This is a genomic window from Bartonella sp. AP72JLCBS (assembly GCF_042195705.1).
In the GTDB taxonomy this organism is placed as follows: domain Bacteria; phylum Pseudomonadota; class Alphaproteobacteria; order Rhizobiales; family Rhizobiaceae; genus Bartonella.
On sequence record NZ_JBHIOU010000001.1, the window covers coordinates 1 to 55,513 of the forward strand.

General features: G+C 36.6%; 31 protein-coding genes, 3 tRNA genes and 2 pseudogenes. 17 read left to right on the forward strand and 19 right to left on the reverse strand.

All coding sequences use genetic code 11. From position 1 onward, the window contains the following. From ACFILO_RS00005 to ACFILO_RS00035, 7 genes and pseudogenes are all read right to left on the reverse strand, one after another. Window positions 1-3,065 (reverse strand): annotated as a pseudogene (locus tag ACFILO_RS00005) (hypothetical protein); the annotation flags it as partial. 383 nt (window positions 3,066-3,448) lie between these two features. Further along, on the reverse strand, window positions 3,449-3,565 hold the full coding sequence (locus ACFILO_RS00010; RefSeq protein ID WP_375652423.1) for a hypothetical protein: 117 nt from the start codon (window positions 3,563-3,565) through the stop codon (window positions 3,449-3,451). After that, complete coding sequence (locus tag ACFILO_RS00015; RefSeq protein ID WP_375677665.1) at window positions 3,562-3,804, reverse strand: hypothetical protein; 243 nt, start codon at window positions 3,802-3,804, stop codon at window positions 3,562-3,564. The genes ACFILO_RS00010 and ACFILO_RS00015 overlap by 4 nt, the downstream gene beginning before the upstream one ends. 329 nt (window positions 3,805-4,133) lie before the next feature. Further along, on the reverse strand, window positions 4,134-4,409 hold the full coding sequence (locus ACFILO_RS00020; protein WP_375677666.1) for a hypothetical protein: 276 nt from the start codon (window positions 4,407-4,409) through the stop codon (window positions 4,134-4,136). A 384-nt stretch (window positions 4,410-4,793) separates the two neighbouring features. Next, window positions 4,794-9,518 carry a YadA-like family protein gene (locus ACFILO_RS00025; protein ID WP_375677667.1) on the reverse strand — a complete coding sequence of 1,575 codons (4,725 nt, stop codon included), beginning with the start codon at window positions 9,516-9,518 and terminating at the stop codon, window positions 4,794-4,796. 627 nt (window positions 9,519-10,145) lie between these two features. After that, the gene (locus ACFILO_RS00030; protein WP_375677668.1) at window positions 10,146-17,651 is read right to left on the reverse strand and encodes a Vomp family autotransporter; all 7,506 of its coding nucleotides are present in this window, start codon (window positions 17,649-17,651) and stop codon (window positions 10,146-10,148) included. Between the two features lie 982 nt (window positions 17,652-18,633). Continuing rightward, window positions 18,634-19,140 (reverse strand): helix-turn-helix domain-containing protein, encoded by a 507-nt coding sequence (locus ACFILO_RS00035; RefSeq protein ID WP_375610047.1) that lies wholly within the window; start codon window positions 19,138-19,140, stop codon window positions 18,634-18,636. Window positions 19,141-19,289: 149 nt separating this feature from the next. Here ACFILO_RS00035 and ACFILO_RS00040 point away from each other — a divergent pair, with 149 nt between their 5' ends. From ACFILO_RS00040 to ACFILO_RS00050, 3 genes are all read left to right on the forward strand, one after another. Then, window positions 19,290-19,529, forward strand: coding sequence for a hypothetical protein (locus ACFILO_RS00040; protein WP_375612875.1), 240 nt, complete (start codon window positions 19,290-19,292; stop codon window positions 19,527-19,529). Window positions 19,530-19,633: 104 nt separating this feature from the next. Further along, window positions 19,634-20,080 (forward strand): hypothetical protein, encoded by a 447-nt coding sequence (locus tag ACFILO_RS00045; RefSeq protein WP_375612874.1) that lies wholly within the window; start codon window positions 19,634-19,636, stop codon window positions 20,078-20,080. Window positions 20,081-20,082: 2 nt separating this feature from the next. Beyond that, window positions 20,083-20,352 carry a hypothetical protein gene (locus ACFILO_RS00050; protein ID WP_012754562.1) on the forward strand — a complete coding sequence of 90 codons (270 nt, stop codon included), beginning with the start codon at window positions 20,083-20,085 and terminating at the stop codon, window positions 20,350-20,352. Window positions 20,353-20,671: 319 nt separating this feature from the next. On the opposite strand, the gene ACFILO_RS00055 is transcribed toward ACFILO_RS00050, so the two are convergent. Next, complete coding sequence (locus ACFILO_RS00055) at window positions 20,672-21,883, reverse strand: MFS transporter (RefSeq protein WP_375677669.1); 1,212 nt, start codon at window positions 21,881-21,883, stop codon at window positions 20,672-20,674. Window positions 21,884-22,621: 738 nt separating this feature from the next. Continuing rightward, window positions 22,622-22,900, reverse strand: a complete 279-nt coding sequence (locus ACFILO_RS00060; protein WP_375677670.1) for a hypothetical protein — start codon at window positions 22,898-22,900, stop codon at window positions 22,622-22,624. Between the two features lie 1,093 nt (window positions 22,901-23,993). Here ACFILO_RS00060 and ACFILO_RS00065 point away from each other — a divergent pair. The 6 genes from ACFILO_RS00065 (at window position 23,994) to ACFILO_RS00090 (ending at window position 29,745) form a co-directional block, all read left to right on the forward strand. Then, complete coding sequence (locus ACFILO_RS00065; protein ID WP_375632539.1) at window positions 23,994-24,125, forward strand: hypothetical protein; 132 nt, start codon at window positions 23,994-23,996, stop codon at window positions 24,123-24,125. Window positions 24,126-24,218: 93 nt separating this feature from the next. Further along, window positions 24,219-25,409 (forward strand): hypothetical protein, encoded by a 1,191-nt coding sequence (locus tag ACFILO_RS00070; protein ID WP_375612887.1) that lies wholly within the window; start codon window positions 24,219-24,221, stop codon window positions 25,407-25,409. Beyond that, entirely contained in the window at window positions 25,406-26,611 is a 1,206-nt protein-coding gene (locus tag ACFILO_RS00075) for an ATP-grasp domain-containing protein (RefSeq protein ID WP_375677671.1), read from the forward strand. The genes ACFILO_RS00070 and ACFILO_RS00075 overlap by 4 nt, the downstream gene beginning before the upstream one ends. 1,001 nt (window positions 26,612-27,612) lie before the next feature. Then, complete coding sequence (locus ACFILO_RS00080; protein WP_375677672.1) at window positions 27,613-28,017, forward strand: hypothetical protein; 405 nt, start codon at window positions 27,613-27,615, stop codon at window positions 28,015-28,017. A 269-nt stretch (window positions 28,018-28,286) separates the two neighbouring features. Then, window positions 28,287-28,532 (forward strand): hypothetical protein, encoded by a 246-nt coding sequence (locus tag ACFILO_RS00085; protein WP_375677673.1) that lies wholly within the window; start codon window positions 28,287-28,289, stop codon window positions 28,530-28,532. 13 nt (window positions 28,533-28,545) lie between these two features. After that, complete coding sequence (locus ACFILO_RS00090; protein ID WP_375677674.1) at window positions 28,546-29,745, forward strand: MFS transporter; 1,200 nt, start codon at window positions 28,546-28,548, stop codon at window positions 29,743-29,745. A gap of 474 nt (window positions 29,746-30,219) precedes the next feature. Here the strand turns inward: ACFILO_RS00090 and ACFILO_RS00095 are convergent. The 4 genes from ACFILO_RS00095 to rplU form a co-directional block, all read right to left on the reverse strand. Then, a tRNA-Ser gene (locus ACFILO_RS00095) sits at window positions 30,220-30,309 on the reverse strand. A 1,256-nt stretch (window positions 30,310-31,565) separates the two neighbouring features. Then, window positions 31,566-34,097, reverse strand: coding sequence for a phosphoenolpyruvate--protein phosphotransferase (gene ptsP, locus ACFILO_RS00100; RefSeq protein WP_375677675.1), 2,532 nt, complete (start codon window positions 34,095-34,097; stop codon window positions 31,566-31,568). A gap of 1,416 nt (window positions 34,098-35,513) precedes the next feature. Further along, window positions 35,514-35,783 (reverse strand): 50S ribosomal protein L27, encoded by a 270-nt coding sequence (gene rpmA, locus ACFILO_RS00105; protein WP_100130483.1) that lies wholly within the window; start codon window positions 35,781-35,783, stop codon window positions 35,514-35,516. 12 nt (window positions 35,784-35,795) lie between these two features. Next, window positions 35,796-36,275 carry a 50S ribosomal protein L21 gene (rplU, locus tag ACFILO_RS00110; RefSeq protein WP_375612842.1) on the reverse strand — a complete coding sequence of 160 codons (480 nt, stop codon included), beginning with the start codon at window positions 36,273-36,275 and terminating at the stop codon, window positions 35,796-35,798. Between the two features lie 285 nt (window positions 36,276-36,560). Here rplU and ACFILO_RS00115 point away from each other — a divergent pair. Then, a tRNA-Ser gene (locus ACFILO_RS00115) sits at window positions 36,561-36,650 on the forward strand. A 340-nt stretch (window positions 36,651-36,990) separates the two neighbouring features. On the opposite strand, the gene pgi is transcribed toward ACFILO_RS00115, so the two are convergent. The 3 genes from pgi to ACFILO_RS00130 form a co-directional block, all read right to left on the reverse strand. After that, entirely contained in the window at window positions 36,991-38,655 is a 1,665-nt protein-coding gene (gene pgi, locus ACFILO_RS00120) for a glucose-6-phosphate isomerase (RefSeq protein WP_375612841.1), read from the reverse strand. Window positions 38,656-38,844: 189 nt separating this feature from the next. Next, window positions 38,845-41,979, reverse strand: coding sequence for an efflux RND transporter permease subunit (locus ACFILO_RS00125; RefSeq protein WP_375652412.1), 3,135 nt, complete (start codon window positions 41,977-41,979; stop codon window positions 38,845-38,847). Then, entirely contained in the window at window positions 41,976-43,115 is a 1,140-nt protein-coding gene (locus ACFILO_RS00130; RefSeq protein ID WP_375612839.1) for an efflux RND transporter periplasmic adaptor subunit, read from the reverse strand. The genes ACFILO_RS00125 and ACFILO_RS00130 overlap by 4 nt, the downstream gene beginning before the upstream one ends. Before the next feature lie 368 nt (window positions 43,116-43,483). Here ACFILO_RS00130 and ACFILO_RS00135 point away from each other — a divergent pair. From ACFILO_RS00135 to ACFILO_RS00150, 4 genes are all read left to right on the forward strand, one after another. Then, a tRNA-Arg gene (locus ACFILO_RS00135) sits at window positions 43,484-43,560 on the forward strand. Between the two features lie 754 nt (window positions 43,561-44,314). Beyond that, window positions 44,315-45,988, forward strand: a complete 1,674-nt coding sequence (locus ACFILO_RS00140) for a formate--tetrahydrofolate ligase (protein WP_375632165.1) — start codon at window positions 44,315-44,317, stop codon at window positions 45,986-45,988. A gap of 184 nt (window positions 45,989-46,172) precedes the next feature. Next, window positions 46,173-46,406: a 30S ribosomal protein S21 gene (rpsU, locus tag ACFILO_RS00145; RefSeq protein ID WP_012754552.1), complete on the forward strand. Its 234-nt coding sequence runs from the start codon at window positions 46,173-46,175 to the stop codon at window positions 46,404-46,406. Window positions 46,407-48,028: 1,622 nt separating this feature from the next. Beyond that, complete coding sequence (locus ACFILO_RS00150) at window positions 48,029-48,589, forward strand: SH3 domain-containing protein (protein ID WP_375652410.1); 561 nt, start codon at window positions 48,029-48,031, stop codon at window positions 48,587-48,589. A 46-nt stretch (window positions 48,590-48,635) separates the two neighbouring features. Here the strand turns inward: ACFILO_RS00150 and irrA are convergent, their stop codons facing one another. Continuing rightward, on the reverse strand, window positions 48,636-49,148 hold the full coding sequence (irrA, locus tag ACFILO_RS00155) for an iron response transcriptional regulator IrrA (RefSeq protein ID WP_375612837.1): 513 nt from the start codon (window positions 49,146-49,148) through the stop codon (window positions 48,636-48,638). Window positions 49,149-49,380: 232 nt separating this feature from the next. Here irrA and fabA point away from each other — a divergent pair, with 232 nt between their 5' ends. Genes fabA through fabI form a run of 3 tightly spaced genes read left to right on the forward strand, consistent with a single transcriptional unit; the run spans window position 49,381 to window position 52,035 of the window. After that, window positions 49,381-49,890: a 3-hydroxyacyl-[acyl-carrier-protein] dehydratase FabA gene (gene fabA, locus ACFILO_RS00160; RefSeq protein ID WP_273722474.1), complete on the forward strand. Its 510-nt coding sequence runs from the start codon at window positions 49,381-49,383 to the stop codon at window positions 49,888-49,890. A gap of 57 nt (window positions 49,891-49,947) precedes the next feature. Next, the gene (gene fabB, locus ACFILO_RS00165; RefSeq protein ID WP_375677676.1) at window positions 49,948-51,168 is read left to right on the forward strand and encodes a beta-ketoacyl-ACP synthase I; all 1,221 of its coding nucleotides are present in this window, start codon (window positions 49,948-49,950) and stop codon (window positions 51,166-51,168) included. Between the two features lie 48 nt (window positions 51,169-51,216). Further along, complete coding sequence (gene fabI / locus ACFILO_RS00170) at window positions 51,217-52,035, forward strand: enoyl-ACP reductase FabI (protein WP_375610038.1); 819 nt, start codon at window positions 51,217-51,219, stop codon at window positions 52,033-52,035. Window positions 52,036-53,975: 1,940 nt separating this feature from the next. Here fabI and gpsA read toward each other — a convergent pair. Further along, window positions 53,976-54,983: an NAD(P)H-dependent glycerol-3-phosphate dehydrogenase gene (gene gpsA / locus ACFILO_RS00175; RefSeq protein ID WP_375652409.1), complete on the reverse strand. Its 1,008-nt coding sequence runs from the start codon at window positions 54,981-54,983 to the stop codon at window positions 53,976-53,978. A 233-nt stretch (window positions 54,984-55,216) separates the two neighbouring features. Then, a pseudogene (locus tag ACFILO_RS00180) lies at window positions 55,217-55,513 on the reverse strand (cytochrome o ubiquinol oxidase subunit IV); the annotation flags it as partial.

Genomic DNA, 55,513 nt, shown 5'->3' on the forward strand with positions numbered 1-55,513 from the left:
GCAAGAAATTTAATTTTGCTATTGGTTTTTCCGTCTCCATGCTGTGCTACAAATGCCCGCTCATCATTACTCCACAACAAAGCATCCCCTTTAACTTCTTGTGAAATATTTGTGATTTTTTCATTGACATCTTTTACCACATTCGTCAGATGCGTATTCACACTCTTCACATTCGCATCAAGACCACTCAAAGCTGAGCCAACGTCATGATAATTGGCTTTTGCCACCTGACCATCTTCAACAATAACAGATAAACTATAGTTTGGTCCTTTAAAGGCACCATTTTCGAACGAGGCATCACCACCAAAATAATTTGCTATATCTCCAGATATTTTATTAATTTGGTTCCCATTGATCGCATCATGCGAATCTTCAGCAATTTTCCCATCTTTAACATTATGTAGAGCAACAGGGACTTGGTTATCCATCCCACCTAAAGTTACGCTACCATAATTAACGGTACCGTTTTCTTTATCATAAAGAACTGCAGCAGCACTTGTAAGATTAATATCATTAGAAATCTTCTCGATACTTTTATCAAGCTGGGCTTTGTTAACAGCTTCATCATTTCGCTCTGCAGCTTTTACACCAGAAATTGTACGAGCATCACCAGATTTGTTTGCAACATTAATTTCTGTCCCCCCCGTTATCACACCAATGGTAATAGTACCTGCATCTCCTTCCTGCTTAACAAGGCTATTCTTTGCTGCATTAGTGATTTGATTTTGGATATTCGTGATAGAAGTATCAACAGCATTAAAAGTAGATTCAAAATCATTATGTGGCTTACCCTGAATAGTGTAAGTGGGAGCCTTACCGTTAGATATATCTGCACCACCACCAAAATATTTAGATGTATTTTGAGAAATTTTTGCTAGATCATTCGTAACAGTGGTAACATTCTGATTAGTAGCAAAGAGCTGCGAACCATTCACTGCATCGGTTGAATCTTCAGCAATATCTCCATTGGCAAGAAATTTAATTTTGTTGTTTTCTTTGTTTTCTCCATACTGTGCCAAAAATGCCTGCTCATCATTACTCCACAATAGAGAATCTTTAGAAACACCCTCAATTTTCTGAGTGAACTCATTAGCTACATGTGTTAAGCGACCATTCACATTGTTTATATTCTCATCAAGCCCTGTCAAAGCTGTACCAACATTATTATGGTCCTTAGTTACTGCTGCACCATCTTCAGAAATGTGCGATAAATGATAGTGCGGACCAAACAAGATACCGTCGTGAAAGTCCGCATCACCACCAAAAATACCTGCTATATCTCCAGATATTTTTTCAATCTGGCTACCATTAATTGCATCATTCGACCCTTTTGCAATTGTACCAGCTTGTACATTATGGAGAGAAACTGGTGCCGTAGTCTTATCACCACCCAAAGTCACGCTATTATAATTAATGGTGCCATCTGCATTTTTATCATAAAGAACCGCAAAGTTATTTGCTTCTTTAATGACCTTAATACTGTCCGTGATATCTGCAATTTCACCATCAAGTTGTTTTTTATTAACGGCTTCATCATCCTTAACTGCTTCTTTCACACCGGAAATTGCACGAGCATCACCTGATTTGTTTGCAATATTAATCTCTGTGCCTTCTATTTCCTTACCGATGATGATACGATTTGTCTCTTCTTCTCGCTTAACAAGGCTATTGCTTTTTATAGTGTCAACAACATCTGCAATCTGACCATCGAGCTGTTGTTTATTAACAGCGTCGTTATTGTTTACAGCAGCCTTCACACCGGAAATTATCCTATCTTCACCCGATTTGTTTGCAACATTGATTTCAGAACCACCTGTTTCTATACCAATGGTGATACGACCTTCTTCTCCACCATCTTGCTTAACAAGACTATTTGCTGCTATTTGATTTTTTATCTCTTGTAGCTGCGCAAAATTCACTGCATCATCAGGTTCTTCCCCAGCTGCCACTCCTGTAATCTGCTGATTGCCAGCATCAATACCATCCACAGTTATACGAGCGCCATCAGCAAACAGAATGCCATCATCACTTATAGAGCTTCTCCCAGCGGTAACTCGTTCCACTGTAATATTGTTAGCTAGATCAAATGTTACATTATTGTTTTCCTCACCTTTTGTAATCTTAAGGTTGTCACTTGCAGCCGACAAATCTACAGTATCTTGTACACCAACAGCTTTAGCATTTTTACCCCCAATAGATAGCTGCCAACCTTGGTCTACGTAAGTTTTTAACGCTTTTAGCTGTGCAACATTAACGGCATCGGTAGAATAACTACCAGCAGCCACTCCTTCAAGCTGGCGTGTTACCTTATTTTTATAATCACCAATAGTCGCTGCATGCGCAGTACTTTTCCATACCTCACTGTTTTTATTTTTTTCGCTTAGCTCGATAGGACTGTAACCGCTAGCGCCAGCAAGCGATGTAGTCGAAGAACCGTCCCCAAGAACAACATTGCCATACGCCCGCGTTTCAGCCGCACGCGTTTCAGCATTCTTATCTATAACAATAGCTCCATTACCATCAGCCCTCACTTTTGAAGAGTAACCATTCGCGAATGTATATTCCTCAATGCTATCTTGATTATCATATACGGAACCTATCGCAATACCGTCTAGCCCTGAAGCGCGAGCCATAGAGTTTATAGTAAAACTTTTCTCTTTTGCCGTATATTTCTCTGGATCTAAAACAACAGCTTTTTTAGCCCTCTTATCCCTTTTTGAATCAGAAACGAGCGTGCCATTCGCTGTGAAGATGTTTTGCGCATCTTCCCATGCAAATTTTCCGTCGGCTGTTAAAACATTTATTACAGAATTATAACCATCCATACCACTGTTATAATCATCATACGCAGAAATAGTACTTTGCGGATAAACTACAGCGGCATTCTTCACATTTTCAAGAAATGCCTTTGTTAAATCGAGATTTGCTGAAAAAACAGGAGCAGCATTCGATAAAAACAAGGCAACCGCAGTTCCCAACGAAGCTACTTTAAACAATGATGATCGACGATGTGAGCGAGAAAAACTCAAATCACGCAGATTTTGTGTAGTATATAATTTTTTCATAATACCCCCTTCATAATAATAGATTAAAAACACAAAAAATGTATGCTCTAGAACTCTAAAGCTTTCTTATTTCCTTTGCGTGTTCCTGCTTTTACAGCGTGTTTTAGGACATAAATAAAATTAAGACATAAACTGTTGTTTCTACAGTGTCTTTAGAGGGTAATTAGGGGTAGGTTCGTGAAAGTCAATTTGAGGAAGGTAAAAAAATACTTAATATTAGAATGGATTTCGTTTTTCTATCAAAGGTTGTGTGTCGTTTTTAGCTTTGATCTCTTTGAAAGAGGTATAATTTTTTGTGCCTATTGATCATCCGTTTAAGCATTAGTTTATTTTTCGTGAATAAGATTTTTTTATTTCATAAGGGGATTTATGAAAGCTTTTTACTAAAATGCCCCATCTATATCCTTACTAATGGTAATGTGTCTCGTTGCTGTATCCTGTTTTACAAAAATACTCACTGCTACTTGTTCTTTTATTCCCTTCAGTTGTGAAAAATTCACTGCATCAGTATTGCTAGTTCCTTTTCAACATTTGTTACTTTTTTACTTGCCGCATTAATACTACCGGTGGTTATTTGCGGGACATCAGTAATTACTAAGCCTGTTGCATCGACTTTTGTTTTCTCTCCTAATGTTATGCTTTTCAATGCTATATCATTAGCCAAACCAAATATGAGCTTATTTTCATCGTCCTTATCTCTTTTAACCCTGAAGTTACTTCCTCCCGATGAAAAATTCATTGTACTATCTAGCACCCATATCTTTAGCTGCCTCACCAGAAATAGACAGTTTCCACCCTTTTTTTCTTACGACTTCTTCTAAATCTTGCAACTGTCTCAGGTTCACTGCATCGGCAGATTTGCTATCAGCTGCTACGCCTATAATTTGTCGCGTTATGTTCTTACTAGGAACACCAATACTTACTGAAACTTTCGTACTTTTCCATTGAGATTAGGTGTTTTTAGCCAGTCCTTGCAGAACAGACGTATCCCCAAAAACGCCAGCAGTCCTACCAGACACAGAGCTGTTCCCGATAGCCCCCCATCAACCATCACTTTAGAATAGGAACCTAAAGCGATACTTCCAACCCCTTTTGCTTTTGAATAGAAGCCCATAGAAATAGCTTCTTGAGCAAATGCTTATGTACGGAGTGACCAAGAGCAATCGAACCATATTCTAAAGCTTTAGAAACAGCTGCTACTACTGTTGAATAATCACTCTTCGAAAGAGTATAATCATTTTCCCCGTGTTCGCTCTTCTTATTATATTCACCACCTACTGCGACACTGCTTTTCTCTAAAACATGAGCCATATTGCCTACAGCAACGCTCCATTCTTTTTCCATTTGCGCTCCACTACCCTATAAAGCAATACTTGTGTTTGGAGTACGTTGCATATCTGTAGAGCGTTGCATTATAAAGCATACGTTTAAAACTATACGAAAATAAAAGCTAAAACTGTCTTCTTTTAATAAAGGGTATATTCGTATTTACATTGTGTGAAGCATTTTAACAAATAAAAATAATAGCAATCAATTTTTTGAATCTTTACCACTAAGCTCTTTTATTCTCAACAAAAGTTGTAATAAGCTTTTTATATTCGGATTTTATATAATTACGGGAGTTTTATACATTTAGAATAGCTTTAGAGAGTTCTGGAAGAAAGTAAAAAATTTGCCCTTTTCTTAAATAAGAAAAAGGCAAATCAATTTTATGGATTTAGTCGTTTATTAGTTGAGTATCACATTAACCCCTGTACTTATACCCCAGTGACCTCCAGAAGTGGTAATTGACAAGTTGGAACCAATATCACCGTTCTCTGAAGTATAACCTGCACCAAAAGCAAAAGCAGATTGACTACGCCATAAACCACTACCAAATGCGATTGTTAATTTTCCAGGAATATCACTATAGCGTAAACCAGCTACCGCTAAACCAACAGCTGCTGCTTGTCTTGCCTCTTTTCGAACATCCTCAACAGCATAACTTAATGTCGAAAACTTCATATCCGTATACGAATTAGCCTCATTAACTCCATCTTTTACAAGATGAGAAATTTTCTCATCCGTATACTTATTGGCACTTTCAAGCACAAAATCTATCTTATCTTTTAATTGACCGCCATTAATCGCTTCTTTCGAATCCTTTTCAATCTTTCCATCGGCTACATTGGCTATTAATACTGGAGAACTTTCATCTCCACCAACTAAGCTAACCTTATTGGTCTTTTTGCCCGTTTTTTTATCTTTATCGTATTGTACAGATCCCTCCGTAACTTTATTTTCAATATCCTTGACCTGATCTGTAATCATCTGCTGAGTTTCCCAAAGCTGTCCTCCATTCACAGCTTCTTTTGAATCTCTGTCTACCTTGCCATCCTCTACATTGATAATCTTACTTGGACTCTTAACACCCTGAGCATCAACATGAGACGCATCATAGCTTCCTTTTTCTTCATTCCAATTCAGACTATTCGAAGAGGTACCTTTTTCAACTTCTTTTATACGATCGTTGATAGTGCTCATGCTGTCATTAACAACATCAAATGCTTCAGAGACATTATTACGCTCCTCTTTATCACCTTTCGTACCATCCTTATTAAAGACCTGAACGGTGAATTTTGGTCCTTGCCAGTTTCCTTCCTTATCATAACCAGCTCCTCCACCAAAATATGAGGCAAATGTCTGTTGAAGAGTATAAATCTGACCACCATTAATCGCATCAGTCGAATCTTCTGATATCTTTCCTTTTGCAAGGAACGTGATCTTGCTGTTTTCCTTTTTACCTTCTTCCTCATGCTGTGCTACAAACGCACCTGCATCATCACTCCACAACAACGCATTTTGCTCAATGTTGTCTGAAATCTCATTATGAAGATTCTTGAAAACCTTATTTACACCGGCAAACGCGGCTGCAATGCTATCATAATCCTCCTCTACAAAGCTTCCATCTTCTTGGAAAGTCATTATCTTGAAACCTGGAAGGACCCAGCCATCACCATCATACTTAGCATCACCACCAAAATACTTTGCTAGCGACTGATTCAGATCATAAATCTGTCCACCATTAACCGCATCACTCGAGCCTGATACTATAGAGCCAGCCGCAAGTGATGTGATCTTGCTTGCTTTTCTGTCTTCACCTTCCCCATGCAGAGCGACAAAAGCTTTGTCACCATCGCTCCAAGATAAAGAATCTTGTGCAACTCCCTCTGAGACCTCCTTAATGCGAGCGTTCACATTCTTGATATTCTCATCAAGCCCTTTAAAGGCAGAACCAACATCGGTATGCGGTTTATCTGTTACTTCACCACCTTTATCAATACTGGATAAATTATAAGTTGGCCCTTTAAAAGCACCATCCTTAAATTCAGCATCTCCACCCAACAATTTTGCTATATCCATTGAAAGAATGTGAACCTGTCCTCCATTGATAACATCCGTTGAGTTTTCCGCAATCGATCCGGCGGCTACATTATGGAGCGCAACAGGTGTAGCATCCTTCCCTTTCCCAAAAGTTACATTTGTATAATCAGTTTGATTATCTGTTGTTTTATCGTAAAGAACAACAGAAGAACTATCCGACAGAAGGGTATCAGAAAGATCCTTCAAACCTTTATCAAATTGTTCTTTGTTCACAGCTTCATTGGCTTTTTCTGCTGCCTTTACACCAGAAAGAGTTCGATCCTTACCACCCTTGTTTGCGATATTGATTTCACTACCTTCTACTCCTTTACCAATGTTGATAATACCTTCATTTTTCGTAACAAGCAAATTACTGATTACATCGCTGATCGCAGTTTGAACCTTTGTGAAAAGTTTACCCACACCTGAAAATGCATCTGATACATTCTTATAGCTTGATTCAGCTTCAGTGCCATCATCATTGATAATTTTTAGCTTAAAATCAGGAACTTTCAATTCCCCATCCTTATATTCAGCATCATCAGAAAAATATTTTGCAACCTTATCGCCCAGTGAATAAAGTTGAGAACCATTTACGGCATCCATCGATTCTTTCGTAATATCTCCTACAGCAAGCGATGTGATTTTACTTGCCTTTCTGTCATCACCTTCCCCATGCTGAGCGACAAAAGCTTTGTCAGCATCGCTCCAAGATAAAGAATCTTGTGCAACTCCTTCTGAGACTTTCTTAATGCGAGCATTCACATTCTTGATATTGTCATCAAGTCCTTTAAAGGCAGAACCAACATCGGTATGCGGTTTATCTGTTACAACACCTTTTTCATCAATATTCGATAATTTATACTCTGGTACTTTAAAGTTTTTTCCATCAAAGGATACATCTCCACCTAAAATTTTTGATAAATCCCCAGTGATTGTATGAAGCTGGCCACCATTAACGGCATCTGTCGAATTTGTGCTAAGATCTCCACCCGCAAGACCTGTTATTTTTTTACCTGCAGCATCAATACCATCCGCTATTACTTTGGGACCATTTTCAATAGTTAAGCCCGTTTTATCTAAAGTGATGTCTTTTAATTTTACACTGTTCAATGTGACATCTTGTGCCAAATCAAATGTTATTTTTTTGTCTTTATTGTCTGTTGTATCACTATTTTTAATCTCAAAGTTTTTGCTTCCAGAAACCAAATTTAATATATCACCCGGCTGAAAGTTTGAAACAGCCTTATCATTAAGAGAAAGTGTCCACCCTTGTGCTACAAATTCTCTTAATTTTTTCAGCTGTGCAATGTTGACGGCATCAGTGTCTGCATAACCCGCTGCCACACCTGTAAGCTGTCGTGTTATCTTATTCGGAGTATCACCAACACTAAAAGCTCCTTGAGTGCTCTTCCATATCACACCATCATCCGTTGACTGGCTCCCTATGGAAGGATCATAGCCAACTGCGGACACTGAGTTACGAGAAACAGATTTATAACCCACAGCAACACCACCCTCAGGAAGTACTTGTACATTTGAACCTAATGCCATACTATTTTTAGCTGTTGCAGCTGAAAGTCCACCTAATGCAATACTATTTTCACCAGATGCATTTGCAAAACCACCTAATGCAATACTATTTTCACCAGATACATTTGCAGAACCACCTAATGCAATACCATTGTTAGCAGTTGCACTTGAAAGCTTACCTATAGCAATACTTTCTTGCCCACCTTTTCCCTCACTGGCAGCAATTGTAATGCTCTCCGTTTCGGCATGCCATTTAAAGACACTATCATCGGCAGCTTTTTTAATCTCATTGTGAAGATTTACATAAGACTTACCCACACCCTCAAAGGCTTTGGCTACATTTGGAAAACTTTCTTCTTCAATCTCATTCGTCTCAGGATTTAAAGTTTTAATTTTGAACTCTGGATTATCCCATTGACCATTCGTAAATTTAACACCACCGCCTAAATATCCAGCTATATGGGTAGCTACAACATTCAACTGACTACCATTTACCGCCTCTTGTGAATCTGCACTAAGATCACCAAATGTAACACCCATTACCTTTTTATTTCCAGCATCAATACCACCGGTGGTTATTTTCGGACCATCAGTAATTACTAAGCCCGTGGCATCGAAGGTATTTGTACCTGCTTTTAAGCTTGTTAACATAATGTCTTGAGCCAGATCAAATTTTACTTTATTGTTATCTTCGCCCTTTGTAATATTTAGGTTGCTACTTCCTGCGGAAAAATCTACCGCGCTATCCATAAGAACGGTTGTAGCATTTTTATCTCCAACAGAGAATTTCCAACCGTTTTGTCTTACAACTTGTTCTAAGTCCTGCAACTGTCTAAGGTTCACTGCATCGGTAACATTAGAACCAGCTGCTACGCCTGTAATTTGTCTGGTTATACCCTTACTATAATCACCAAATGAAACTGTTCTCTCTTTTTCATCAGAACTATCGGTTAGAGAAGAGCCGATTGCAATGCTATTTTTAGTATTTCTACTACTACCAGCTAAAGCAGTTAAGCCGATAGCAATCCCTTGGTCAGCCTTCGTCTGCGCTACCTGCCCGGAAACAATAGCATCATGCGCTTCTCCCTGAGCTCGTTCACCATAAATAAGAGAATTACCCAAATCCTGACTGCTAGTTATCTGATCTCCCTTTACAACTCCTGGAGTTAAAGCTGCTCTTGTTATTTTTTTACTTCCAGCATTCATATCAATTGAACGTATCGAATCGCTGGTTTCTGCCAAAACATTCACTATAGGACTATAATCACTTACACCAGTAAGAGTTTTGGTTAAAAAATTTTCATAGTCATCAGCAGCACTTACCTTGGATGTCAAAGCAACATTCAGCGCTGTTAAATAATTTTCCTGTGATGAACTAGAAGAATCCAAATCATTCGAAAAAACAGGGGAAACACTGGCTAAAAGTGCCGCTATTGAAGTCAAGGATAGGACTTTAATAAAAGGAAAACGAGAAAATTTTAAACTGCTCCCTGCTAATTTTGTATATAATTTTTTCATAATGAACTCCCCAATGAAAGAAATAACTATAAACACAAAAAAGACACATTTAAACGCTATTAGGTCCCCTAAAATTGGTTTTTCTAAACGTATTCAAAAATTTAGTACCTGACTGAAAAGATAGAGAAGTTGTGTTTTAGGTTTTATGGTTAATGCGTTTTGCTCTTTTACATTTCCTAAGAAAGTAATTTTTTTGTGGTGATTGGTTTTTTTTAACCTTTAAACTTATTGGTTGTTTTTTGCAAGGGGTAGAGTTAATTTAGCATATTGTTTTATAGCTTCTTCCAGTAAAGTTGAAATACATTTGAATGGAGATTTTTGTCTTAAAAGCTTTTTAATAGATTTGTAGAGAGCAAAAGGTTTTTTATCTGTAGAGTGCTACAGATTTTTCAGATTTAAAAATTAAAGAAGAAAATAATAAACTTATAATTTATGAAAAAACTCATTATCTTATTTTGAAATAAGAAGTTCATTTTGTTGAAAGCGTCCGGTTTTTCTGTTTTTTAAACCTGTATTTATCGTTAGCGCTTATCAATTTATATATATTTTTTTTACATACGTAACAACAATTCACCCCTGCCTCATGAGACAGGGGTGAAAAGGAATTTTTATGTATTTTGTTTATTATCAATTCAATGTCATATTGAATCCCGCACCTACACCCCAGTGACCTCCAGAAGTTGTTGCGGATATGTTAGAGCGGTATTTTCCATTTTCTGAGGTGTAACCTGCACCAAAGGCAAATGCAGACTGACTACGCCATAAACCAGTACCAAATCCAACGCTTAATTTTCCAGGTGTATCATTGTAGCGTAAGTTAGACACTGCAAGACCAATAGCCGCTGCTTGTCTTGCCTCTTTTTTCACACTCTCAATACTATAGTTTAAAATATCAAACTTCATATCTGTATATTGCTTAGCCCGATCAACAGCATCATCAATCGCATCAATCACAATATTATTAACCCGTTGATCTGTATACTGCTTGGATTCATCAAGAATAATCTTCATCTGTTCTTTAGTATAATCATGAAGTTGACCACCATTTACAGCCTCTTTCGAGCCTTTTTCAATTTTACCATCAGCTACATTATCAATCAGAACAGGTTCACTGGCATCCCCCCCCGCTAATGTGATTTTATTGGTTTTTTTGCCGTTTTCATCTCTATCATAACGAACAGCATCCTCTTCAATGCCGTCAACTCTATTATTGATGTTATCAACTTTGGCATCAATATTGATAACTGTATCACCAATATCAGCAATCGTATTGGAAATGGTATCAACTCTGTTGGTAAGATGTTTCACATCTTTTTCGACACCAGTGACACGTTCATTGGTTTCCCAAAGTTGCCCACCATTGACGGCATCTTTCGAGCCTTTTTCAACTTTACCATCAGCTACATTGATAATTTTATTCGGCTTTCCATCGCGACCAGCATCATAGGCTTTTTCTTTATCATTCCACTTTAAAGCATCTGAATCGACCTTGTTGATGACATCATCAATACGGTTATTAATATTTGACATATTTTTATTGACGTCACCAAAAGCATCAGCGACATTATGATGCTCTGTCTCAACAGTCGTACCATCAGCATTGACTTGAACAATCTTAAAAGTAGGATCTGTCCATTTGCCATTCTCATATTTGGCACCGCCACCGAAATAATTCGCAAGTTGGTTATTCATGGAATAAAGTTGGTTGCCCGTAATGGCATCTGTTGAACCTTGAGCAATCTCACCATCTAAAAGATACTTCAATTTGCTGTTTGTTTTCTTACCATCTTTTTCATGACGTGCAACGAATGCTTCTTCCTCATCATCCCACAGTAAAGCATCTTTAGAGAAATCTTCAATTTTCTGGTTAAACTCATTGGATACATTCGTTAAGCGTTGATTCACATCTTGAACATTTTTATCAAGACCTGTTAAAGCATCACCAACATTGTAAAAATTAGCCTTCCCTACTTCACCACCTACAATAGCGGATAAAGTATATTTCAGCCCTTCAAAAGCACCGTTAATGAACTTTGCACCACCACCAAAAAACTTTGCAATATCTGCTGATATTTTATTAATCTGACTACCATTGATTGCATCGTTGGAATTTTCAGAAATGCTACCATCTTTTACGTTATGAAGAGCAACTGGTCCGTTGTTCTTATCGCCGCCCAAAGTTACACTACCATAATTAACACTATTATCGTCATTCTTATCATAGAGAACCGCAGCAGCAGTTACTGTCTCAATATCTTTAGTAATATCCTTTATGCTTTTATCAAGTTGGTCTTTGTTAACAGCTTCATCACCCTTCTCTGCTGCCTTAACACCAGAAATAGAACGCGCTACACCAGCATATCCCGCAATATTGATCTCAGTACCAGCTGTATCCTTACCTATGGTAATAACATCTGTATTTTTCTCTTGCTTAACAAGACTATTTTTTACCACTTCGGAAATCTTATTATCAATATTTGTGATAGAAGTATTAACACCTGTAAACGCTTCCGTAACATTATGATAGGTCTCCCCCTGAATAAGGAAAGCTGGTTCTATACCGTTCAATACATCTGTACTACCACCAAAATATTTCGATGTATTTTGAGCGACTGTTTTGAGATCATTGTTAACAGTGGTAACCTTCTCATTCGTAGCAAAAAGTTGTGAACCATTTACTGCTTCAGTAGATGTTTGAGAAAGTTCTCCATCTTTTATACCGGAAAGTGTTCTTTCTTGATTATCTTTATTTGCAATGCTTATTTTAGTACCACCTGTCGCCTTACCAACGGTAATAAGACCTTCAGAACCTCCTTCTTGTTTCACAAGACTATTTTCTGTTACATTATTAATCTGATTATAGATATCCGTAATAGAATTATCGACACCTTTAAAAGCATCAGCAACATTATGATGCTTTTTCTCAACAATAGTGCCATCCTCATTACGCTGAGAAACTACGAAAGTAGGAGCATACCATTCTCCATTTTCATCATATCCAGCACCACCACCAAAATAAGAAGCAACGTCCTTCATTGAAAGGACTAAATGATGATTAACATGTCTGATATTTGTATCAAGCCCTGACAAAGCCAATCCAACATCATTATATTCCCGCTGTTTTACCTGACCATTTTCATCAATAGTAGTTAAATTATATCTCGGTTTTCTAAAGACTCCATTCTCGAATGAGGTCCCACCACCAAAAAATTCAGCAACATTTTGGGATATTTTATTAATCTGGCTACCATTAATTGCATCATGCGATTGATCGGAAATCTCTCCATCTTTGACGTTATGAAGAGCAACTTGCCCGTTAACCTTATTACCTCCTAAAGTTACACTCTCATAATTGACAGTGCTATCATCATTTTTATCGTAAAGAACCGCAGAGGCACTTATATTCTCAATATTGTTGTTAATCTTTCCTATACTTTCATCGAGTTGTTTTTTATTAACTGCTTCATTATCGTTCTCTGCAGCTTTCACGCCCGCGATAGTCCGAGCTCCTCCACTGCCTGTAATATCAATTTTCGTTCCACCTTTTTCCTTACCAATGGTGATATCCCCTTCATTTTCCTCTTGCTTGACAAGGCTATTTTTTGTCGCATTGGAAATCTGATTAGAAATCTCCGTGATAGAATTATTGACAGAACTAAAAGCAGAACTAACATCATTATGTGTAGTGCCCTGAATCGTATAGGTTGGCGCTTTACCGTTAGCTATATCTGTATCACCACCAAAATACTTCGATATATTTGTACTTATACCGTCAAAGCCATTACCCAACTTACTAATCTTTTGGTTAGTTTCATAGAGCTGCGAACCATTTACTGCATCCGTTGAATCTTCAGAAATGTCTCCATTCAAAAGAGAGGTAAGCTTGCTGTTTGTCTTCTGTCCTTCTCCGTGGAGAGCAACAAATGCCTGCTCATCATTACTCCACAACAAAGCGTCCCCTTTGACTTCTTGTGTAATATTCGTGATTTTTTCATTGACATCTTTTACCACATTCGTCAGATGCGTATTCACACTCTTCACATTCGCATCAAGACCACTCAAAGCTGAGCCAACGTCATGATAATTGGCTTTTGCCACCTGACCATCTTCAACAATAACAGATAAACTATAGTTTGGTCCTTTAAAGGCACCATTTTCAAACGAGGCACCACCACCAAAATAATTTGCTATATCTCCAGATATTTTATTAATTTGGTTCCCATTGATTGCATCATGCGAATCTTCAGCAATTTTCCCATCTTTAACATTATGAAGAGCAACGGGGCCTTGGTTATCTACCCCACCTAAAGTTACGCTACCATAATTAACGGTACCGTTTTCTTTATCGTAGAGAACTGCAGCAGCACTTGTAAGATTAATATCATTAGAAATCTTCTCGATACTTTTATCAAGCTGGGCTTTGTTAACAGCTTCATCATTTCGCTCTGCAGCTTTTACACCAGAAATTGTACGAGCATCACCAGATTTGTTTGCAACATTGATTTTAGTCCCACCTGTTGCTTTACCAACAGTGATAGTACCTTCATTTTCCTCCTGCTTAACAAGGCTATTTTTTGTCGCATTCGTAATCTGATTTTGTATATTCGTGATAGAATTATCAACAGTACTAAAAGCAGATTCAAAATCATTATGTGGCTTACCCTGAATAGTGTAAGTGGGAGCCTTACCGTTAGATACGTCTGCACCACCACCAAAATACTTTGATATATTTTTAGCAATTGTTGTCAGATTATTTGTAACAGTGTTAACATTCTGATTAGTCGCAAAGAGCTGCGAACCATTCACTGCATCGGTTGAATTTTCAGTAATATCTCCATTGGAAAGAAATTTAATTTTGCTATTGGTTTTTCCGTCTCCATGCTGTGCTACAAACGCCTGCTCATCATTACTCCACAATAGAGAATCTTTAGAAACACCCTCAATTTTCTGAGTAAACTCATTAGCTACATGTGTTAAGCGGCTATTCACATTGTTGACATTGTCATCAAGTCCTGTCAACGCTGAGCCAACATCAGTATGTACCTTCTGTCCTACAGTACCATCTGCAGAAACAGTAGATAAATTATATCTTGGTCCTAAAAAAGAACCATCTTGAAATACAGTACCTCCGCCAAAAAACTTTGCAATATCTCCGGATATTGTATTAATTTGGTTCCCATTGATAGCATCATGCGAATCTTTAGCAATTTTGCCATCTTTGACATTCAAAAGAGCAACTGGTCCTGTACTCTTACCGCCACCTAAAGTCACACTGTTATAATTAACGGTTTCATCTGCATTTTTATCGTAGAGGACAGCAAAAGCATTCGCTTCCTGAATATTGAAAACCTCCTTGCCAAGATCAGTAACCGTAGCTGATATATTAGTAACCTTATCGTTAATATGGACAATATCCTTTTCAACATCTGTAACACGCTCATTCGTCTTCCAAAGCTGCCTACCATTAATTGCATCATACGACTCTTCAGTAATTTCACCATCTTTAACATTGTGCAGAGCTACCTGCCCACCAGTCTTACCGCCACCTAAAGTCACACTGTTATAATTAACACTGCTATCACCATTCTTATCGTAGAGAACTGCAAAAGCACCACCCTCCTTAATATTGTTAATAGTATCAGTAATAGTTGCAATTTCACCATCGAGTTGTTTTTTATTAACGGCTTCATTGTCTCTCTCTGCGGCCTTTACACCAGAAATACTACGGTCTCCCCCACTGCCTGCAACATCAATTTTCGTACCATCTTTTTCCTTACCAATGGTGATAAGTTTCTGTTCTTCATCCCATTTAACAAGACCATTTCCTGCTATTTGATTTTTTACTTCATTCAGCTGTGCAACATTAACCGCATCAGTCTCTGCACTCCCCGCTGCCACTCCATAAACTTGTTTATTACCAGCAAAAATACCGCTACCAGTCATACGCGGACCACCAGTAATCACGAAACCAAGGTCGCTTAATTGGGTTTTTCCTGCTTGTACACGTCCAACTGTAATGAAGTCATTCAAATCAAATTCTACTGTTTTATCATCTTTTCTTACAATTTTAATGTTCTTGTTTTCATAATTCTCAAGTTCAGCTCCAGCAAAATTGACTGTTTCACCAGGCAGAATATCCACAGCAGCTTCACCATTAACAGATAACTTCCATCCCCCTGCTTTTGATACCAATTGTCTTACCTCGCTCAACTGCGCATAATTGACTGCATCGGTATCGCTTTTCCCTGCTGCTACGTCTGTAATCTTTTTATTTCCAGCAGAAATACCATCCAAAATCATTCTTGGCCCATTCTCAATAATAAAGCCTTCACTATTCATAATGCTGTTGCCTGTCGTGACACTCGTAAGCTTAAGAGTATCATTCAAAGAAAATGTAACTTTATTATTATCTTTTTCAATCTTGATATTTTTGCTTCCGTCCCCGCTCACTGCCGCAACAATATCTACTGTACTTCCTGCCCCAACATCTGTAGCATTGTTACCATCAACAGAAAGTTTCCAGCTTCCTCCCGCCTTTGATATCAATTCTTTTACATCGTTCAGCTGTGCAACATTAACCGCATCAGTCTCTGCACTCCCCGCTGCCACTCCATAAACTTGTTTATTACCAGCAAAAATACCGCTACCAGTCATACGCGGACCACCAGTAATCACGAAACCAAGGTCGCTTAATTGGGTTTTTCCTGCTTGTACACGTCCAACTGTAATGAAGTCATTCAAATCAAATTCTACTGTTTTATCATCTTTTCTTACAATTTTAATGTTCTTGTTTTCATAATTCTCAAGTTCAGCTCCAGCAAAATTGACTGTTTCACCAGGCAGAATATCCACAGCAGCTTCACCGTTAACAGATAACTTCCATCCCCCTGCTCCTTCTACGACAGCTCTCATAGCTTTCAACTGTGCCACATTGACGGCATCAGTATCTGCAGTACCAGCCGCCAACCCAGTAATCTGGCGTGTTATACTACCGTCAGCTTTTCCAACACTGATTGCACTTTTTGTACTTTTCCATGCACCATTGTTTTGTTGTGAATTTTTGTTACTTACAGGATCATAACCAGCAACATTATTAACAACACTGGCAACGGAAGCTCCCCCCAAAGCAACTCCGTCTCCAGCAATCACCTGTGCATTTGGACCAATTGCAATCGAATACTTTGTTTGAGCTTGAGCAGCATAACCTATCGCAATCGTATCTTGATCCTTCGCTTCTGCGTTATTCCCCATAGCAATGCCGTGGATACCGGTTGCAAGTCCACCAATAGCAACTGCTAATTCTCCTGATGCACTTGCCTTATAGCCTAGAGCCAAACTACTTTTACCAGTCGCTTTTGTACTTGAACCAACTGAAACCGCATTTTGCGCACCGGCTTTAGCGGCATAACCTATCGCAATCGCATCTTGACCACCTGTAGCCGCGCTGCTACCAAACGCAATACTATCAATGCCATCTGCCTTTGAAAGCCCACCTATAGCGATAGACGATCTTTTTACCGTTTCCGATCCAATCCCTATGGCAACACTTGCTGCTCCATTCGCAAGAGCAGAAACACCAAAAGCTTGTGCTCCTCCACTCTTTGCAGTTGCACCCGCACCAAATGCTGTTGAATAATTCCCTGTTGCAGCAGATCCACAACCGGTTGCAAAAGAATACACACCATAAGCCTCAGGCATAGCACTCGTGCTACCACCTGTAAGCTTCCCCATATAACCAGTGCTGCTGTTGCTCGTATTACTATCACCACTCCAAGTGACCTTATCAGTGGTCACGCCATAAGGATAACGACCAGAAAAATTTGTATTTTTGATAAATCTATCATATTGCTGCTCTGCGGTTATTTGATTAGTACTAGCAATTGACTCCTGTTGCTTGCCACCACGACCAATGACATTATCCACACCACAGTAATTATCATCACCCGCAAAAACAATACTGCCATGGCTACCATGGTCATAAGACACACCAGAACCACTCGTGCTCATAGTTTTGTCACCCGTTATCGCGAGATTCGAAGCAACAACAGGAGAAACACTCGATAAGAGTGTGGCCATTACCGTACTAAGAGAGACAACTTTAATTAAATTTGGTGTGGAATATTTTTTTTTCATAAGAATCTCCTCCTACAGAGTTCAACATCATCACAACGCGCGAAAACACACATGGCAAAACCCTTAGTTTGCGCACTTCAAAAACCAATAAATCAAGACAAAACTCCCCCCCCTACGATACCGATACTTATCCGGCATCGACCTAAAATCTCTGCAACAACATCGAATCTAGAAAAGTCCCCACCCCTTTTAGCTAGAGGGATTCAAGCTAAAAAATAAATAAAAACACAAAACTTTGAAAATATACTGTTATCTCCATTCAAAAATACTGCGATTTATCTCTTAACAAAAATAGTTTCACTAAAGAGCAATTCTACTTTTCAAATAAAGCGCATCAGAAGAATGGCAAGAGTGTAAAAATTATTTTTTATAAATTTATAAAAATACTTCTCAATAAATTAGCTGTTCTTATAAGCACAAATTTATGATTTTTTAACTTATAGCATAATGTAATAATGACGATTATCATGATAATCTCACTTTTTGTTGCGAGGTAAACTGTTTCAATATATTATACATCTCTTTGAAAGAAATCTGTCTTAAATATAATGATGCACGCTCTGTAAAAAGTTTTAACGTGCTCATCTTATCATCTTCATAAAAAGACAAAAGCGCGCCTATAAATAGTCTTTCGTTCTTCTCTCTTATATATCTGTTACCCTTCTATAGGAACAAAACATCGTCATTGTATTTTCACTGTTGTCCGTATCTTTTCTTCAACCAACAAATATTTCAGGAATGGCACTATATTAGCTTCTTTTTGAAGAAATTTTGTTTGTATCACTACTCGTCATTCTTTTTATGAACCATTTTATCTTTAATCAGAGAAATATATTGATTTATAATGATAGTTTCTCGTTTTTCAGATCGAATAAGAGACTCGAAAATCGTGAGATTTTCACATTCCAAACTTGGTTATACAGCAGAAAATCAAAAAAGTTTTATTTTTTTAAAGGCTGTTCATTCGTATCTTATGAAATTTCTAGATGTGCTTTTCAGTTTCGATTTTACGCTTTAAATGTAATTTTAAAAGTGGCAAAGTGGCTTCGACTTCTTCTATATCATTGAGGTTTTGAATAAGCTCTTGCAATCTTCCATAAAGCTCTGCTGCTAATTCCGCAACATCTTCAGGAGAAAGTGTTATTTTTGCATCATGATAGGTCGTATAAACTAAATGTCCCAGCTTTTTCATCAGCCCAGTAGGAATCGCCTGCGGTTTAAAACCAGCTGCTTTCGCCTTTGCCACATCTGAAAACATCTCGCCATTTCCCGTTACTAGCCAATCTAATGAAACACCACAAATTTCTTGATATTTGGAGAGCGCAGAGGCTGTAGGCTCACTTATACCAGTTTCATAAGTTCCTATAGAGCCAGCAGTGATACCAAGATGTTCAGCAAACTGCTTACGCTCTGTAAAACCAAGAGCGTGACGCACTTTACGAAAACGTTTTGCCAACTCAGTTTTAGGTTTTGCTTCCGGACGAGCCAAAAAAAACACTCCAAAATCAATATAATTGTTGACTAAATAATTATATTGATTTACATCTATCATTACTGCCCCTTAAGAAGAGCAGTTATCACATACATAACCCCACAAAAACGGATGTTACAGCATCCATTCAAGCAGGAGCGAAAATTATGACAATTACAAAAATGCAATCGCCGTGGTATTTTTCTGAGCTGCGCCCCTGTAATATAACCTTGGAAAAACTCAAGCCTATCAGAGGCTATTTTCCAGAGTCAAAAACATTTGGACACAGGCCAATGAAAAAACTAAATGCGCCACTGCCAACTCTATCAGTTTGCATGCCAAGCCAATTCTTGCCAACTGCTTTCTCAAAAGTTGCAGTCATATTCTTTCAAAAGCAAAAAGCCTAATACGATTCTCTTCATTTCATGCTGTGTAATATACCACTGAAATCTTATTACAAAAATATGCTAATGCATTTCCCATAGGTTTTTATAAGGTAAAAAGTTTATCAATGTCTAAAAATCAATATAAAATAGGCAAAATAATTGGTATTCTACAAAAAATGAGATTATCACTCGTTATTAAAAAGTTAGACGTTTACAAACCCTGTTTGCTTATTTTATATATTAATAGCACTGATTTAGCTGTAACTGGCAATAGAGATTTCAGGGTGTTTGGTTTATCGTCAGAATACTCTTCCTCTACGCATATTAAAAGCCTTTTGGCAATGTATTTTAAATGCTATAAATTCTATAGTAAACACATTGCCATCCATATTTACAATTGGGCGCTTCAAAATCTTGGAGTAATAAAATCTTTAATAGGCTTTGATTTAAAAGCGCGTATTTTGCAGAAAATTGACAAAACCATGAGGTTCGTATACATGGCAATTTTAAGTGATGATAGTGGAGTGATACTTAAAAAAGCTGCATGGAAACCCGCAACGTTGAGGAATTAAGCATGACCTCTTTATGCGATAAAGAATTATCTGATACACTGGTTGGTCTTTATGACGACTATCAACGCGGTTTCGACATTGGAGAAGAGCTTAAACTGTGCGTGGATTTGGCGTTATCTCTTGAATTGGAACTCAGTATTCACCGTTTAAGTGAAACAGATGCTGTTTTAAAAAAAGAGATTGTGCAAACCTTGCATCGTCGTAGAAATACTCACTCCAATGAAGATGAAATTGATACAATTTTTCATATGGATTTTGAAAAACAAAAATAATACAATAATCTCCCCATATGATACGATATTACCTCATCGCTTTACTTTCTGCTACGCTTAGACAAAAAACTTTCAAGAAGATTTAAAGTGTTACGTTTTCGTCTTCTTAACAACAGTGAGATGAATTAAAGAAACGCATCAATTCTTTTAGATCATTATCAAAAAATAGAGAGTATTCTCTAGCATACATCAATTTATGCTTTGTTCATTAAGCACCAACTTTTACATTTTCTCAACTCTCCTTTAAAAGCAAAATGTGAAATGTACTGCAGCGTAAATATTTATAAAATAGCGTATGTTGTCCACACTTAAATGTAATTTATTGTTTTTCATGTTTATAAAACAGCACTATGAGTATTCCAACAAACGCAACAATGCTTTGAAAAAAATATATCGATTGAGGTGATATGTTACTGTTATCGCTTGCCATGATGAGATAGACTCCGAGGATCAAGCATCCAGAGATACCATTAAAACTTGCCTGCAATCTTCCTTGGTATTCAGGATCACAAGAGAGTTGTGATAAAGAAATCGAAAGAGCCCAACTCGAAAGTCCAAATCCAATCATAAAGTAAACAGGAAAAACAACAAAATTGTGTGTATTAACAGATAAAATAGCGAGGCCAATAGCCATAAAAGCTAATAAAATGGCTAATGTTTTCCTGATAGATAAAACTTTACAAAGAAGTGGTGAAAAAAACGCACCTGTCAATACGCCCATAGAATAAAGCACCTCAAATATTGCAAAGATCCTGTTATCCGCATGTAAAACCTCTTGTATATAAGGAACGAGAATAACAGGAATGGTCATCAAAAGAGTCATAATAATCATCTGGCTTATATAAGGTACAAAAAGAGCCGGATTCTGTTTAAAATAATGAAGGGATGCTGTATAATTTTCCCACCAATTTTGCTGGTTTTGATTTTTAGATTTTCGGTTTTTAGGTACCTTCATTGCAAAATTAAATAAACCAGCAATGATAAAGAATATACCACCTATTAGAAGAGTTCCTTTTGTTCCTGCATAGGACAGTATAAATCCACTTAAGCCCATACCTACGATAGTGCCAAGTTCATAAACCATATCGATGGTTGCATTTGCATTGATGAGCTGTTCCTTCAGCACAATACTTTGAATTAAAGAAATAGCTGATGGCATATAAAAAGGGATAAAAATACCCAAAAGAGCAGATAAGACCATCAATTCAATTTCTATACCAAAATGCCAAAGCATTACCCAGCTTACAATTACCAAACCTCTCACAAGATTTGAAATAATAATCTGCGTTTTACGATTATATTTATCTGCCAATATGCCAAAAATAGGCGCAAAAATAATGCCAGGCGTCCAAAGAAAAAGCATCATCAACGCTACACCACGGATTGAGCCCGTCTGATTGTAAGCGAGCCATGACAATGTAATATAATTTAGTCCACTTCCAAATGTAGCAAATAAGCCGCTCAAAGTAAAATAGAGAAAAGTTCTATTTTCAAATAAAGCAATGCGTTCCTTCAAATTTGAAGTGAACATAAATTATCCTCTAAAATGAATACCAGTCGATATGCATGATACATCCTGTTTAAAAACAGGCATTCTTACAATTTTTATTTTAGATCATTAAATTTAAGAAAGCAAAATTTCTTTTTTGAGGCTTTTACAATCTTTGTGCTGTTTTATGATTAATTCTTCTATGAAAACGGAACATTTATGGACAAAAACAAAATTAATATTTTATGTGCGTTTTATTCAGAAGCTACACCTTTATACATATGTGAAACAATTTTACGGTATGGAAGCTTCACTCACATTATTGTCCTTATTATTCTGTGCACTAAAATATGCTCGAGTATATTCCTCCATGTCGTTCTTCTATCACCACACTTCGTCTCTAAAAGAATAAACATACTATTATCCTCACAATAAATATTGCTAACTTTTCTACTCCCCTTCTCTAAATCTTTTAAAACAAGCCCATTACAGTTAGTTTTCTAATTAAAATATATAACGTGATATTTTTCCTGAGCAGTTAAATTATTGCAATCACATCTCTAAAGTTTCAGATTTAGAGTAAGAATACATAAAGGAGGATTTATCGTGGATAAATTGATTAATAAATGATTTTATTCATAATCAAAAAAACTTATCTATATGATGTCGTATTTGATGATGAATTAAAGAAACAGGAGTAGTTCCATCAATTGTTATAAACCGCTCATCTATTTCTGATAAAACTTGGTATACTTCATAAACTTTTTCAATAAAAGAGAGTTATTCTTCGTATTTTAAGTTTAAACCATCCCTTTTCTGCAATCGCTCCAGTATAGTAGTGGGCGGTAAATGAAGATAAAATGTAATATGAGGTCTTGGAATAGATTGATTTAATTTAACTACACTTTCAACAGAAAGCTCTCGAGCATAAAAATAAGCAAGACTAGAATAAACATATCGATCGCTAATTAATAAATTTTGCGATGACATTAAGGAAGGTTCAATAATTTCAAGCGTATGTTTGCGTCTATTTGTCGCTGATAAGAGTGCTAAAAGCAACGGATCAATTGCTTTTCCATTATCTACATATCTCTAATTTATGGATTATTTCTATACTAAGAACTGTGTTAAAAGTTTGTATTATATGTTTTCTGTTGAGTAATGGCGAGCAATTTCTTTTGTTTGTGTTGTCTTTCCACTCCCATCAAACCCGCATAAGACAATAAAAGAACCAGAAAATTTCTTTGAAGACCACATGGAATTATAAACTTTTTATCAAGATACATTTTGTCTATATACTCTCCATAAGTTAAATTTTTTTGTCTAAAATCTTTTAATGTTCAATAAGGTGTTTTTTTACTCGTCTCTAAACAGAAAAACGCAATACTCCCGCATTTTGTATAACTTATTAACTTTATGATAAATGGCGGTATATAGGTTTAGTTTTAAGATAAGGTTATATTTTAGACAACTTAAAATGAGATTAAGTATTTGTAAAAAATATATTTTTTTGATCACACTCCATAACCTGCCATTTTTTAACGAATTCTAGTAGAGTTTCTGAGGATTACTCCTATAGCGTCGTGTAAATGTATAGAAATGAGTTCGATCTCAGTATATTATTGTCCCTAAGAGCTGGTACTGGATTGCGCTACATAGAAATCTAATGAAATCAGCTCTATCTTTTCTCAAACCACCGCTCACACTATAAGCATTTGATATTCAATTCCGTCAAAAAGCAGCAGAGCAATTATCGGAAAACATCGCTGAGATATTGAAATATGTCTAGCAAAAGCGTTTGAATCAAATGTTTCACTATATTTTTCGGTATATTCATAAACTGAAACTAAGAATATTATAATAAGCCCTCAAACAACGACGACGCCCAAATCAGCCGTAATAAAGCCTCCTAAAACTGAACCAATAATACCTTCTCTCTATAAAAAGACTACTATGTAAAGGTTTTAATACAATACCTTAGCGCTAATGCCATAAATGTTTCTGATAGATAACGAAGTTTATTGTCACAACAACATCTAACAACGGTCAATAGAAAAACCTAAACCTTGAGTATAAATGGAGGAAATCTTAAGAGTGCAAACACAGCCCTCCCAAAAACATAGCTATACTGATCATTCGAAGAAACTCCTCATTGGCAAAGCATCTCACAAGAGATACAGCAAAAACACCAACCGCCTCCGCTCTTAGTTTCTCCCAAATTAGCTATCACTATGATAAACGTTATCGTTCAAATCTGTATCATGCTTCTATCGAAAAAACTTGACATGCCTAACAACACATATATTAGCTTTTTGTAAAAATGTATAATGTATAGCATGTGTATTTAACATGGGGGGATAATGTGCATAAACAACTGATGTTTCGGTTTTATGGGCTTGTTGTCCTGCTGTATCTTTCTGATATGGTTCTATTCTTAAGTAATCTTTGGAATGCTTATCGCATAACATCCTCATCGGTTTTCCTGGGCGTAACCATGGCTTTGGGCACCCTTATGCCCTATCTTTTGAAAAAAAGCGGTCTTGTGCGCATTAAAGCCTCACTGCGGTTGGTCGATTTATACAAAAGGCGGATCATTATCTATAGCCTTCTTTTATTGATTGCTCTTTTCCATTACGCTGATTCCCCCTTTGGTTTTATCGCTGTCTCTATCTCTATCGGCTATCTCTCTTTGATTACCTTAAGCACACTCGAGACTTATAATACTAAACTAGCACTTAGTGGTTATATTAGCGCCCAAAAGGCTTCCCGCATTATGCAAACAGTGGTGCAAATTGGCGCATTTTTGGGAGCAGCACTAAGTGGTTATCTCTTAGAAGCGACCAGCCCTCGAGGGGCAGCGGCTGAAATCGGTTATAATGGTTTGATTGTGACACTTTGTGTGTTTGACATCATTATAAGCCTTATAGCCGGATATATTATATTTTGCGATGAATACAACGCTACAGATACCACAGCACTTGCAACTGGTAAGAAGCCAGCACCTACACCGCAAGCGGATGGACTCTCCCGTGAGCTTAAACTTTTATGCGTCTGCATAGGACTTATTGGCTTTCATATTTGCGCTTATAATACGCTGGCAACCATTCTTTTTCAGAGTGTGAAAAATTTTGGCTCTGAATACTATGGGCTTTGCAGTGCGGTTGCGGGCATGGGCGCTTTTTTGGCTGCTTTTATCAAAATCCCTCGTTTTGAATTTATTCTCCCAGCCCTTATGTTGAGCGTAGCTGATCTTATTTTTAGCACCACACAATCGCCCTATTTGGCTGTGGTCTTTTGCTTTTTTATTGGCTTTTCAATGAATACCATGCGAATTAATGCCCGCAAACATACGATTGAAGCGACCAAAACAGAGGCTCAAGCAGAGCTGGTGGGAAGCTATAGCGGCATGCTTTATACTCTCTCCCAGTCGGCAGGTTATGTCATTCTTGGTCTTCTTACAAGCTCTGCCCTTATGGGTCCTCAAGCAGCTGTTTATCTTCTACCCCTTATAGGGCTAATAATCTTTATTTATGTTCTTTTCCTTTTATCACAGCGGAACAAAGTATGAGAAAACCTATTCTTATTGTCGACCCTTTCTCCACGGGTGCCCTCTATGGCCCTGCTTTGCAAAAATTAGGCTATGCTTGTTATGGTGTTGTCTCTCAACAAGCTCCTTTTTCACACTTTATGCTTTCTTATCAGGGAAAGGGCATGGCAGAAGCGAAGCTTCATAGTGTAGATGAGATAAAGAAACGCTTTCCTATCGGCACGATAGAGGCTGTAATAGCGGGTGCCGAAAGAGGTATCTATTGTGCAGAGCAATTGGCGGCTTATTATGGTTGTCTTGGGAATAACCCCTTGACTACCGATTGGCGACGGAAAAAAGCAGCGATGCAAAAACGTCTTTGTGAAAATGGTTTATCTTACATCCGATCAAAGATTCTTACAAAAAACGATTGTACTCTCGATGGTTTTGAAAGCCACAGCGGCTATGTGGTAAAGCCAAATGATTCTGCAGGGAGTGATGGTGTTTTGTTTTTCTCTAATCTTGAGGAAGTGGCGGCATGGTCCTCTAGAATCGACTGGACACAAAAAAATATTTTTGGCGCGCCTAACGATGCTTATTTGCTCCAAGAAAGATTGGAGGGAGAGGAATACATCGTCGACGCCGTTGTAAATGGAGAGGCTATAAAGATATGTGCTTTATCGCGATATAAAAAAGGTATTCATAATGGAAGTGCTTTTGTTTATGAATCGCTTGATGTGCTTGATGCTCAAGATCCCTCTTATGCCCCTCTTATCTCTTATGCAAAACAATGCATTCGCGCACTGGGGATTGAATATGGACCTGCGCATATGGAAATCATGCAAACAGCTCGTGGTCCAGTAATGATCGAAGTAGGAGCCCGTCTCCACGGAGGAATTGCACCCACCTTGTTCGCGCATTGCTATGAAGATAATTTACTTGAAAGCTCCGTTAACCTTATTGCAGGCGTGTTTTCGCAAACCCCAAGTCGCTTTAAGAAAAAAGGGCGTATTATCTTCCTTATCAACGAGATCGACGGTCATATTATAAAAGATGTTAACGTATGGCGGCAAAAGCTTCATTCTTGGGAAAATGTGGTTCATTTTACGCTTTTTTTTAAAGAAAACGAGCCCCTCCCCCTAACCATCGATTTAAATACCTGCCCAGCTATTATAGCAATTTGGGGACACAATGATGATGAATTATCAGCTTTGGAGAGGATCATTCGTAGCAATTTCCTATAAAATACAGCAAGGGAGAGAAAAACATGGATTCAGAAGCGCAATCAATTGAAAATATAGACAAATATTAAAAATGGATCCAGCTTAACGGATTAAACAACAAAGAAATAATTTTGTTTACAGCTTTATTGTCGAGCATTCGCGGATGGATTCTAGTATTATCTCTATCTAGAACTCCCTATAGGCAAGAGGCAGAAAAGTTATCAAGCATACTTAGTATACCTTAATGATAACTGCTATTACCATGCGTGATGGCTCTAAAATGTAGATGGATTTGAACTTTTAAATAATTTTTTAACTCTTTAATCACTTTATGTCCATACTTTTTAAATAATATTCAATAACTTAAGTAAAATAAATATTTTTATTTTGGGTTTTGGTGTGTTGTTAATCTAAAGCATATGAAGAGAATATATTAAAGAATAAAAATGTTTATACATCGAGATTTAAGCTCTGTTTTACAAAAGGAGGACTATTATGACACAGACGAATCTAGCTATTAATCCGTTGTTGCAAACCAGTGGAGAGATAGTGCTAAATGTAGAAAAAGTTGCATAAGAACCTTTAACAAAAATGATTAAAATTTAGATAGAGTTACAAGGTATGAAATAAATTTTTTTCTATCAGCTCTTCAGTTTTCTTTGGTTAATTTATTTATTCTACCTATATCATTGCAACTTTCTTCTAATGACATCGTCTATCATTAGAGGGAGATGTGTGATTGTTTTTCGGGTTGTAACAGCACATGGGTTTCGTGATTTATTTTTCCCATCAGAAGAGTTATAGTTGAACAAGTTTTAAAATACATGGCATTCCATATTGTGTGCATATAAAATTTTCAGGATGGGAGTGTTGAGGTAGTGTCTTTTCTTGGAAAGACTGTACAGCAGTTACTAGAAAATCTAGGAGAAGAAGAGCTTATTTTTAGAACAGATAGAAATTTTGATTATAACAATTAATTAAACCAAAAGAAAAATATTTATTCTAAAGTTGATGATAAAATTGTGGCAAAATATATTTTCGATAACCATAAAGAAAAAGTTAGGGAACATGTTTTTATTAGTAAGAAAGAATATCATTCATTTGTCTCGCTAAAAGTTAGCAAATTCATAGATAACTTTTTTCGTTCGTTGAATGGTGAAAAAATAATTGTCGGCGTTAGTGGGGGAGGAGATTCTAATACATTGTTACAAAGTTTAATAAAAGTTCGAATACCTAAAGATTTTTTAGTTCCTGTGAGAGTGTTAGGAATACAAAATTGGAATACAAGGGAGGCAAAGAGAGCAAAAACCGGAAACTTTGCGCCAATGTTGGTTAAAATTGCCTCTTGTTCATTCAGACGAAGTTGGTCAATTATTAGGTGCAGCAGAGATAGATTGAGCGGGAATTTTTCAAAAAGCGTATCCTGAATCTGACTTAGAGGTTATTGGAACTTTAGTAGTAAGATTGGCTTGGTCTCATGTTTCTCAAAAATTAGCAACCAATCTTGTTGTGACTAGACTAAATTTGGAAGATCTGCTCACTGAGCGTTTTTATAATATTATGAAATGATAAAAATATTAATATTTCTTCTTGTCCCAGACATGAAGCCGGTGCTATTTGTATTTATTATCCGTTGCACCATTGTCCGAAATATATTTTAAGTGGTTGTCACTTGAAATATGCCTTGGAAAATTATTTGGCAAGAGAGCGTACCTATATGTATTGGAAAGTAATTTCCTATTATTTATCTCAATCTATAGGTACAACGTTACCAAGTATAGAATTCATGCTGACAGATGACTTTCAAAAAATAAGTGCCTATAACGCATTTGAACTAAACTTTTATGAAAAACTGGAATTTAGTACCGAACCATATTCGACAATGGAGAAAATCATAAAATGGCTTGAGTCTCTGTTTAAAAGGAAAGAGGCTATTGCGTAATTCTGTTTTTCTTATGATTGTGATTGGTTGTTTGACGAGTTTTTGTGCTAGTGGAGTATTATCTATTGGCCTTTCTTTGTTACAATTCCAAGATACAACGGGAGAAGCGTCTGCTACTTTAAATGTCGTTAATTTAATCGCAATTGGAATTGCTGGCTTATGTTTGGGAAACGTGTTGGCGCACTATCAAGGCTTTATAATTGGGTTTTATAGTCAAATTACTTGCGCTTGTTTATTGTCTTTCTTATTATTTATGAACAATCCAGTACTTATTTTATTTGTATTTTTTTTACTTGCTCTCTTGATGGGGGCTGATAATCCAAATAACAATAGTGCCTTGAATCTGCTGGTTCCAGCTCCCAAACAAAAAGCTGGAATTTTTGCATTTTATACTAGTTGCTGTCAGTTTTTTGTTATTATATCCCCGTTGCTTATATATTTTATAATTGCGCATTTGGGGCACAAAATAGCCATAGCCTTTATTGTATTTATCTATCTTTTGAATGCCAGCTTATGGTTTCGTATAAAGTCTATACAACACCTAAACAGAGTAAAAGAGCTATTAAAAAAGCCATCTCAAAAGGCTTATGGAATTGGTTTTAGATGCCTTTGGCGGATTTCTGCGTTGCGGTTTTTAACGATTAATCGTATTTTGAATAATTCTCTCTATACGGGGCCTATTGTTTTATTGCCACTTGTTCTTGCTTCTATAACATCAGATAATATAAAATTTACAGCTATTCAAAATTCTATTTTTGCTTTGTCAGCACTGGGTTTTGTGATCAATGGTCTTATCTCATCTTATTATTTACGGAAATTTCCATCTTTAATTCGTTTTTTTGTATGGGGGGCACCGGCTTTTGCCGTGATCGCAATCTCTTTTGTTTTATATTTAAATTTTACTCAATATTCCCTTTATATTATGGGATTTTTATTAGGTATTGGGCAATTTTATTTTAGGGTATCGGGAATAACAATTGGACAAGCTATCACACCTAGTGAAAATTTAGCCGAGGTGATTTTGGCAGGCGATGCCAGTGTACGCATCATAACAGCTTTATTCTCTATTGTACTTTTATATGCAGGAAAATTTTTTTCATTTTCTATATTATACGTCCTGTGTGTATTTATAGGCTTTTGCGCCCCTTTATTTATTTTGCACGGACTATCTATTTACATACAAAGCTTAGAGATAAAAGAAAGCGCCGTATGAATGATGTTCAATTATTATATTACGTCAGCCTTTTTTTGATTATCGTATGGATAAAAATTTTGTACAAATATTCATGACATTAATTTTAAATGAGCACATTGCGTGAGAAAAGCTGAGGTGTTCGTTACCTCTCATGTGGATAAAACGCATTTAGCCCGTTAATCAACGAAATTGCAAATAGCACTATGATCACCATTAATTCTAAAAGCTCTACCAGAAGTTAGTGATAATGGCAAAAATCCTTTAATGATATTTGAAGAGATCGTTTATGCTAGATCAGGTTATCTCAAGATCGAGAGGAGAGGAGCTTAAAAAGTATAAAATTCATGGAAATTCAACAGCAATTTCTAGGTGTACATAATGATAGGCATAGATCGACGCGAACTGGTCAATTTCAAACAATAAAAAATCCTGCAAATGCTGAGCTTTTTAAACTATGTTATATCAAGCATATGAAAGTTCGTTTTAAATTAATGGCGGAGAGAGAGGGATTCGAACCCTCGATATGGTTTCCCATATACACGCGTTCCAGGCGTGCGCCTTCAACCACTCGGCCACCTCTCCAGAAGTTCGCACTATACCCAGAAAGAAATAACGTGCAAGTCTAAACTATACATTCAAAACCCAAAAAACAAATTCATTTATTAAAGTAAGAGCTTTTATCTGTTGAATAACAAGCACATCCCTTCTTTTTAAGAAAAAACTTTTTTCGTGGATAGGTTTGTAGAATACAATAATGAGAATAAAAAGATTGTCACCAGTTATAAACTTTCATGCTCATTTACGCACTTTCTGCTTCACAAAAAAATACTTCTCTTAAAATTAGCATACAGCCCATAGTTTTACACAACCAAATAATTAAAATCACTTACTTATACGTCATAGGAAGGGATGGTATGTGGGGGAAGAACATTTTAAGAGAGGATAAGCGGCTCTTATGCATTTTCTTAAATAGCACGAATTTTTGCAACATTGAGAGCTGTAAAATAGTGTGATGGTATCAGTTTTCTCTTTCATAGGATTACATAATAAGCCCTATTCTAAATCCTCTATTCAATTTCACACTTCTATATTTAGTTGATACTAAAGAAAATAAAATTCAGAAAAAAACTTTGCATTTTTAATTTAATATGTATGAATATATTTTATTTTCTAAAATGAAAAAATAGTCTCATTTTGATCAAATACAAAATCATAAAAATGCAAACCTGTTTTCATTTTTACCATATATTTTTAAATTCAGCTTTACAATTTTCAAAATATCTAAAGTAGTCTCCATTACTTAAAAAAATTACGTATTACTTCATACTTTTGATTATCGCATTCTTTAAGCGTGATATGGTCTCATCACAAAACAGAATACTCTAAAAATACTATTTTCTTTCCCATCCACACGTTTGTAAAAAAACATCTCTTAAAGCTTGCCACATCTACCTCATACGGTATCTATGAATGGTATAAAATCTATTGGATAACATCATCTTTCCTTAAATAAAAAGTAAAAGCCAAGTACTATCACGCTATTTTTCGCCTAATGTTACAATATCTATTGCTATTTGAGAGAATGCATAAAAGGAATTTATTCTTTCTTAGAGTGTTTTTATCCATACATTACTCCTCCTTGTAATGTATAAAAGAGTAATTTTTATTAATTAAATATAGAGAAATTTAAAACGAAAAAACCCTACAATATTCAGGGTTCTCATTATGTAAAACGATAAATTACCATTATAAATTAATATACTGTATTAATGTTTTACAGCACTAAAAATCTGATTAGTCTGCAAAATGAGCTCGTTCTTTCCCCTTAATGTTCTTTATTACCTTATATCCTTGCTTAGAGCACGTACAGCTCGTGCAGTTTCACATTGTAATGCTTTTTGTGCTAAAATTTTCATATCTTCAAAACTATGAGTCTGTAAACACGCCTTTACTGGAGAAATATCGCAAGATATCATAGAAAGCTCATTAATTCCCAATCCAGTCAAAATCATTGCACCAAAAGGATCTCCAGCCATACCACCACATACACTCACCCAACACTTATGTTGTGCAGCTCCCTGAATAGTCTGATAAATCATACGCAAAACTGCTGGATCAAGGCTATCAGCTTCAGACACAAGGTACGGATTTTGCCGATCAACAGCCATTGTATACTGTGTTAGGTCATTGGTTCCAATTGAAAAAAAATCAACATGGGCGCTTAATACATCTGCCATAATGGCCGCTGCTGGAACTTCGATCATAATACCAAGTTTTAATTTTGGTGCATCAACATCGTTGCGGATTTCCTCTGCAATCTTTTTTATAGCGACAATCTCTGAAACAGACATGACCATCGGAAACACAATCCATAGATCTCCACCCTCTTTTGCCGCTCGATATAAAGCACGTAATTGAGGCACCAAAAGATCACGTCGACGTAACAAAAGCCGCGTTCCTCGAACACCTAAAAAAGGATTGTCCTCTTTAGATAAATGTAAATGCGTAACCTGTTTATCTCCACCAATATCAAGTGCACGAATAATTAATGGCTTATCTCCTACAGCTGTAATCATCGCCCGATATATATTAAATTGTAGCTCTTCATCCGGAATATATGGATTCTCTAAAAACAAAAATTCCGTGCGCATGAGTCCAACACCTTCAGCCCCTAAATCAAGCGCAACAGGAACCTGATTTGCGTAGTTGACATTAGCCATGATACGAATTCTTTGACCATCTGTCGTTTGCGCTGGTAACCTACATGCATTTATTTCACTGACACGTTTTTGCGCAACAGTATCAATATGCTTTTGAGCATCTTCAACGTCTTCAAGCGTAGGATTAAGGTAAATAAACCCGTTATCGCCATCAATAATAGCCTGAATATCAGACTGAATTGCTAAAATATCATCACCTGCAGCAACAACCATTGGAATACCAAGAGTACGCGCCAAAATAGCTGTATGAGATAATGGACCTCCCCATGCTGTTGCTAATCCTTTTACCCTTGTACAATCAAGTTGTGCTACATCAGAAGGAGAAAGGTCATTTGTAACCAGAATTACACCATGTGGAATATCATTTAAAAAGAACGATCTATAGGATGGATTGATTTCACCTAAAACACGTCGACCAACATCAACTAAATTAACAGCACGTGCTGCTAACAAAGGATTATCTACCTTAAAAAACATATCTGAAAATTGACGAACCGCTCTATCCCAAGACCAAGCGACACCATGACCTTCCGCTATAAAACGACAAGCTTGAGCTATTAAATTTTCATCTTCAAGCAAAACCATTTGCGCAGAAAAAATCGCAGCAGAATCTGCTCCCATACGCACTGTAATATCAGAAATCACAGATGCCATTTTATGTTTTGTTTTTGTAAGAGCATTTTCAAGACATGCTGCACCAACTGCAAAATCAATTGGCTGATCTATTATGGAAATATCATTTTGCCTTAAAACAAAAATCTTACCAAATGCTAATCCTGAACTCGCTCCAACACCAGAAATGCCTTTTTGCATAGAGCGTGGATACCAACCATGAAAAGCCTTTGTTTGAGATTCCATTGCTCTCATCAGACATTTTTCACTAATACTCACTTTTTTTGCAATAGCAATGGCATCATTGAGAAGTTGTGCTCCTTCTGCAGCATCTGTAGAAAAAATCAGAACATCACCGTTTTTTACTCCTAATTGCAATAAACCAACCAAATTTTTCATTTCAACGGTATATTGACCATGGCGAACTCTGATGGAACTTTGAGCCTTTTTCGCAAAATCAACCCAAAGAGAAGCTGGTCGTGCATGAAGACCACTTGGATAATCTAAAGTCCATTCCTGACACACAGAAAGGTCACCAATAAAAGTTTTTTCTATCTTCATATTTTGGTCAAACAAAGTTGTAACAATTTGTTGTTTGTCCATAGTTGTTGCAAGTACTTCAAGCTGTTTTTTATCAAATAAAAGAGACGTCAATTTTTTACAAATTTCTCTATAGCGATCTGGACACGCTGCAATGGCAATAACCAAATATGCTTTCTTGCCATCCTGCCACTCAACACCAGCAGGAACCTGTATAACAGCAACAGCATCCTTGATAATTAAATCACGATTTTCAGCCATACCATGAGGAATGGCTATACCATTTCCAAGCCAAGTATTGGTTGTTTCTTCACGTTCAAGCATGCTTGCCAGATAACACTTATCAACTGCACCAACCTGCACAAGCAATTCAGCAGCAGCATAAATTGCATCATTTTTATGATCAAAAGCAGCTGCAAGTTGTACAGATCTTATAGACAAGATTTCACCATCAGCAAAATCTACATTCATTGCTTCTGCTTTCTCATATCTCATCATGAATTCAAATTGCCTCACATTTGAACACCAATATCTCTGATACATTCCTTTTCAAAGCTGCATTTCCCAAAATACAAGCTATAAATACCACCACAGCTCTCTTTATATTTTACAGAATATAGCTAAGTGAGGTGCTTAAATACCTCAATATAACCGATAAAACAATTAGATATTATTATCCACCTAAGTGCTTAAAACCATCATAAACAAGTCTGCCTCTTACTCTTTTACTTTACAAAGACAAAACCCCGTTTTTTACAGCACCAATCACCTGAAAAACTATGCTTTCAAAATGCTCTTATTATCCTAAGTTGATCCTAAGTTATCCAACATAACTTTTCATTATTTTTCCTACAAGAAAGCATCCTTCCCAATCATCCGTAACTTCAGCTAATATTTTGATTGATTCCTCAAAGTTTATTTAACCTATTATCCCTCTTTATAAATTCATTACATAATTACAAATTGCTCCATGCAACTTATCATCTTTAAAATTCCGTGCTGCCCATCTTATGATATCAAACCCTCGATATATAATATTTATATATTTTAAGCCACACCTTTACTTCAATCAATATCGTAAATACACAATGCCCTCTGTCGCACATTTGCAAAGTACGACACCCTCCAAGCACCATCACCAACAACTAAAATCAAGAAAAACTCTACAAATAAGATAAATAAAGTAAAAAATGAAACGCAATTATTGCCTTAACTCTAGCTCTTATGCTTGTTTATTTTCAACAATACACAATAATAGTGAAATCAGAAAAAATATTCTTGAAGGGCGCTGATTGCACGTTGGTTATTTTTATATCTTTAAACACCGTCCTCCTTAAAAATATAATTTCACTCTCGATTTACCGAAAATTCCTTAATGCACGTCACTTTCAAAGTAGTTTTGACTACCTTTTTATGGATTTTTTATCCCTATGTCTTTTTAAATGAATAGCCCCACCTATCCACACTACCACCTAAAAACAGTATGACAACTCATCAATACCACAATGCCGATAAAAAGATCCATCTTTATCAAAATGATTACATCAATAATGCTCTCATTAAATTTCTCATAATTTTCTGAAAACAAACTGCTTCTCTTATAAGAAATTACTCGACGCTTCTTCATACATAAAAAGAAAGTCTCTCCTCACTATTATTATACAGAAACTTATCAACAAACTCTATCATAATATCAATATGTTCAGTACTAAATACTAACATAACAGCGCAGAAACTTTTTCCCTCATTGAGAAAAGCCATTTCCTCAATTCTACCTTTTTCGTATATCTTCTACATTTATTATAGTACCAACGCAAAAAGGGAAAGATAAGACTCTATCTTTCCCTTTTAATACTTATAAAACCACAACTATAATTCAATGAAATCCTGTTGATTTCTAGAGAGTGTTACAGATTACTCTGCTGCCTCCAGCATAGGAATGACTGAAACATAGGAACGATTACCCGCTTTGCGTTGAAAAGAAACCTTTCCATTTGATAATGCAAAAAGCGTATGATCTTTTCCAATACCAACATTGTTACCAGGATGCCAACGTGTACCACGCTGGCGAATAATAATATTTCCGGCAATAACGGTTTCACCACCAAATTTTTTAACGCCTAGACGTTTCGATTCTGAATCACGACCATTACGCGAGGAACCACCAGCTTTTTTATGTGCCATAGACGCTCTCCTTTAATCTTTCTTACTCTTTGATGCTACAGACGCTTTCTTCTGCGGCGCAGTCTTTTTTTCAACTGTTTTTTTAGCCGTCTTCTCAACAGAAGCAGCAGCTTTTGTTTCTTTTGGTGTAATTGCTTCTTCTTTTATCGGTTTTGCAGCAACTTTTTTAGGTTTTGAACCACCCATTAATATTTCTAAAACACGAAGCCTCGTAAATTCTTGACGATGGCCACGCGTGCGTTTAGAATTTTGACGACGGCGCTTCTTAAATGCGATAACCTTGCGCCCACGTGCCTGTTCTAAAATCTCAGCTGTCACCAATGCATCAGCAACGACAGGGGTACCAATAACCGCATTACCTTCTTGCCCAACCATTAATATGTCATTGAATTCAACAACATCACCCGCATTTCCACTAACTTTTTCAACTTTTACCACTTGATTAGCAACAATGCGGTATTGCTTACCACCAGTTTTAATGACTGCGAACATTTTTTATCCTTCCGTTCACTCCAGCTCTTATTTAATTTCTGCCTTGAAATAAGGGAAAATAGGCTGCTTTTTATCAGTCGTAATAGATCCCAAAGAAGGATAAAACCTTCTTCAACACAAATATGCGCAGATTTCCCCACGCTTATATTTTGTATATATGAAGGAATTTCTATTCTCTGTCAATAAAGTCCCATAAAAAAGAAAAAAAGGTTGTACCAAAAACAATTGAAGGTTATCTACCCCTTATACACTCAAATAGTGCCGATTTTTGTTTCACTTTATTATGGAGAGATGGCTGAGTGGTTGAAAGCACCGCACTCGAAATGCGGCATAGGGGCAACTCTATCGGGGGTTCAAATCCCTCTCTCTCCGCCACAGTTTATAAAGCGATATTATTAAAACTGTCTTTAATCGTAGCTTTCCGGTTGTAGCTTGCCAGCGGGTTTTGTATATTTTGCCACTAGGTTTTGTACCAATTTATTTTTTTCGAAGGATTTTAAGGGGGGGCTCAAAGGGTCTTCAAAGACCTCTCAAAGGTCTTTATCGTTTTTGCGAATAAATTCTCATTTTTACAATTTTTGCACTTTTTTGATTTTCTGTTACATAAATCTAATCCAGATAATAAGAGAAGGCATAGTAAAATTAAAGAATTATCTCATATTTCTCTCTCATTCTACTTTTGCTTAGTTAGTACAAAACCTACTGTAAAATTATATTATTTTGCACGTCTTGCTTGAATATGTGCTAGCAACCCTAATGTTGAACTATCACGATTATCCGCTTTACTTTCTCCACGAAGAATTGGTAGTAACTCGTTTGCTAATTCTTTACCAAGTTCAACACCCCATTGATCAAATGAATTAATATTCATTAAAATCCCTTCAACAAAAGTGCGATGTTCATAAAGCGCAATAAGACGACCGAGTGCAAAAGGTGTTAATGAATCTTGAACCAGCGTAATGCTGGGACGGTTTCCTTTAAAACTTCTATGACGTGCTAAATGGTCTGCTTCACCCTCATCAACTCCATTTTTTATCAAGATATGCCGAGCATCTTCAAGACTACGCCCCTTCATCAAGGCTTTTGATTGTGCTAAACCGTTTGCTAGCAACATCTCATACATAGAATGTAATTTTTTCTCATGCCCTTTTATAAATAAAATAAATTCTACAGGAATAATATCTGTTCCTTGATGCAGAAGCTGAAAAAAAGCATGTTGACTATTTGTTCCTGAATCCCCCCAAACAATTGGACCACTTGAAAAACTTAATGGTTTTCCATCCAGCGAGACTTGTTTACCATTTGATTCCATATCAAGCTGTTGTAAATAAGCTGGAAAATGTATTAAACGCTGTGCATAAGGAATGATCGAACGTGATGAATAACCACAAATAACACGATGCCAGAATCCTAAAAGAGCAAAACGAATAGGAATATTTTTATGCAAAGGCATAGTTTTAAAATGTTGATCCATTTGCAAAGCACCATTGAGAAATTGGCGAAAATTTCCACCACCTATTGCAAACATAACAACAAGTCCAATGGCTGACCAAATTGAATAACGTCCTCCAACCCAATTCCAAAATTTAAAAACTCTTGTGGAATCTATGCCAAATTCTGCCACTTTATCAAGCGCACTTGAAACAGCAACAAAATGCGTACAAACGGCTTCTTCTCCTAAATGTGAACAAATCCACTGACGTGCAACTTGAGCATTGACCATTGTTTCAGCCGTTGTAAAAGTTTTAGAAGCAATGACAAACAGCGTTGTTGCTGGATTCAAAATAGAGAGAGTATCAGAAATATGGGCACTGTCAGCATTCGAAACAAAATGACACTGTGGACCATCATGATAAGGTTTTAAAGCATATGTGACCATTGCAGGACCAAGATCAGAACCACCAATACCAATATTGACAATATCACTTATTCTCTCGCCACTGCTTCCCTTATAGCTTCCATCACGCACCTTTTCAGAAAATCTTTCCATATCTTCAAGGACGTCTTGAATATCGCGAATAAGATTATGACCATCCAACATGAAAATTTCATCAGCAGGTAAACGTAATGCAATATGAAGAACTGAGCGTTTTTCAGTTGTATTAATCGCCTTACCAGAAAACATTGCATCACGCCGGCCTAACACATCTGCTGCGACCGCTAAATCATCTAGAAGTTGCAATGTTTTAAATGTCACACCACATTTTGAAAAATCGAAAAGAAGATCATCAAGTCTGAGGGAAAAATGGGAAAAACGCTGTTCATCTTCTACAAAATGCCGACGAATATCATAGACCCCATCCTTTGCGGCATGGTTTCTTAAAGCTTTTAATGTGGCTTCAAAAGCCATTTCATTTCGAATCGAAAAGCTATCTCCCATAAGCTTATCCTATACGGTTATTGATAATGAAATCTATGCCCAAACAATAACAAAGCAGAAAACACCTCCTTTATTGCTCGCTATTTTCACTGCTCACATAAAAATGAAGGAATATACAAAATAAAAGGATAAGATCCGAAAATGATATTTTTACAAGAATAAACTTTCAAATCTTTTCTATCATATACATCATTTAACTTGATTGAGTTCTTTTGTTAAACGTAAATCTTCTTCTGCTTTTGGTCTTATAAAACGCCCTAAAAAAAGATAAACAACCGGTGTGACATAAAGCGTAAAAATAGTTGCTAAACCTAAGCCACCAACGATAACCCAACCTAAGGCTATACGAGCTTCTGCGCCAGCACCTTTGGCCAAAACCAAAGGAATACCTCCTAAAATGGCACAAATCATTGTCATACAAACTGGACGAAGGCGAATGTTTGCTGCTTCTTCTACGGCTTCACGCACGCTTCTTCCCTGATCACGTAATTGATCTGCAAATTCAACAATGAGAATACCATTTTTTGCCATAACACCAATTAACAAAATTAATCCAATTTGGCTGTAAATATTAAGACTCACACCACTTAATAGCATAGCAATTACAGCACAACCAATCCCTAATGGGACAGTAGCCATGATAATGAATCCTGAAATAAAGCTTTCAAACTGAGCAGCCAAAATCAATAAAATAATCAAAAAGGCAATGCCAAAAACAATCATAAAATTGGAAGATGTTTCATTAAGCGTTTCGGCTTCCCCTAAGGGAACCAAATAGGTTCCTTTTGATAACAAAGGAGAAGCAATTTTCTGTACAGTTTGGTAAGCTTCCCCTAAAGCGATATCTGGAGTAAGATTTGCGCTTAAAATAACAGCACTCATGCGTTTTTCCCGTTTTAATTGAGGAGCAATAGCTTTTTCATGTAAACGCGCAATAACCGATAAAGGAACATATCGATTGTCTTTGGTTTTTAAAAAAATATTTTCTAAATCGCTAGGACTCTTCATAGAATTTGTACGCGATATCAATTTAACATCGTAAGAATGATCATCCACGTTAATGGAACCAATCTTTTTACCATCCAACATTGTTTGTAATGTATCGCCCAAATTGGTGATATCAATCCCTAAATCGGAGGCTTTTTTTCGATTGATTTCAATAAAAAATTGCGGTTGTGTTGCATCAACAGTAAGGCGTGGGCGAATAAAACGCGGATCATCTTGTAAAGCACTTACCAGCTTATCAGCAATGGGTTGTAATATTGCATAATCATTGCCAAGAATTGCAAATTGCAACCCTTGCCCAGTTCCGCTCACACCTAGAGAATTTCCCTGCGCAGCAAACACAAAAACTGCGGGAAACTGTTTAACCTTTGCATTAATATCTTTCACGATTTCTTGCTGACTCCGTAAACGTTTATCCCAAGATGAAAGCAATAAAATCAAAAAAGCAGTATTGGGTGAACCGCCAGCACCCGCAATAGAGTAACTGTTAGCAATCTCCCCTGCATCACGTAATGGCTGTAGACTTGCTTCAATTTGCTCTATTTGCTCGTTCAAATATTGTGTTGAAATACCTTGTGGTCCATTAATAACCAAAAAGATCACAGCTCTGTCTTCTGCTGGCGTTAATTCCTGTTGTAGCTTCGTATAGCCTCCAACACAAAGACCCGCAAAAATAAGTGAAGCAAAAACAACAGCCCAAGGCTTTTCTAAACACTTATGCAAACTGTAAGTATATGCCTTATGAAAAAAAGTACCTAATTTATATAAAAAAGCAAAATGATGGGACTTTTCCTCTTTTTCCTCAATATGTTCTTTGAGAAAACGCGAAGCCAACATTGGACAAAGCGTTAAGGCAACAACTGAAGAAAGCAAAATAGAAATTGCCAAAACAAAACCAAATTCTCTAAAAAGACCTCCAACTTGCCCAGGAAGAAAGGAAATAGGAACAAACACAGCCACTAATGTCAATGTTGTTGCTAAAACAGCAAAAAACACTTCACGTGTTCCTATCACCGCTGCTGCTCTGGAACCTAATCCCATATTGCGCCACCGAACAATATTCTCAAGAACAACAATGGCATCATCCACAACAAGCCCTGTTGCTAAAACAAGTCCTAAAAATGTGAGAATATTCAATGAAAACCCTACAAGATAAATAGCCGCAATGGTACCAATCAAAGCGACAGGAAGAGATAAAGCAGGTATCAGCGTTACACGAATGTCTCTGAGAAAAAGAAAAATGACCAAGATAACGCTCAAAATAGCAATGACCAACGCAACTTCAACCTCATGAAGAGCGCTTTTAATAAAAATTGCATCGTCATTAATAACGTCTATATTTACAGAAGAAGGAACAATACTTTTGAGATTATCAACAACGGCTCTCACACCTTCAGAAATATTAAGAGTGTTGGATTGTGCTTTACGCACGATACCTAATCCAATACCTGTCTTTCCATTGATACGAAGAATAACTGTTTCTATATCCGGCGATAAAGTAACATGCGCAACATCACCAAGATGCACATGAGGCTTTAAAACAACTTGTTCAAAAGATTCTGGTGTTGTTAAACGTGCAGTAGCACGTACAACTAAAGTTTGCTTAGAATTGCGTAATGACCCTACTGGCACATCTGTTGTCATATCAGCAAGAACACGTGAAATATCTGCTACAGTTAATCCATAACTTGCAAGTTTTGCTTGATCTATATCAATCTGAAAAATCTTTGTGCGAGCACTATCGACCTGTACATCACCAACACCATCAACAGCAGAAATAGCATCAACAATCTGATCGTTTACAATCGTGGTTAAATCATCAACACTCATTGTTGGTGACGTCACAACCAAATACATCATGGCAGCAGCATTCGAATCTGCTTTAATAATCAAAGGCGAATCCGCATCTTTCGGTAAAGAATAGGTAACACGAGAGAGAGCATCACGAATATCAGATGCTGCAACATTCAAATCAACACCGACATTAAAGTTAATCTTCACACGGGAGCGTCCAAAAGAAGACGTTGAAGAAATCGTCTTAACACCTGAAACACGAGAAACAGCATCTTCTATAACTTTTGTAACTTCACGATCAATTGTTTCTGCCGATGCACCAGAAAACATCGTCACAATCGTTGTTACAGGAGTATCAACATCGGGTAATTCTCTTACATCAACATTTAACCATGCTGCAAATCCTGCAATGATGATCATAGCATTCAAAACAAGAGTAAAAACCGGTCTGCGAATAAATAAGGTAATGAGACCACCTTGCTCCACCTTTGACGTAGGCTGTTTTGTGCTCAATTCTTGGCTCATTGTATATCCGTTCCATAACCTACTGATAATTGCTGTTGATGAGACTTTGGATCATCAATAGTTACTTTACTTCCTGGATAAAGCATTTGCACCCCTTGAATGACAACTTGATCACCATTTTCTAGGGGAGCTTTCACGAAAACATGATCGGCTTTATGCTGAATAATTGTTACGGGAATAGACTCTACTTTTCCTTCTCTCACACGCCAAACGAATGACCCTTTACTATTCCATTGAACTGCAAGAGGATTAACGACAGGAAAAGAACCACCATGAAACTGCAAGGAAACAGAAAAGGACATACCAGACATGAGCGTATCTTTTTCATTATTGATTTCAACCTGAACATGAAGTGTGCGACTTTCTGGATCAACGATATTATCAATCGCATAAATATGACCAACAAAAGATCTATCTGGCTGCGCGATTAACGTTGCCGTTACCTCATCTCCTTTATGGATGCGCGACACATATCGTTCAGGGGCCCATATATCGACCAAAATACGTTCTCTATTCTCAATACGGCCTATTACAGTATTAAGGGTCACGTTATTCCCCGCATCAACGGGCAAAATACCAACAACTCCAGGAATCGGTGCTCGAATTGTTCGCCGATCGAGATCTAATTCAGCATTACGCAGAACTAAATTTGCGTTATCCAACTCTAAGCGTGCCATAATTTCTTGAACTTCCGTTGCTGTATTGCTGGCGCGTAATTTAAGAATACGCGAAAGCGTCAACGCATTGTTATCACGTTGCACTTTTGCTTTTGCAGCCGCTATTTCTTCTTTTTTAGAATCAAGCTTTGCAATCACATCATCAGCTTGTACTTTTGTACCCGCTGATACAAAAAGCTTATCAATAACACCTGAGGATAAAGGGGTAAGCTCGACTTCTGCAAGAGCTTTTCCACTCCCAAGAACGTTAAGTTGTTCATAAAGATCTTGAACTTTTACAAGATCAACGACAACATTTACCGGTGGCCTTCCCATTTTTTCATTTGAAGCTTTATCCGATACTCTTGTTTTATCCACCATAGAAATGGGTTGGTCTGCACTCTTTTTTCCAGCCCAATAAGTAACCGTTAAAACAACGATTAAAAACACTAATGGAAAGCTCTTTTTTAATAACGCCATACATCCGCCCTTGCTGTGTCATGTTCATCTGAAATAGTTTTCAACAGTAATATCGGCGTTTTACACAAAAACCCAACAGCGGGTGTATATATCTTACCCCCACCGCAAAAAACACATCTCATCTCTGCTTGACTATCTTTCATAGATTAAAACGTCAAGTTAACTATCGTTCATATTGCTTTGTATGGTCATGACAAAAAAATGTTCATATCAAAACCAACTGAAGCCATAATATATTATATCCTTTTTTAAAATATATCATAAAAAAAGAGAGATTTTTTTTATGACGACTCAAGTTTCACTTGCATTTCTTTAATGAAACGATTAGGAACCCTTTGTCTTAGACAATGTAAAAAATTGAAATGTATGCACCCGTAGCTCAGCTGGATAGAGCACCAGACTACGAATCTGGGGGTCAGGAGTTCGAATCTCTTCGGGTGCGCCATCTATCAATATCTTCTTATAAAGTCAGACTTTTTAAATTCTTTATTTTGTGATTTATTTTTACCTATCTTTGTATTTTGTTATTTCATTCTGTTGTGAGTCGTTTCTTTAGCCATTTGCTAGAATAAGATGTTATGAGTCCTTCAATTCAGCTCTAAGGTGCTTTTATTAGCTTATAATCGTAGCGATTGCATGAGTAGCGTATGTTGTTGTTTTCTTTTATCAATCTATGCGCTTGTTTTTGGTCTCTTCCGGATTATACTCTCTACTCAGTTAGGTAATTTTTTACGTGCTTATTTCTAATTGTTCCATAACTGGATGTTTCTGGATATTTTATTCCTAGCAGTCCCATCTTAAGAGGGACTTCAGATGTGCCGCCATAAATTCCGGTTTACCACCATGTGAAACTTTTTCAGTGTGTTGTTGGAAAGAATAAATAAACTACTTCTCAAACGTACTACTATGAAACACTTATGGTATCCATTAATGTCATCAGCATTTGTTGCAAACCAAAGCTTCTTTTCGCAATATTTTTAATTGAATTAAACGTATTTTTACTGCTTAAAAGCAAAAAGATTCTTTTTCCTAAAAAACAATAAAACTCTTCTTGTGCTTCTTTAGCATTATCTCTTGCATGGCATATCATCGATTTCTATGATATCTTAATATTTTTCTGTTCTCTATGAATTTTTCTAATTAATCCATGGAATACAGATCTCAAACATTAATAAAAGCTGAATTTAAAGAATTTTTCCATGCCTAAAACTGATATTGAAATTGCTCGCACTGCTAAAAAGCAACATATTATTGAAATTGCACAAAAAATTGGTATCTCACATGAAAATCTCATTCCCTATGGTCATGATAAAGCTAAAATTTCTTCTGAATACATAAAATCGCTTAATAAAAATCCAGATGGTAAACTTATCCTTGTCACAGCTATCAATCCCACACCTGCCGGAGAAGGCAAAACAACAACAACAGTTGGACTAAGTGATGCTCTTAATCTTATTGGTAAAAAAACAATAGCTACCTTGAGAGAACCATCTTTAGGTCCCTGTTTTGGTGTAAAAGGTGGTGCTGCTGGTGGTGGTTATGCGCAAGTCATTCCAATGGATGACCTTAATTTACATTTTACCGGTGATTTTCATGCTATTACAGCTGCTCATAATCTTCTTGCCGCAATGATAGATAATCATCTTTATTGGGGAAATACTTTAAACATTGATCCACGTCGCATTGTTTGGAAACGCGTTCTTGATATGAATGACCGTGTATTGCGCGATATTGTCATTTCATTGGGGGGCATAACAAATGGTTTTCCACGTCAAACAGGTTTTGATATTACTGTTGCATCAGAAATTATGGCGCTTCTTTGTCTCTCTGAAAATTTAGAAAACCTTACACAAAGACTCAAAAAAATTATTGTTGCTTATCGTTATGATAAAACGCCCATCACCGTTGCTGATCTCAATGCGGAAGGTGCAATGGCAGTTCTTCTCAAAGATGCTATACAACCCAATCTCGTACAGACAATTGAAAATAATCCTGTTCTCGTTCATGGAGGACCTTTTGCCAACATTGCTCATGGTTGCAATTCAGTTATAGCAACAAAAACTGCTTTAAAACTTGCTGATTATGTTGTCACAGAAGCAGGGTTTGGAGCAGATCTTGGAGCAGAAAAGTTCTTCAATATCAAATGTAGGCAAGCAGGTATTGTACCAAATGCTACAGTGATCGTCGCAACTATTCGTGCATTAAAAATGAATGGTGGTCTGGATAAAAATAACCTGACAGAAGAAAATATCACCGCTTTAGAAAAAGGAGCTGCCAATCTTTTACGACACATAAAAAATATGAAGCACTACGGTATTCCTTGTGTTGTGGCTATCAATCATTTTGACAGCGATAGCGATGCTGAAATAAAAACATTACAAAAAATAGTTGCAACAACTGGACACAAAGCTATTATCTGTAAGCATTGGGAACAAGGTGGAAAAGGCGCTATAGAACTTGCACAAGAACTCGTTACCTTGATTGAAAAGCACGATTCTGATTTTAAAGTTCTCTATCAAGATGATATTCCACTCGTTCAAAAAATTAATTGTATTATAACAAAGCTATACGGTGGACGTGGCGCCATCATCTCAGCCCCTATTCTCAAACAACTTGAAACTTGGGAAAAAGAAGGTTTTGGCGTCTACCCTATTTGTATGGCCAAAACACCTTATTCTTTTTCTTCTGATCCCAAGCAATACGGAGCTCCTGTTGATTTTGAAATTCCCATACGAGAAGTTCGTCTCTGTGCGGGAGCCGGTTTTATTGTTGTCATTTGTGGAGATGTTATGACCATGCCGGGACTACCCCATTATCCCACGGCGGAAAAAATTCATCTTGACGAAAATGATCAAATACAAGGACTTTCATAAGTTTATAATCATGAAATCTATCATTCATTATAAAAAGCATTTTATTACAAAAAAATAGAATTTTTAAAAGCGATATAGACAAATGTCTTATTTATATGATATAAGTTTTTGTCCTTTTGGATATGCCTTTAAAAGGACGTAGGTTTTCCTATTATTTGTGACACTGAAAAAAGCAGGATAAATAGTGCAAGTACTCGTTCGTGATAATAATGTTGATCAAGCGCTCCGCGCGTTGAAAAAAAAGATGCAGCGTGAAGGTATCTTCCGTGAAATGAAAATGCGTAGTTATTATGAGAAGCCATCTGAGAAGCGTGCTCGTGAAAAAGCTGAGGCTATTCGTCGTACACGTAAGCTTGCTCGTAAGCGTGCACAAAGAGAAGGTTTTGTTAGTAACGGACGGACTGTTGCGGTAAAGTAATGTGCTTTATGATATTATATAATTGCATAAGCAATAGATAGTAAGCTACTAGAAAATTTTATCTTCATAGGCGATTGCGATGAATTGCTTGTGTGTAGGTTTTTATGTACAATGTTATCTAATATGTTAGTTATTTGAAAATAATAAGGTTTCTATCATAGAGGTGGTTTTTATTTCACTCTTATATTTCAAAAAATAGATAACAAACTACACTTTAGATATTAAAGCGACTTTTTCCTATGTAAATTGAGTGCGGGGTGTTTTATTATCACTTTTTGCTATAATTTTCTCCTTCTGGATATCTCTTAAATAACTGCTTCTTATGTGCAAATTTCATGATGAATTTCTTTTTTGTCATTAAATATTCTACATCTTTCGATCATCCTAGGTCTGATTACAAAACAAAAATAACTATCGCAATATGCGATTGTGTGTAAATATATGATATTAAATGCATAATCCTCTTTACCTTCAGTTATGTAACAAAACGATATAATTCCATAACTTTTATATCTCTTGATTCTGTCTCTCTAAAGGATGACGAATTTCAACCACTGCACTACAGATTCTTTTTTCTTGATAAAATTCTTCTATTCATCACTTATGTAATTACCCTCATCAGTGTATCGAATAAGCCTTTCTATTTCATTCAACTTTCTTCTATACTGAGTTAGAGAAAAAGAAAATTGACAATAAACAGAGAAAATACTGTATTTTAATATGGATGAATGTGCCTTTTATTACCATTTTTGATGGAAATGTTTTTAAAATTTAAATAACGAGTTAAAGTTTTTAACGCGGAGATTTATTATTATAAGTAATCGTTTTTCATATTAAGTAATAATTCTGAATAACGTAAAGTTTCTCAACACTTTCTCATATTGAATCAATCAAGATTATCTTCTTGTACATCATAAGCGGGATTCGTATGCAAATAGAATAAAAGCTATTTAAGAAAAAACAAAAATGCTTCTTATAAACACTATAAATAATAGGAACTGCATAACATTGAAAGCTGGTAAATAGAACGATGGAGCCAGCTTATCTACCATACGGATAAGCATTATCATGGCATAAGATTAGAGTGTAGAAAATTTTATAAATGAATTATCACGAAAAAGTGTCCTGTTAAAATTAGCCCTTCATATATCAATCTACTCTATAATGTTGCTCATATTTTTACGCTTAAATGTTTTATTTATCGTATTATTTTGTTCATTCAAAACTTCTTTTCAAGCCACACAATAATCCCTTTCTGAACAGCTCTTTGTTCATAGTATGCATACATGCACTTTTACTTTGAGAAACAAACTCAGAAAAGAGATGCAATACTTTAGCCCTAATTTCCTGTACAAAAACTGCCTATGGCTCCAATATACTTTACTGTTTTATCACGCTTACAGCTACATAAAAATCTAATGTTTATTTATATCTACCCCCTCATAAACAAGATAAGCACTAAGAAATACAAACCTTTTGTTTTCCTTATTTTGATATTTTTGTAGCAATTTTTTCATCGTTTAGATCTCTTTAACGAGCAATGTGTCATACTTTTTATCAGTTTCCAGTCTTATCTTTCAGATTTTAAATTTCCAATATATGACGAAATAAAGGAGTTCGGTGTGCAAAATTCTCGTTGGTTTCGCGTTTCAATACTCATATCATGTATCTTAATAGCAACAGTCATTGTATTGGGTTCACCTCATTTGTTGCATGCACAAACATTTAATCAAAATTTAGGGCCCAGTGGTTTACCACTTCCGCGATTTGCTTCGATTAAACCCACCAGCGTTAATGTACGCGTCGGACCAGGAAGCAACTATTCTATCATTTTCACCTACAAAAAGAAGGGCTTACCTATTGAAATCATTCAAGAATATGATCAATGGCGCAAAATTCGTGATGCAGAAGGCGATGAGGGATGGGTGTATCAATCGCTTTTATCGGGAAAGCGAACTGCTATAACTATTCCATGGCAAAAAGATAAAACAAAAAGGCTGATGCTACGAAAAAACCCCACCGACAACGCAGAACTTGTGGCGGAAGTAGAACCTAACGTCATTGGTAACATCCGCCAATGTGATGGACAATGGTGCGAACTAAACATTAATAATACGCGCGGATGGCTTCAGCAACCCCAGTTATGGGGAATCTATCCTGATGAAAAAGTAAAAGGTTGGTGAATACTCAAACTCAACAAGTTTAATTTTTATTCCTCATTAAATATCCTCACTGCCTATCACAAGATTGATTTTTTGGTTTCAATCGCACGATTAAATCAACATGTGAAATTTCCATACCTTCTGGTGGCTTAGGCAAATTTCTAATAATGGGAGCTTCTTCCAAATTATAAGGAATATCAAGAATACGATTTTCACCTTCTATATAAAAATGGTAGTGATCAGAGGTATTGGTATCAAACCAAGTTTTTGAACCTTCTACGGCAATAATCCGTAATAATCCCGCTTCCGTAAATTGATGAAGCGTATTATAAACCGTTGCTAAAGATACAGGTACACCTGCCCTCACCGCTTCCTCATAGAGCTCTTCAGCAGTAATATGACGATTTCCTTGAGAAAAAATCATATGTGCAAGTTCCAACCGCTGACGTGTTGGACGCAGACCATTTTGACGCAAATGTTTTTCTAACATAGAAATGGAATAATATTGCACAATTTTTCCACACTCTTTTGTGAACTGCTGCTCTTCATTCATATCTAAATTGTCTGCACTCACTGACATAATTACAAACCCAAATATATTCCTGCTAAATAAGATCAAAATACAAAAAAATGGGAATAGTATGGTGTAATCTTGTATTCCATTTTTAAATAATTACCTATGTAGAATACATAAAAAAAGGCTTTTGTCATTAAAAATGATATAAAATCATTTCCCTCTCTTTAAAATTTGCTCTAAAAGTAGGTTGGGAAAAGCGCAGAAATAAAGATATATGCAAATAAATGGAGTAACAATGGCTGAACAAAAGTCTCGCTACACATATGAAGAGCTTCTAAGCTGCGCTCGCGGCGAAATGTTTGGTAGAGGTAATGCGCAATTGCCAGCACCGCCAATGTTAATGATTCATCGAATCACTCAAATTAGTGAAACTGATGGTAAATACGATAAAGGAATGGTTCGCGCCGAATTTGACATTACACCAGACATGTGGTTCTTTAATTGTCACTTTATAGGCGATCCCGTCATGCCAGGATGTCTCGGACTGGATGGTATGTGGCAATTAACAGGTTTTTTTCTTGGTTGGCTAGGCGAACCAGGCAAAGGAAGAGCAATATCAACAGGTGAAGTAAAGTTATCAGGGATGGTAACTCCACAAACCAAAATTCTTGAATATGAAATAGATTTTAAGCGTATTCGACGTGGAAATTTAGTCTTAGGAATAGCTGATGGGTGGCTAAAAGCAGATGGAGAGACTATTTATAAGGCGAACGATTTACGCGTTGCTTTATTCAAAGAAGATTGAACGTTATTTCCGTCAGAAAGAACTTTTCACTATTCTGTATGGAACGAGGAGGTATGAATGCGTCGAGTTGTTGTAACCGGAATGGGAATTGTCTCCGCAATTGGAAATAACCCTGGAGCTGTTTTAACCAGTTTACGTGAAGCAAAATCCGGAATTTCTTACGCACCTCAATATGCTGAATTAGGCTTTCGTAGCAGAGTTTATGGCAAGCCCGATATTAATATAGAAAAACTCGTAGATCGACGTGCTCTACGTTTTCATGGGCGTGGAACAGCATGGAATCACATCGCCATGGATCAAGCAATTGCTGATGCGGGTCTAGAACCGCATGAAGTATCGAACGAACACACGGGTATTATTATGGGTTCTGGAGGTGCTTCAACACATTCAATCGTAGAAGCTGCTGACATTACACGCCAAAAAGGTCCAAAACGTGTTGGACCTTTTGTTGTCCCTAAAGCGATGAGTTCCACAGCATCTGCAACATTAGCAACTTTCTTTAAAATAAAGGGGATCAATTATTCAATCTCTTCAGCTTGTGCTACCTCCAATCATTGTATTGGTAATGCTTACGAAATGATACAATATGGTAAACAGAAGCGCATCTTTGCCGGTGGCTGCGAAGATTTGGATTGGACACTATCTGTTTTATTCGATGCCATGGGCGCTATGTCCAGCAGATATAATGACATTCCTCACAAAGCTTCACGTGCTTATGATGTTAATCGTGATGGTTTTGTCATTGCTGGAGGTGCTGGCGTTTTAGTCCTTGAAGATTTAGAACTTGCTAAAGCACGTGGTGCAAAAATCTACGGAGAAATCGTTGGATACGGTGCGACATCCGATGGACATGATATGGTTGCCCCATCAGGAGAGGGAGCAGAACGATGCATGCGCATGGCCCTTGCAACAGTCGATAATAAAATTGATTATATCAATCCCCATGCGACAGCAACTCCTGTTGGTGATCCTCCTGAGATAGAAGCTATCCGTCGTGTCTTTGGAGCAGGTGATCAATGCCCCCCCATTTCCGCTACCAAGTCTCTAACAGGACATTCCTTGGGAGCAGCAGGTGTTCACGAAGCAATCTATACATTGTTAATGATGAATCATAATTTTATTTGTGAAAGTGCCCATATTGAAGAACTTGATCCAGCTTTTGCTGATATGCCAATCGTTCGTGAACGACGTGATCATCAACAACTGAATACCGTATTGTCGAATACTTTTGGCTTTGGCGGTACCAATGCAACGCTTGTTTTCCAACGTTATGTATAAACAAAAGCTCTTAGTAATTGAAAAAAGTACGGTCTTACGGAGAATAATATGAAAGGTTTGATGGAGGGCAAACGCGGCCTTATTATGGGAATTGCGAATGACCATTCAATTGCTTGGGGCATTGCCTGTCAGCTCGCACAAGCAGGAGCGGAATTAGCGTTGACTTATCAAGGAAATGCTTTTGGAAAACGTGTTCATCCCCTAGCAGATAAACTTGGCTGCAAATTAGTGCTAGAGTGTGACGTTGAAAAAAGTGAAAATATTGATTACGTCTTTGAGCAACTTGAAAAAGAATGGAAAACAATTGATTTTATTGTCCATGCCATTGGTTTTTCAGATAAAACTCAGCTAAAAGGGCGTTACGTTGATGTTACAACACGTGAAAACTTTCAACGCACGATGGTTATTTCAGCTTATTCCTTTACTGAAATTGCCCAGCGCGCGGGTAAGCTTATGCCCAATGGAGGAACACTTTTAACTCTTACCTATGGTGCTTCACAGCAAGTTGTGCCTAATTATAACATCATGGGTGTTGCTAAAGCAGCTTTAGAAGCTATGGTACGTTATTTAGCAGCGGACTTTGGTCCTCAAAATATTCGTGTCAATGCGATTTCCGCTGGTCCTGTTAGAACTTTAGCAGGTAATGGTATTGCAGCTGCACGGGCAATATTTTCACATCAACGCCGTAATGCCCCATTACGGCGTACCGTAGATATTCATGAAATTGGAAAATCTGCTCTTTATCTACTCTCTGACTTATCATCAGGTGTTACAGGTGAAATCCATTATGTTGATTCAGGCTATAACATCATGTCTATGCCAATACTTGAAGAACTGAAAAAAAGTGACGATTCCCAAGAAGAATAAATTTTATTTCATTGCACTAAAAAAGAAAATCAATCATGTACATAGTGCTTTAATCGGGTATTGAGTACTTTCTCAGCTATATAATAGTGTATTGACTTATAATAATATGACGTAAGGAATATGTGCAAATATTTGTAAGAATAAGTCAATACAAAACCAGATGTACGATGCCTTGTTTCGCAAAATATTTTATAAAAGCCGGAATATTTCTTCAATCCATGGTTGATAAAGTGTGTATTTTATGACGTTATTTACCTTACTAAAGCATACGCTTTTGCCATTGCTTATAAATCAATATCCAACCCTCATGCCACCGCAGTTTGAAACAGAGATTAGAGAATTATTAAAACCCTTAGTTTCAGCTTTTGTGTAGCAAATTGAAAAAAATATTCCTACCGTTTGATTTATTCTTGAAACGCAAATACAATCTAATTTAGGATGAATATGAAGGCGTAAAGAAATCAATCATTAATCTTACTATTATTCTTTAATGAGACTTTACGATTTTAAAAGCATCTACATCAATGTTTTTTTAATAATGGAGATTACTCTTTACCTCACACCTTTATTTTTCTCGTTCTTTAATGAAAGCGTTTCTCTGATATGTCAGGTAAAATAGAACACCCAAAAACACTATAGCTGTTTCTCCTTCATGCATTTTTTAAAGATATCTCTCAATGCACGCCATTCCATTTCACAATGGTACCTGTAGAACGTATAAAAAATCCTTGTGAAGTACATAAAATCCTTTTTTTACCACCATTTTAATGTTTATACAGATGACAAACCGACACCGTCATTTTACTTGCCATGTTCTAATATTGAAACAACCCTTGACACTTGAGATGATTCATTAGAAGTATCTTTAATAATTTTTATCCACATACTAACCCGCTTGTGACAAGCAAACATATATTTTTAATTAACTCAATACAAAAATAAAATGAATTATTTATATAAATCAATTTTTTATCTTTATAATCACATTATTTTTCAGTTTAAATGACAGCCACAAACAAGTACAATAACATTTTTTCAATCTTAGACTTTCAAAGTTATAATTCCAAAAATCATTTCTTGCATATAAAAAACAGAATTGACATGTGAGAAAATAAAAGGCTTAAATATCTCTACTGAACAGCTTCAAGTGCCAAGAGCTGTCTCACGACATTTGGGGGTGTAATGATGCTCGTCTTCCTCCTTCATAAACATAAAGATGGGGATGTGCACAATAGCTTTATCGGTTACACTATTCACGGTCACCGTCGCAAATTGGACTTAGGAGTTTTAAGAGAGGTCTCTTTAAAACAAGCACGTGAATATATAACAGCAATCGTGTTTTTTTGGACGTTCTATTTTACCTGACACATCAGAGAAATGCTTTCATTAGAAAATGAGAAAAATAAAGGTGTGAGATAATCTCCATTATTTAAAAGATATTGCTTTAGATAGCGTAAAACTGAATTTAAAAATGATTGTAGAAATGGGAACAGATTTTCAGCTTTAAAATTTCATCTTCTTCCCAAATTAGATTGTCTTCTTGTTTTAAAGAATTACAAAAACAGAGATTCACAATATCCCTGCCCCGATATTCTTAGCTTATACGTTACATAAATAAGATGATTCTACCTAATGAGTCTTGTATTATTCTGTTTGCAAATATCATTGTGAGATGAATTTAAGAGACAATAAAAATATCTTGTTCATTACATTACATAAACATGTGTAAGTGGAAACGATAATTTATCTTCAAAGAGATAGCTCTGAGACAAAAGCCAAAACTTTTATATTTCAGCCATGTTTCATAAAGAATCGAATGATATGAATCTATAATTTTCTGGAATATGACCGCCTTATACAACCATCAATAAAATCTATTTTATATGTCTATCATAACATGTTTCTATTTTTTACGATTGGAATTATTAAAAAACAGGATATCATTGAATTTCGTCCTTGAGGGCGCGGCTTAGTAATGTGTTTGCCGCTTCAGTTATATTTTTACCACAATAGAGAATTTGATAAATTTGTTCTACAATGGGCATTTCTACCCCAATACGCTGCGCCAACGTATATACTTCCTTGGTATTTAAGTATCCTTCCACAACCTGACCAATTTGTTTTTCTGCTTCTTTTATATCTATTCCTTTACCAAGAAGTATTCCAAAACGGCGATTACGCGACTGATTATCAGTACATGTCAAAACCAGATCACCTAAGCCTGTCATTCCCATAAATGTGGAAAGCTCAGCACCCATAGCCCCCCCTAAACGACTGATTTCAGCTAGTCCTCGTGTGATAAGAGCTATTCGTGCATTTGCCCCAAAACCTATGCCATCTGATATTCCTGCACCAATAGCAATAACATTTTTGACTGCCCCCCCTAATTGAACACCAATCATATCTGAACTTTTATAAACTCTAAAAGTTTTGTCACAATGAAAAAGTTGCTGCAATTCTTTACCAAACTCAACATCAGAAGCTGCTATCGTCATTGCAGTAGGCCAACCAATAGCTAGTTCTTGCGCAAAAGTTGGTCCAGAAAAAACAGCTAAAGGAATTTTTTCACCTAAAATCTCACGAGCAACCTCTTGTAAGAAACGTCCAGTACCATGTTCTAAACCTTTTGTAGCCCAAATAACGCGTGAATGCTGATCTAAATAAGGCTGAATATTATACAAAACTTGATGAAATACATGGCTTGGAACAGCGATTAATATATTGTGACTTGCCGTTATTGCAGTTTCAAGGGAAGCTTCAAGTAATAAATTTTCAGGAAATCGAACATCGGGTAAATATACTTGATTACAACGTTGTTCCTGTAATTCTTTGATATGTTGAGGACTATATCCCCAAAGTAAAACATTATGACCATTACGGGCAAGAGCTATCGCTAATGCAGTACCAAAAGAACCAGCACCTATAACTGTCATTGCAACGGTTTTCATTAAATTTTCTGATTATTCTCTAAATTTTTGATTTCAATTGCATATTATTATTACAAATAATTTTAATGCTATACTAAATACCCCACGGACTTTCTCTTTTAAATTAAAAAGTATATTCAAAATAATGATACTCATTCCACTGATATCTTGTACTTATCTCCTGCTTTATATCCTACGAATTTCTTCTACGAAGCTGATACATGCCGCATCAGCTCCGTAGATATTTCTAACAACTACTCCACAGGAAACTGCCTATTTGGATCTTGCTCCATGGGCATTTCTGAACCAGGTGCTTGATCTACAGGAGTTTGCGTACTTAGACCCTGCCCCATAGGCATTTCTGAACCAGGTGCTTGATCTACAGGAGTTTGCGTACTTAGACCCTGCCCCATAGGCATTTCTGAACCAGGTGCTTGATCTACAGGAGTTTGCGTACTTAGACCCTGCCCCATGGGCATTTCTGAACCAGGTGCTTGATCTACAGGAGTTTGCGTACTTAGACCCTGCCCCATGGGCATTTCTGAACCAGG

Coding starts and splice junctions, on each gene's coding strand:
- ACFILO_RS00015 (WP_375677665.1), bottom strand. CDS start 3,804: ATGAATTTTTCATCGGGAGGAAGTAACTTCAGGGTTAAAAGAGATAAG.
- ACFILO_RS00020 (WP_375677666.1), bottom strand. CDS start 4,409: ATGGAAAAAGAATGGAGCGTTGCTGTAGGCAATATGGCTCATGTTTTA.
- ACFILO_RS00025 (WP_375677667.1), bottom strand. CDS start 9,518: ATGAAAAAATTATATACAAAATTAGCAGGGAGCAGTTTAAAATTTTCT.
- ACFILO_RS00030 (WP_375677668.1), bottom strand. CDS start 17,651: ATGAAAAAAAAATATTCCACACCAAATTTAATTAAAGTTGTCTCTCTT.
- ACFILO_RS00040 (WP_375612875.1), top strand. CDS start 19,290: ATGACAATTACAAAAATGCAATCGCCGTGGTATTTTTCTGAGCTGCGC.
- ACFILO_RS00045 (WP_375612874.1), top strand. CDS start 19,634: ATGTCTAAAAATCAATATAAAATAGGCAAAATAATTGGTATTCTACAA.
- ACFILO_RS00050 (WP_012754562.1), top strand. CDS start 20,083: ATGACCTCTTTATGCGATAAAGAATTATCTGATACACTGGTTGGTCTT.
- ACFILO_RS00055 (WP_375677669.1), bottom strand. CDS start 21,883: ATGTTCACTTCAAATTTGAAGGAACGCATTGCTTTATTTGAAAATAGA.
- ACFILO_RS00070 (WP_375612887.1), top strand. CDS start 24,219: ATGTTTCGGTTTTATGGGCTTGTTGTCCTGCTGTATCTTTCTGATATG.
- ACFILO_RS00075 (WP_375677671.1), top strand. CDS start 25,406: ATGAGAAAACCTATTCTTATTGTCGACCCTTTCTCCACGGGTGCCCTC.
- ACFILO_RS00090 (WP_375677674.1), top strand. CDS start 28,546: ATGATTGTGATTGGTTGTTTGACGAGTTTTTGTGCTAGTGGAGTATTA.
- ptsP (WP_375677675.1), bottom strand. CDS start 34,097: ATGATGAGATATGAGAAAGCAGAAGCAATGAATGTAGATTTTGCTGAT.
- rpmA (WP_100130483.1), bottom strand. CDS start 35,783: ATGGCACATAAAAAAGCTGGTGGTTCCTCGCGTAATGGTCGTGATTCA.
- rplU (WP_375612842.1), bottom strand. CDS start 36,275: ATGTTCGCAGTCATTAAAACTGGTGGTAAGCAATACCGCATTGTTGCT.
- pgi (WP_375612841.1), bottom strand. CDS start 38,655: ATGGGAGATAGCTTTTCGATTCGAAATGAAATGGCTTTTGAAGCCACA.
- ACFILO_RS00125 (WP_375652412.1), bottom strand. CDS start 41,979: ATGAGCCAAGAATTGAGCACAAAACAGCCTACGTCAAAGGTGGAGCAA.
- ACFILO_RS00130 (WP_375612839.1), bottom strand. CDS start 43,115: ATGGCGTTATTAAAAAAGAGCTTTCCATTAGTGTTTTTAATCGTTGTT.
- ACFILO_RS00140 (WP_375632165.1), top strand. CDS start 44,315: ATGCCTAAAACTGATATTGAAATTGCTCGCACTGCTAAAAAGCAACAT.
- irrA (WP_375612837.1), bottom strand. CDS start 49,148: ATGTCAGTGAGTGCAGACAATTTAGATATGAATGAAGAGCAGCAGTTC.
- fabA (WP_273722474.1), top strand. CDS start 49,381: ATGGCTGAACAAAAGTCTCGCTACACATATGAAGAGCTTCTAAGCTGC.
- fabB (WP_375677676.1), top strand. CDS start 49,948: ATGCGTCGAGTTGTTGTAACCGGAATGGGAATTGTCTCCGCAATTGGA.
- fabI (WP_375610038.1), top strand. CDS start 51,217: ATGAAAGGTTTGATGGAGGGCAAACGCGGCCTTATTATGGGAATTGCG.
- gpsA (WP_375652409.1), bottom strand. CDS start 54,983: ATGAAAACCGTTGCAATGACAGTTATAGGTGCTGGTTCTTTTGGTACT.